53 protein-coding genes and 2 tRNA genes (1 of these 55 cut by a window edge) are annotated in these 55162 nt (G+C 60.8%); 23 read left to right on the top strand and 32 right to left on the bottom strand.

The window, feature by feature from the left end; genetic code table 11:
- Both E8E95_RS00570 and E8E95_RS00565 read left to right on the top strand, forming a co-directional pair.
- Positions 1–947, top strand: partial view of an acyl-CoA dehydrogenase family protein gene (locus E8E95_RS00570; RefSeq protein ID WP_280347300.1) — the 3' portion only. Its footprint begins 208 nt before the window's first position; 947 of the gene's 1155 nt are visible here — the last part of the coding sequence; the start codon falls outside the window, past its left edge; it ends in the stop codon at positions 945–947.
- A gap of 2 nt (positions 948–949) precedes the next feature.
- Positions 950–1948 carry an acyl-CoA dehydrogenase family protein gene (locus E8E95_RS00565; RefSeq protein ID WP_280347298.1) on the top strand — a complete coding sequence of 333 codons (999 nt, stop codon included), beginning with the start codon at positions 950–952 and terminating at the stop codon, positions 1946–1948.
- A gap of 390 nt (positions 1949–2338) precedes the next feature.
- On the opposite strand, the gene E8E95_RS00560 is transcribed toward E8E95_RS00565, so the two are convergent.
- The 10 genes from E8E95_RS00560 to E8E95_RS00515 form a co-directional block, all read right to left on the bottom strand.
- A complete protein-coding gene (locus E8E95_RS00560; protein WP_280347296.1) occupies positions 2339–2836 on the bottom strand; it encodes a MaoC family dehydratase in 498 nt (165 codons plus the stop codon).
- Between the two features lie 199 nt (positions 2837–3035).
- Entirely contained in the window at positions 3036–4097 is a 1062-nt protein-coding gene (locus E8E95_RS00555) for a hypothetical protein (RefSeq protein ID WP_280347294.1), read from the bottom strand.
- 5 nt (positions 4098–4102) lie between these two features.
- Positions 4103–5320 (bottom strand): cytochrome P450, encoded by a 1218-nt coding sequence (locus E8E95_RS00550; protein ID WP_280347291.1) that lies wholly within the window; start codon positions 5318–5320, stop codon positions 4103–4105.
- 6 nt (positions 5321–5326) lie between these two features.
- Positions 5327–5668: an EthD domain-containing protein gene (locus E8E95_RS00545; RefSeq protein ID WP_280347289.1), complete on the bottom strand. Its 342-nt coding sequence runs from the start codon at positions 5666–5668 to the stop codon at positions 5327–5329.
- Between the two features lie 4 nt (positions 5669–5672).
- Positions 5673–6938: an alpha/beta fold hydrolase gene (locus tag E8E95_RS00540; protein WP_280347287.1), complete on the bottom strand. Its 1266-nt coding sequence runs from the start codon at positions 6936–6938 to the stop codon at positions 5673–5675.
- 48 nt (positions 6939–6986) lie between these two features.
- A complete protein-coding gene (locus E8E95_RS00535) occupies positions 6987–7313 on the bottom strand; it encodes an EthD domain-containing protein (RefSeq protein WP_280347285.1) in 327 nt (108 codons plus the stop codon).
- A 40-nt stretch (positions 7314–7353) separates the two neighbouring features.
- Positions 7354–8337, bottom strand: coding sequence for an aldo/keto reductase (locus E8E95_RS00530; RefSeq protein ID WP_280347283.1), 984 nt, complete (start codon positions 8335–8337; stop codon positions 7354–7356).
- Complete coding sequence (locus E8E95_RS00525) at positions 8334–9185, bottom strand: SDR family NAD(P)-dependent oxidoreductase (RefSeq protein WP_280347281.1); 852 nt, start codon at positions 9183–9185, stop codon at positions 8334–8336. The genes E8E95_RS00530 and E8E95_RS00525 overlap by 4 nt, the downstream gene beginning before the upstream one ends.
- A gap of 47 nt (positions 9186–9232) precedes the next feature.
- Positions 9233–9979, bottom strand: coding sequence for an N-acyl homoserine lactonase family protein (locus tag E8E95_RS00520; RefSeq protein ID WP_280347279.1), 747 nt, complete (start codon positions 9977–9979; stop codon positions 9233–9235).
- A gap of 287 nt (positions 9980–10266) precedes the next feature.
- Entirely contained in the window at positions 10267–11415 is a 1149-nt protein-coding gene (locus tag E8E95_RS00515; RefSeq protein WP_280347276.1) for a GntR family transcriptional regulator, read from the bottom strand.
- 251 nt (positions 11416–11666) lie between these two features.
- On the opposite strand from E8E95_RS00515, the gene E8E95_RS00510 reads away from it, so the two are divergent.
- Positions 11667–12878, top strand: coding sequence for a cytochrome P450 (locus tag E8E95_RS00510; RefSeq protein ID WP_280347274.1), 1212 nt, complete (start codon positions 11667–11669; stop codon positions 12876–12878).
- Positions 12879–13049: 171 nt separating this feature from the next.
- Here the strand turns inward: E8E95_RS00510 and E8E95_RS00505 are convergent, their stop codons facing one another.
- The 4 genes from E8E95_RS00505 to E8E95_RS00490 all read right to left on the bottom strand — a co-directional run bounded on the left by E8E95_RS00505 (position 13050) and on the right by E8E95_RS00490 (position 21522).
- Positions 13050–13922, bottom strand: a complete 873-nt coding sequence (locus tag E8E95_RS00505; RefSeq protein ID WP_280347436.1) for a Wadjet anti-phage system protein JetD domain-containing protein — start codon at positions 13920–13922, stop codon at positions 13050–13052.
- 172 nt (positions 13923–14094) lie between these two features.
- Positions 14095–19338, bottom strand: a complete 5244-nt coding sequence (locus E8E95_RS00500; RefSeq protein ID WP_280347272.1) for a hypothetical protein — start codon at positions 19336–19338, stop codon at positions 14095–14097.
- A 4-nt stretch (positions 19339–19342) separates the two neighbouring features.
- On the bottom strand, positions 19343–20131 hold the full coding sequence (locus tag E8E95_RS00495; protein WP_280347270.1) for a hypothetical protein: 789 nt from the start codon (positions 20129–20131) through the stop codon (positions 19343–19345).
- Positions 20128–21522, bottom strand: coding sequence for a hypothetical protein (locus tag E8E95_RS00490; RefSeq protein WP_280347267.1), 1395 nt, complete (start codon positions 21520–21522; stop codon positions 20128–20130). The genes E8E95_RS00495 and E8E95_RS00490 overlap by 4 nt, the downstream gene beginning before the upstream one ends.
- Positions 21523–21668: 146 nt before the next feature.
- Here E8E95_RS00490 and E8E95_RS00485 point away from each other — a divergent pair, with 146 nt between their 5' ends.
- From E8E95_RS00485 to E8E95_RS00475, 3 genes are all read left to right on the top strand, one after another.
- Complete coding sequence (locus E8E95_RS00485; protein WP_280347265.1) at positions 21669–22547, top strand: WYL domain-containing protein; 879 nt, start codon at positions 21669–21671, stop codon at positions 22545–22547.
- A gap of 244 nt (positions 22548–22791) precedes the next feature.
- Entirely contained in the window at positions 22792–23010 is a 219-nt protein-coding gene (locus tag E8E95_RS00480; protein WP_280347263.1) for a GrpB family protein, read from the top strand.
- A 43-nt stretch (positions 23011–23053) separates the two neighbouring features.
- The gene (locus E8E95_RS00475) at positions 23054–24283 is read left to right on the top strand and encodes a hypothetical protein (protein WP_280347261.1); all 1230 of its coding nucleotides are present in this window, start codon (positions 23054–23056) and stop codon (positions 24281–24283) included.
- An 82-nt stretch (positions 24284–24365) separates the two neighbouring features.
- Here the strand turns inward: E8E95_RS00475 and E8E95_RS00470 are convergent, their stop codons facing one another.
- Both E8E95_RS00470 and E8E95_RS30530 read right to left on the bottom strand, forming a co-directional pair.
- The gene (locus E8E95_RS00470; RefSeq protein WP_280347259.1) at positions 24366–25172 is read right to left on the bottom strand and encodes an inositol monophosphatase family protein; all 807 of its coding nucleotides are present in this window, start codon (positions 25170–25172) and stop codon (positions 24366–24368) included.
- A 124-nt stretch (positions 25173–25296) separates the two neighbouring features.
- Positions 25297–25599: a BPSL0761 family protein gene (locus tag E8E95_RS30530; RefSeq protein ID WP_348532568.1), complete on the bottom strand. Its 303-nt coding sequence runs from the start codon at positions 25597–25599 to the stop codon at positions 25297–25299.
- A 413-nt stretch (positions 25600–26012) separates the two neighbouring features.
- On the opposite strand from E8E95_RS30530, the gene earP reads away from it, so the two are divergent.
- Together earP and efp are read left to right on the top strand one after the other, a co-directional pair.
- Positions 26013–27140 (top strand): elongation factor P maturation arginine rhamnosyltransferase EarP, encoded by a 1128-nt coding sequence (gene earP, locus E8E95_RS00465; protein ID WP_280347257.1) that lies wholly within the window; start codon positions 26013–26015, stop codon positions 27138–27140.
- 43 nt (positions 27141–27183) lie between these two features.
- Complete coding sequence (gene efp, locus E8E95_RS00460) at positions 27184–27750, top strand: elongation factor P (protein ID WP_280347255.1); 567 nt, start codon at positions 27184–27186, stop codon at positions 27748–27750.
- 60 nt (positions 27751–27810) lie between these two features.
- On the opposite strand, the gene E8E95_RS00455 is transcribed toward efp, so the two are convergent.
- Together E8E95_RS00455 and E8E95_RS00450 are read right to left on the bottom strand one after the other, a co-directional pair.
- Positions 27811–28830, bottom strand: a complete 1020-nt coding sequence (locus E8E95_RS00455) for an alpha/beta hydrolase (RefSeq protein WP_280347253.1) — start codon at positions 28828–28830, stop codon at positions 27811–27813.
- Between the two features lie 152 nt (positions 28831–28982).
- Complete coding sequence (locus E8E95_RS00450) at positions 28983–29429, bottom strand: MarR family transcriptional regulator (RefSeq protein ID WP_280347251.1); 447 nt, start codon at positions 29427–29429, stop codon at positions 28983–28985.
- 138 nt (positions 29430–29567) lie between these two features.
- On the opposite strand from E8E95_RS00450, the gene E8E95_RS00445 reads away from it, so the two are divergent.
- Entirely contained in the window at positions 29568–30077 is a 510-nt protein-coding gene (locus tag E8E95_RS00445) for an RDD family protein (RefSeq protein WP_179062770.1), read from the top strand.
- Here E8E95_RS00445 and E8E95_RS00440 read toward each other — a convergent pair whose 3' ends face one another.
- Complete coding sequence (locus E8E95_RS00440) at positions 30078–31031, bottom strand: LysR family transcriptional regulator (RefSeq protein WP_280347247.1); 954 nt, start codon at positions 31029–31031, stop codon at positions 30078–30080.
- Between the two features lie 100 nt (positions 31032–31131).
- Here E8E95_RS00440 and E8E95_RS00435 point away from each other — a divergent pair, with 100 nt between their 5' ends.
- Positions 31132–31884, top strand: a complete 753-nt coding sequence (locus E8E95_RS00435; RefSeq protein ID WP_280347245.1) for a sulfite exporter TauE/SafE family protein — start codon at positions 31132–31134, stop codon at positions 31882–31884.
- 4 nt (positions 31885–31888) lie between these two features.
- Here the strand turns inward: E8E95_RS00435 and E8E95_RS00430 are convergent, their stop codons facing one another.
- On the bottom strand, positions 31889–32740 hold the full coding sequence (locus E8E95_RS00430; protein ID WP_280347243.1) for a LysR substrate-binding domain-containing protein: 852 nt from the start codon (positions 32738–32740) through the stop codon (positions 31889–31891).
- Positions 32741–32837: 97 nt separating this feature from the next.
- On the opposite strand from E8E95_RS00430, the gene E8E95_RS00425 reads away from it, so the two are divergent.
- From E8E95_RS00425 to E8E95_RS00415, 3 genes are all read left to right on the top strand, one after another.
- Complete coding sequence (locus E8E95_RS00425) at positions 32838–33071, top strand: DUF1127 domain-containing protein (protein WP_280347241.1); 234 nt, start codon at positions 32838–32840, stop codon at positions 33069–33071.
- Between the two features lie 70 nt (positions 33072–33141).
- Positions 33142–33642: a DUF3291 domain-containing protein gene (locus E8E95_RS00420; protein ID WP_280347239.1), complete on the top strand. Its 501-nt coding sequence runs from the start codon at positions 33142–33144 to the stop codon at positions 33640–33642.
- 40 nt (positions 33643–33682) lie between these two features.
- Positions 33683–34891, top strand: coding sequence for a winged helix-turn-helix domain-containing protein (locus E8E95_RS00415; protein WP_280347237.1), 1209 nt, complete (start codon positions 33683–33685; stop codon positions 34889–34891).
- A 190-nt stretch (positions 34892–35081) separates the two neighbouring features.
- On the opposite strand, the gene E8E95_RS00410 is transcribed toward E8E95_RS00415, so the two are convergent.
- The 4 genes from E8E95_RS00410 to E8E95_RS00395 form a co-directional block, all read right to left on the bottom strand.
- Positions 35082–36431 carry a 3-deoxy-7-phosphoheptulonate synthase class II gene (locus tag E8E95_RS00410; protein ID WP_280347235.1) on the bottom strand — a complete coding sequence of 450 codons (1350 nt, stop codon included), beginning with the start codon at positions 36429–36431 and terminating at the stop codon, positions 35082–35084.
- A gap of 64 nt (positions 36432–36495) precedes the next feature.
- A complete protein-coding gene (locus E8E95_RS00405) occupies positions 36496–37218 on the bottom strand; it encodes a sulfite exporter TauE/SafE family protein (RefSeq protein WP_280347233.1) in 723 nt (240 codons plus the stop codon).
- Positions 37218–38000 carry an SDR family NAD(P)-dependent oxidoreductase gene (locus tag E8E95_RS00400; protein WP_280347231.1) on the bottom strand — a complete coding sequence of 261 codons (783 nt, stop codon included), beginning with the start codon at positions 37998–38000 and terminating at the stop codon, positions 37218–37220. The genes E8E95_RS00405 and E8E95_RS00400 overlap by 1 nt, the downstream gene beginning before the upstream one ends.
- 14 nt (positions 38001–38014) lie before the next feature.
- The gene (locus E8E95_RS00395) at positions 38015–39349 is read right to left on the bottom strand and encodes an NAD(P)-binding domain-containing protein (protein WP_280347230.1); all 1335 of its coding nucleotides are present in this window, start codon (positions 39347–39349) and stop codon (positions 38015–38017) included.
- Between the two features lie 166 nt (positions 39350–39515).
- Here E8E95_RS00395 and E8E95_RS00390 point away from each other — a divergent pair, with 166 nt between their 5' ends.
- Complete coding sequence (locus E8E95_RS00390; protein WP_280347229.1) at positions 39516–40262, top strand: spermidine synthase; 747 nt, start codon at positions 39516–39518, stop codon at positions 40260–40262.
- A gap of 133 nt (positions 40263–40395) precedes the next feature.
- Here E8E95_RS00390 and E8E95_RS00385 read toward each other — a convergent pair whose 3' ends face one another.
- Positions 40396–41187 carry a crotonase/enoyl-CoA hydratase family protein gene (locus tag E8E95_RS00385; protein ID WP_280347227.1) on the bottom strand — a complete coding sequence of 264 codons (792 nt, stop codon included), beginning with the start codon at positions 41185–41187 and terminating at the stop codon, positions 40396–40398.
- A 371-nt stretch (positions 41188–41558) separates the two neighbouring features.
- Here E8E95_RS00385 and E8E95_RS00380 point away from each other — a divergent pair, with 371 nt between their 5' ends.
- Positions 41559–43244 (top strand): DEAD/DEAH box helicase, encoded by a 1686-nt coding sequence (locus E8E95_RS00380; RefSeq protein ID WP_280347224.1) that lies wholly within the window; start codon positions 41559–41561, stop codon positions 43242–43244.
- A 196-nt stretch (positions 43245–43440) separates the two neighbouring features.
- Here the strand turns inward: E8E95_RS00380 and E8E95_RS00375 are convergent, their stop codons facing one another.
- On the bottom strand, positions 43441–44208 hold the full coding sequence (locus E8E95_RS00375) for a class III extradiol ring-cleavage dioxygenase (protein WP_280347222.1): 768 nt from the start codon (positions 44206–44208) through the stop codon (positions 43441–43443).
- A gap of 99 nt (positions 44209–44307) precedes the next feature.
- Between E8E95_RS00375 and E8E95_RS00370 the strand changes: the two genes are divergently transcribed.
- The gene (locus E8E95_RS00370; protein WP_280347220.1) at positions 44308–44964 is read left to right on the top strand and encodes a thiopurine S-methyltransferase; all 657 of its coding nucleotides are present in this window, start codon (positions 44308–44310) and stop codon (positions 44962–44964) included.
- Between the two features lie 99 nt (positions 44965–45063).
- Here the strand turns inward: E8E95_RS00370 and htpX are convergent, their stop codons facing one another.
- The 3 genes from htpX to E8E95_RS00355 form a co-directional block, all read right to left on the bottom strand.
- The gene (gene htpX, locus E8E95_RS00365) at positions 45064–45936 is read right to left on the bottom strand and encodes a protease HtpX (RefSeq protein WP_077523071.1); all 873 of its coding nucleotides are present in this window, start codon (positions 45934–45936) and stop codon (positions 45064–45066) included.
- 88 nt (positions 45937–46024) lie between these two features.
- Positions 46025–46477, bottom strand: coding sequence for a hypothetical protein (locus E8E95_RS00360; protein WP_280347217.1), 453 nt, complete (start codon positions 46475–46477; stop codon positions 46025–46027).
- 6 nt (positions 46478–46483) lie between these two features.
- Positions 46484–47695 carry a pyridoxal phosphate-dependent aminotransferase gene (locus E8E95_RS00355; protein WP_280347215.1) on the bottom strand — a complete coding sequence of 404 codons (1212 nt, stop codon included), beginning with the start codon at positions 47693–47695 and terminating at the stop codon, positions 46484–46486.
- A 172-nt stretch (positions 47696–47867) separates the two neighbouring features.
- Between E8E95_RS00355 and msrB the strand changes: the two genes are divergently transcribed.
- From msrB to E8E95_RS00340, 3 genes are all read left to right on the top strand, one after another.
- Positions 47868–48260, top strand: a complete 393-nt coding sequence (gene msrB, locus E8E95_RS00350; RefSeq protein WP_280347213.1) for a peptide-methionine (R)-S-oxide reductase MsrB — start codon at positions 47868–47870, stop codon at positions 48258–48260.
- Between the two features lie 116 nt (positions 48261–48376).
- A complete protein-coding gene (locus E8E95_RS00345; RefSeq protein ID WP_280347211.1) occupies positions 48377–48862 on the top strand; it encodes a glutathione peroxidase in 486 nt (161 codons plus the stop codon).
- On the top strand, positions 48859–49326 hold the full coding sequence (locus E8E95_RS00340) for a MarR family transcriptional regulator (RefSeq protein ID WP_280347209.1): 468 nt from the start codon (positions 48859–48861) through the stop codon (positions 49324–49326). The genes E8E95_RS00345 and E8E95_RS00340 overlap by 4 nt, the downstream gene beginning before the upstream one ends.
- Here the strand turns inward: E8E95_RS00340 and E8E95_RS00335 are convergent.
- Positions 49307–51634: a response regulator gene (locus E8E95_RS00335; protein ID WP_280347207.1), complete on the bottom strand. Its 2328-nt coding sequence runs from the start codon at positions 51632–51634 to the stop codon at positions 49307–49309. The genes E8E95_RS00340 and E8E95_RS00335 overlap by 20 nt on opposite strands.
- A 98-nt stretch (positions 51635–51732) precedes the next feature.
- Between E8E95_RS00335 and E8E95_RS00330 the strand changes: the two genes are divergently transcribed.
- Both E8E95_RS00330 and E8E95_RS00325 read left to right on the top strand, forming a co-directional pair.
- Positions 51733–52623: an ATP-binding protein gene (locus tag E8E95_RS00330; protein WP_280347205.1), complete on the top strand. Its 891-nt coding sequence runs from the start codon at positions 51733–51735 to the stop codon at positions 52621–52623.
- Complete coding sequence (locus tag E8E95_RS00325; RefSeq protein WP_280347204.1) at positions 52620–53102, top strand: GAF domain-containing protein; 483 nt, start codon at positions 52620–52622, stop codon at positions 53100–53102. Before E8E95_RS00330 ends, E8E95_RS00325 begins: the two co-directional genes overlap by 4 nt.
- 66 nt (positions 53103–53168) lie before the next feature.
- Here E8E95_RS00325 and E8E95_RS00320 read toward each other — a convergent pair whose 3' ends face one another.
- Together E8E95_RS00320 and E8E95_RS00315 are read right to left on the bottom strand one after the other, a co-directional pair.
- Positions 53169–53831, bottom strand: coding sequence for a glutathione S-transferase family protein (locus E8E95_RS00320; RefSeq protein WP_280347202.1), 663 nt, complete (start codon positions 53829–53831; stop codon positions 53169–53171).
- Between the two features lie 23 nt (positions 53832–53854).
- On the bottom strand, positions 53855–54625 hold the full coding sequence (locus E8E95_RS00315; protein WP_280347201.1) for a hypothetical protein: 771 nt from the start codon (positions 54623–54625) through the stop codon (positions 53855–53857).
- A 230-nt stretch (positions 54626–54855) separates the two neighbouring features.
- On the opposite strand from E8E95_RS00315, the gene E8E95_RS00310 reads away from it, so the two are divergent.
- Positions 54856–54931 (top strand) — tRNA-Glu (locus E8E95_RS00310).
- 5 nt (positions 54932–54936) lie between these two features.
- Positions 54937–55012 (top strand) — tRNA-Gly (locus E8E95_RS00305).
- Positions 55013–55162 lie beyond the last annotated feature (150 nt).

Here is a 55162-nt window from a genome sequence, read left to right as displayed (position 1 = left end):
GGGTCGATCAGCAATTTCTGATGGCTGAGGAGCTGGAGTGCCAGGGCTTCCCCGGGTACGGCTTGACTACGAACCAGCGCGGCGGCGGCATGCTGCTGCGTAGTGGTTCCCCAGAGCAGATCGCTGAGCACTTGCCTCATGTGGTCGACGGCAGCTGGACCTATTGCCAGGGGCTTTCTGAGCCGGGTGCGGGTAGTGACCTGCTGTCGCTGAAAACCCGCGCCGTGCGCGATGGCGACCACTACGTGGTGAACGGGGCGAAGCTCTGGACCTCGTCTGCCCATGTTTCCACTTGGTGCAGCCTGCTGGTACGCACTGATCCCGAGCAGACTCGACACCGTGGCCTGTCTCTTCTGTTGGTCGACCTTAAATCGCCTGGGGTGACCATCCAGCCGGTCTGGGTAATGGGCGGCTGGCGGGTGAATGCGGTGTTCTACGACGATGTCCGAGTGCCCGTCGCCAATCTGGTTGGTGACGAGCACCAGGGATGGCGCGTGATCACCGGTAACCTGGATGAAGAGCGTGCCATGAGTTTCGGCGGTACCGAAACTCGCCTGCTGTGCGCTCGACTCATCCATCGCCTATCAGAGAAGGCCGATGAGTTGAGTGAAAGTGATCTCACAACGCTTGGCCGATTCATCATGGACCTGGAAGCCGATCGGCTTCTCTATCTGCGCGTCGGCCTCTCCGCCGCTCGAGGTGAGGACACGTCCGGTACCGGTCCGATGAGCAAGGTGCACGGCTCCGAGCTCGCCCAGCGCTTCATCGAGTGGGCCAGCGAGCTGCTCGGCCATCAAACGCTCTATCCGGAAGGAGATGACGTGCTCGCTGCAGATCTTGAGCAGCAACTGCGCGTGGCAACGGTCCTGACCGTCATCGGCGGTACCAGTGAAGTACAGCGCAACATCATCGCCAATCGCCAACTCGATCTGCCGAGGAGTAACTGAGCATGTTGGATGAACGTTGGAGCGACGAAGTCGAGGAGATTGGCGATACCCTGCGCAAGGTTCTCGCCAAACAGTGCAGTTCCGAGCAGATTCGTCACGCGGAGGCTACAGAAACCGGGCTTTCGCCGGGCCTGTCCGAGGAGCTGACCGCCTTCGGGCTAGATGATTTGCAGGCCGAGCCCGAGCTCTTTGCCCGAATCGCCTATGAGCTGGGTCGGGCACTAGCGCCGACTGACTATGTCGAGACTATTCCCGTGCTCGCGGTTACCGGTATTGCCGGTGTATCCGTCGGGTTCGATGGACCGGTACCTGCGTCCATCGGGCGGGTTGCAGTCAAGCGCCAGGATGGGGTCTATATCGAGGAAATTGTCGGTGAGCCCAGACGCACCAGTGCTGGCGACATCCTGGTTGAGCATCAAGCTGGACGATCGGCGGGCGAGAAGCTGGGTGATAGCCAGCAGGCGGATCGAATCAGTCGCTATGCGGCACTCATCGACGCCGCTCGGATGACGGGCGCTGGGCAGGCGCTCCTGCAGTACGGGTTGGGATACGCCCGTGAACGCGAACAGTTCGGCAAGATCATCGGGAGTTACCAAGGGGTGGCGAATCGGCTGGCCAATGCCGCAGTGCTACTGGACTCCGCCGAGCTGCTGGTACGCAAGGCAGCCTTTACCTCGGGGCCCGATGTTGGAGGTGACGGCGCACCATCGGCAGAGTTCGCCATTATGGCGCGGGCCAAGGCAATAGACGCTGCTCGACTGGTGGCCACCACTGTCCATCAGGTCTTCGGTGGCAACGGCTTCTCCATGGAGTACGACGTGCAACTCTATAGCCGTCGGCTGCGTAGCTGGGCTAATCGTGGTCATCGCCCCGGCAAGGAGTTGGCAGATCTGGCGCGGGCGATGCTTAATCCGGCCCGCCGCGATGCAGTTCGCGTTCTCTGGCACCACGACATCGGGCTTCCGCTACCGCGTTGGGCGCGTGAAGCGGATGCACTCTGACTGAGCTGATGACTATGACGAGCCAGGGATGCTCGCCGGATGAGAGGGCAGACATCGTCGTCAGCCCTCGTCATTCGTTGGAGCCGCGCCCCGTCCTCGCGCCCATCGCGCTGAGGCGGGTAAGCAACGTATCTTTTACTCCTGGCCGCTATTCCCGATTCCGAGTGGCCTGCCATTTCCTGCTGGCCTGGTCGTTGATGATCCTTATCTCATTGGGTGGCGAACGAGGCTTCGCTGCGCGGGACACCCCCCTCCAGGCATCTTCGCCAGGCATCGCGTGTTGTGCGCCCGGACTGCTCTTCGTCCAGAAGGTGGGAGCGTGCAATCCGGCCTTGGCAACCGGGATGAACCGATAGCGGCGACGTTAGCAAGCAGCAAGCTCGTCCGAGTTCAGGCGCCGGTGGCCACCCAGAGTCCGAGCAGCCAGTTGGCCACTAGGGCAGGGCCGTCGCGTCCTTCGACCTCGACGGTTACCTCGTAGCTGAGCAAATGGAATCCTGGAGCGCGCTCGGTAATCCCCTCGAAGGAGAACCTGCCACGTACGCGGCTATTCACCGGCACTGTGCCCGTAAAACGGACGCGATCGTAGCCATAGTTGACGGCCATCTTCTTGTCAGTGATTGCAGGCATCGCTGTGCGCATCATCAGTGGAAGCAACGACAAGACGAACAATCCATGGGCGATAGTTCCGCCGAATCGTGTATGGGAGGCCCGAATGGGGTCTGTGTGAATGAACGCATCATCCCCCGTGACTTGGGCGAAATCGTCGAGCTTGGCCTGGTCCACGGTGATCCAGTCGGATGTGCCCCGCAATTGGCCCTGCAGCGTGCGCAGTTCGTCAAAAGTGATGATCTTGCGTTCTGCCGCTGGGCGAGGATCGCCTGCCATGGTTTATTGCTCCATCTCAGTGGGGGGGATGTATAGGCCTAGGTAACGATGTCGTGTCGAGGGGTGCGCTCCTCCGTCGAGACATTACGTGACCCAGAAGCACCGACGAACAGCGGAGCTGTTCGCCTTTCTCCGTCAAGCCCTCACAGCAATCGCTACGAGCCAGTCGTCGCGACTGCTGCGAGCTATTCACTCCAAGTCAGCGTCCGGCCCGAGTGGCGCCGGCCGCTCCCAGTGCTCCCAGAATGGCATTGACCTCCATGACATGCTCGGCGGTCTTGATCAGCCGATCGATGTCAGTGGGTGACGGTTGCAGGAAGGACGAGGGAGCCCAGGACCCATCCGCGGCTTGCCGAGCCTCGAACCAATTGACCATTCGAGTGAGGTGCGCAGTCCAATCGCGTCTGATATCCACCGCGGCCAGTGCTGCGGCGCCCCAGCCAAACTTACAGAGCTGCACCGAACCCAGGTCGTTAAACTGCTCTGGGGTTCCAGAAAGATTCTTCGCTAGCAGGTCAGATGCCAGGTTAAGCGGCTGCTTTAGGCCGTTTCGCTGTGCATAGGCTGAAAGGAAGACGGCTGCCATGCCTGGCGTGTAATACGTCTGACGCGCCCGATTGAAGTCGGTGATTGCCAACCATTCCAGTTCCTTGGATGGTTGCTCCAGAAGTTTGCGCCCGTGACGGAAGGTGTAAAGGCGATTCCCTGCATTGGCTGGTTGCAGCTCAAGGAGATCGGTGACCCACCGATACACACCGTCGGCGATGTCGTCCTGGCCCGTAATGACCGCAGCTTGGCCCACCTGGGCGGTGGAAAGCAGGTCATAGAAATCCGTACTCCTATCCTGGGGCGGTGCAATAGGGAACCCACCTGTGTTGGGGTCCTGGATTTGGCGCAAGGCCCCCATCACAGCAGTGGCGACATCAAATCGCTCGGTGAACCAAGCCCCAATCGCGAAGTGAGCGAGGGGGTAGGCCAGGAATCGTCCCGTGCCCAATGCGGGGCCGGGAGCGAAGCTTCCGTCCAGAGTGAGCTGTGTCCTCTCGGCCCAGGCCACTACCTGAGCTGCGGCACTGGCCTCGCCAGAAACAGCGAGAGCCCATGGTACCCGCGCCCATCCGTTGCGTTCGTCAGCTCCTACAGGTTTTCCCGAGGAGTCGACACGGTCAAGGATCCAGCGCACACCCCGATCTCGTGATGCGCGAATGCGGGAAATGTTGTCGGAGAGGTCAGTGCGTTCTACTGCGCCGAAACCTGTCATTTCAATCAACTCTCGCGCGAAGTGGGTGTGAAAGTGGCTGGCATGCTGGATACCCCGGCCGTATTGGCAAAGGAGGGGTAGTAACGCAACCGATCCCGGTCAATTTTGTAATCCGGCATGCGGTTGATGACCGCCCGAACCATCAGTCGAATCTCTACCCTGGCCAAGGGGGCTCCCAGGCAACGATGCTCGCCGCCACCGAAGGAGAAGTGGTCTTTGCCATTGGGTCGATCAAGCCTCACCTCGGCAGGGCACTCGAACACCGCAGGGTCACGGTTGGCTGCCGCCCACGACAGGAGAATACGGTCGCCTTTCTTCAATAGTTGGCCATGGAGCTCCATGTCGTGGGCCACGGTGCGGGCTGTGCCATGGTTCGGCGGGTTTAGACGCAGAGTTTCTTCGACTACACGATCAAGCAGCGCATCGTCGGCAAGCAATTGCGAGTAGAGTTCGCGGTTGTCCTCTAACCAGAGCAGCACGTTCAGGGTTGCCGCCATCACTGTACCGAAACCGCCGAATACAACGGCGGAAAGCATGCCTACTTGCACTTCATCCGTCAGAGGCTCACCCATGGCAGTTTTGGTAGCAAGTGCGCTGATGATGTCCTTGCGCGGATTCTGTTTCCGCTCAGCGAGTAACTCTCGCATTTTCATTTGGACGTTACGGATCTCGTTGATGGGGTAGTCCGGATGATCAGTTGGCAGAATGGAAGACTTGTGGGCGGCGAGCATAAATTCTTCCCAGCGCTCAGGATCAATCCCCACCAATTCCATCGTCGTCTTGGCTGCAACACGCATGGCGAAATCGTAGGCGAAGTCCAATTCACCCAGATGAATCACTCGATCCAGTGCCTCTTCGACGTTGCGTTTGGCCACTTCAGCAAGCTGACGCACAGCAACCGGGGCGAAGTAGGGCGCTTCAATCATGCGACGAGCCGGGTGGATGGGCGGATCGGACTCCGATAGGGCAAGGGTGTAGGGCAGCTCGGGAATCAGAATTCCCTTGGCCCAGGGCTTGTCGGGAGAGTTGTGGGCGGAGGAAAAGCTGTCCGGATTTGCGGCCGCATGTGCGACGTCTTCGTGTTTGCTCAGGATCCAGTAGCCGCCATGGGCTTCCGACCAGGCCACCGGACAATGCGTGGCGCGTTCTTCGGCCTTTTTATCCCAGTCGTCGCGGTAGCTAGGGGTATGATGATCAAAATCAATAATAACTTTTTTAGACATTGTTAGTTACCTTGTAAGATTTGTCTTGGACTCGTCGATGATGTAGGTCTTCATGGAACTTCTATCCATAAACTTATCCTCATCGACAGCAAGAAACTGGCCTTCGGAGGAGTGGGCGAACTTCAGCGTTTCTGAGAGCCCCTCAGCATCATCGAACCAAAACTCCGTAACACAGTCGTAAACCGGTTCATCTTGGCCTGGAAAGGCTTGCAGGTAGTTTCTGCAGTAATTACGGAGGTAAGGGAGCGTCGAAGCAGCAAGTGGTGCATGATTGGACTCGTAGTAGCTCCTGAACTCCTCGAAGCTTAACGATTGCTTTCGTTTCACTAGAAGAATCAGCTTGACCATAGCCTTATTCACTTTGTTGGGCGAGGCGATCAAGTATTGGGATGATGGCTTCGCAGAAACGAACTGGATCGTCCGAGGGTGCAAAATGGCCAAGTCCGGGAAGTACAATGTGCTCTACGCCAGGAATATGTCGCGCGACAGCAGCACCGCCGTTCTCAGGGTAAAGTTGACTGCCGTCAAATTCACCGGTGACAACGAGTACCGGGGTCTTTGTCGTGTCAATCAGGTGGCCGTCTTCACGAAGATCGTGTTGATTCATGAAGTAATCGTTGTCACCCGCATACACCCCGGGGAAGTTCGAACGATAAACCCAATAAACTTCCTGGGCGGATGCCTCGGGCGCCCCTGGAGCGGTTGCTGCCAGAATTCGCGAGGCGAAGAAGTCCGTTGAAGTAGTTGGCTTACGATGGAGGTCATTGTTGTAGTGGCCGCGAGAGCGGATCTCATACCAGCCATTCAGCGCAACAAATGCCCGATAGTGATCTGCATGGTGTGCTGCGAGGTCCAGCGCGAGCTGCCCGCCCACAGAGCAACCAAGATAGATCGGCTTATCCAGCTGCAGGGCCTTGACGATGGCGGTGCTCCAGTCGAGTAGTTCGACCTTGGTCGGTCGGTATGCTTCTTCCCACCAGCGGGATCCGATGGGCGGCAAAGACTTACCATGAGAGGGCAAATCCCAAGCAATCATCCGAAAGCGTCGTTGCAATTCTGGGTTCGCGAGCATGTGGCGATACTGGCGGCTATCGGCACCGGCAGTGTGTTGAAGCACCAGTGTGATCGGGCCATGGCCAGCTTCTTCGTAGTAAACGCGGGCTTTTGCTTCACCGCTCTGGACGAAGACATATCGGCCGATTGCGCAATCTGTTTCCCAGTACGGCTCCAACTCTTCAGTCGGAAGTGGAAGTGCATCGGCAACGGCCTTGCGCAGGACGAGGAACAGGCGTTGAAGTGCCCCTTGGTAAGGGGCAAGAAGTTGCTCGAAATCCCCCTCGACAACCACACCGTGCATCTGTCCTACCGAAAGGCTTTCAAAACCAACCTCTGGATGGGCCACTAGTGCGCGCTCCCAGAAGCTGTCTGGGCCAGAGATAGTGATATCGGCTTTCGCCCCTGCGGCGGTAGCGAGGGAAAGCTCTCCATTTTCAACGGAGAGTTCGAAGGTAAATTCACCCAGGGCAAGACGGATCAGCGCGGTCAGTTCACGCAGCTTGTACCGTAACTCGGCATCCGATTGGGCAATCGAAATAAAGTGATCTTTATTTATTTTCATGTGTGCCTCAGCAGTATGAAAAATAAAACTTGTTGTTGTGGGAGGTCATTAGTTGGCTTCTGTTGCTAAGAAGACCTTGGTCTGTTCTCGGTCCACAAAGTTAACTTCATCCTCCGCCAGAACCGCGCCTTCCGATGAGCGTCCAAATTCGAGGGAGGCTTTCAAGGATTGCTGGTCCTCAAACCACAGTTCGGTAATGCAGTCGAACGGCGGCTCGGGCTGGCCAGGAAAAGCGGCTAAGTAGTTTCGGGTGTAGTCGGACATGTGCACCAAGACCCTTCGGGCAAGAGGTGCATGCACGCGTTCGTAGTATTCTTTGAACTCGGCCTGAGTCAGGCCCGGCTTCCGTTTGATCAGCATGATGATCTTTGGCATGTTCTACTCTCTCGGCAGACGTGAAGTCTTGGACAAGCCGTTAGTTATGGCCAAGAACAGGGTGGGGCTTGTAAGGCTCTTCCAGTTTTTTGACTTCTTCGTCACTGAGAATCACGTCCAAGGACTCCACTGCCTGATCCAGTTGTTCGAGCTTCGTTGCGCCGATAATGGGTGAGGTAACGGCTGCACGGGACGCAACCCACGCCAGAGCTACTTTCATCGGCGGAAGGTCTTTCGCGGCTGCAATTTCGCTGAGTCGCTGCTGAACCTCGAAATCATCTTCTCGGAAATAAAGATGGCGGGCGAATGCATCGCTTTTGGCGCGAGCGGTGTTTCCGCTGCCTTCCTTGTTACGGTTACCTGCAAGAAAACCGCGAGCCAACGGCGACCATGGTATTACACCGATGCCTTGATCCAGGCAGAGCGGTAGCATTTCGCGTTCTTCTTCGCGATACACCAAATTGTACTGAGGCTGCATGGACGAGAACTTGGTGAAGCCATTTCGCTCTTGGATACCTAGCGCTTTTGCGAACTGCCATGTATGCATGGACGAGGCTCCAAGGTGGAGCACTTTTCCTGCTCGTACCAAATCATTGAGCGCCTCTGCCGTCTCTTCGAAGGGAGTTTCATAATCCCATCGATGGAGCTGATAAAGGTCGATGTAGTCCGTTCCCAGTCTTTTAAGGCTGGCATCAACCGCGTTCATAATATGCTTGCGGGACGCGCCACGTTCGTTCTGGCCGGGGCCGGTGGTACCGAAAAACTTGGTGGCAATGACTACCTCTTCCCGGCGCGAGTATTCCCTAATTGCTTTGCCGAGCACGATTTCGCTCGCACCCTCGGAATAGGCGTCTGCGGTATCAAAAAAATTGATGCCATGTTCAAAGGCTCTTTTGAAAAAGGGAAGGCTGTGCTCTTCATCCAGAGTCCAATCTGAGTGAGTTTGACCTTTTCCGTAGCTCATGCAGCCCAGGCAGAGTTTCGAAACCTTGAGTCCAGTTTTTCCAATTCGTACGTACTTCATTGTTTGCTCACCCAGTTAGCAAGTCTGGTGTCCACGGTATCCAAGGCGTTAATTACCTCGGCGCTTCTTTTGCTCGAGAAATCACGAATTTTGGGATCGGTGATGATCAGGAACTCACCGTTCAATATTCCGGCGAGGCAGAGGGCTGCGGTGACGTCAGGACTCTGGCCTTGCGCCATTGCTGCGCTCGCTCGTGCGGCATATTCTTGGGGCATCGCGGACTCGCCACCGTATCTCGCCTGGCGTGTACGTCGGGCGTCATAGAGCTTGGTATCGACCACTCCAGGGCAGAAAATCGAGACTTTCACTCCAGTTTCAGAGAGATCTCGGCGCAATGTGTCGGCCAAGGCCAGGCTTGCGTGCTTGGTTAGGGTGTATGCGCTGCATGGTCCCGTTTTTGGTACGCCCAACGAGTTTTCGGAGCCGGTGATAATGAAGTGAGCAGCCTCGTTTGCTTCAGCCGACTTGATTAGTATCGGTACAAAAACTTGGATAGTGGAAAATACGCCTCGGACGTTTACGTCCAATAACCAATCGAATTCAGCGGGTGCTGTACTCAGAATCGATCCGGCGATGGCGACTCCGGCGTTCGCGAATACGTGATTGATTTTCCCGAAGTCTTTGAGCACATTCTTGGCGAGTTCTTCGACTTGCGAGCGTTCGGTGACGTCACACTGATAAGCGCGCGCTTTTTCACCCAGGCTACTAGCCAGCTCGGTGGCTTGGGATAGGTTCACATCGGCAATCGCTACCGAAGCACCGGATTCCAAAAGTGCGATAGCAAGTGACTTTCCTATGCCATTAGCTCCGCCGGTTATCACTGCGACAGTATTATTGAAGTTATTCATTGCTGGTCGTCTCCGTTGTTGTTCGTATGGGCGACACGCGGTCAGGTCTAAAGAATTGAAATACCTTGAGGGACGGAGCTCCAGAACTCGCCGTCATGGCCATAGAAGATTCGCGCTCCTTTCTCTTGCATTGACTTCAGCCTTCTCAAAGTCTCTAGACTTTGTGCTTTGTCATAGACGTGGCTGGGGAGTCGCATCTCATCTAGGGAGCGCTTTAGGTAGCAGCAGTCCGCGGTAAGAACGACGTCGCCTTTAGGCAGTTTGATTCGCGCGCACTGGTGGCCGGGGGTGTGCCCATAACTGGGGAGGATGGTCACGGTCCCATCGTCGAAGAGGTCGTACTCACCACTTATCTGAAGTACAGGGTGACCAGTGTCGTAGTCTTTTCGGTTGTAAAGATTGCTGTCTTCTGAGTTTCTAGCCGCAGACATTTCCGGGCGCTGAACAATAATGGTGGCGTTGGGGATGGAGGCGTTACCGCCGCAATGATCTGCATGAAAGTGCGAATTGATGATCCAGTTAACGCGGGCCGGATCGATTTCCATCGCGCGAAGCCGCGCAGCAATGTCCGCACTCTCGTCAAATTCATATCCCGTCTGGTCCGGCCCCAGCTGGAACCCCTTTTCGCGCATGAATCGCCTGCCTAGGCCGGTATCGAACAAGGCCAGGCCTTTGGGGTGCTCAATCAGGTAGGCAGGAACGGGTGACCTCACCACCTCTTTCTCGCCACCTTCAAGAAAGAACCCCATGGGCGCCTGGAACCAGCCACAGGTGAATGCGAACAGACGTACCATTTCTACCCTCCTTTTTGAAGAGTAGTATATTAACGTCTGGCGAAGGTTCACAAGCTAGCTCGTGCACATTGGTCGAAATTGGGACGAATCAGCAGCAGCCGAAGCCTCGCTGCAACGGAAAAATTGTTGCTGATCAGGTGCATAGCGTCCGCCCTGCACGGCTCTGCAGAGCGGTAAGCGGATATTTCGCGAGGCGAGAAAACAGCAGGCCCGAAGCCAGTAGGGAGGCTTCAGGTCGGGCTGGAGGGGCGGGGATGCTAGCGAAGCGAGATGAAGCTATCTCGACGTTACAGTTCCGACAGGATCTTCACGAATGTCTCGGCAAGGGGGTTGCTTCCGAGGTGTCGCCGAGCATGGTCGCTGTTGGTATGAGGAATGGATTCTAGGGCCGTGCGCACGCAGGCCGCCTCTTCCACTGAAAGTCCGGTGCGCCGTAAATAGCGGGTGCTTGCCAGAATCATCTGGGCGGGATCTGGGCGAACGACTCTCAGGCCACTTGCCCCCCCTCTACCCATCTCTACAACCCCTAGGCGCTCAAGTGAACGTATGGCCTCCCGAATGACTGCACGTCCAACGTCGAAGCGCTCCATCAATTCCGCTTCCGACCCCAAAAGCATGCCAATCGGCCAGTCGCTTTCGAGAATCTGCTGGCGCAGCTTTCGAGCTATTTGTTCCGCTTTCTTGGGCGGCCGGCCGGCAGGGAAGAGTTGGTCTGCGCGTTCCACTGCACCCTCTCGGCTGGATACGCCGCCTGTCACTGCAGAGTGTCGGAACACATCTTCGAAGTGTTCAAGGAACTCGTCTTCCCATGCCAGGGCTTGCTCCCAGTTGCCGTCGATCAATGCTTCTGCAGTCTTCCTGGTCGAGCGCGCCATTGCCCCCATTAGACCTCGGAAGGTTTCATCATCTAAGGACGAGTACCAAGATGCGTGTATGAGCGCCTGGCCAATAGCATGAACAAACAGGCTTAGCGCAGAGTTCCCCGCGAGATCCAAAAGCGTACGACGGACGTCTGCTGTGGCAGCAAGCATTTCCGAGCTGAATTGATCTCCGATGGCCTGGACTGATCGATGAAGCCGTATGCGGGTGACGTCGTCCATGCGCGCGGCGGCCTGGTTGATCATCACACTTTCCAGGGCCTTCCGTACGGCGCGAATCTCGGACGGCGTTGAGCCCAGAAACTCGAGATAGTTGCTCAGTCCGTTACGGACTGCGTCAAAAAGCGTGGAGGCGACAAACAGACCGCCGTTACGCCCGCGGCGTGACTCGACCATCCCCATTTGCTCCAGCAGTACAACCGCCTCACGAAAACTCCAGCGGCTCACGTCTGCCGCAGCTGCAAGGTCAGCCTCGCGTCCAAGGGAAAAGCCCACAGGCCAAGCTTCGACAACGATCCGGTCCTCAATGACCCTGGCGATTCGCTCGGCCAGCTTCATTTTGCTTGCTGGTTCGGTAGGGGTCCGACCACTGAGTTCGAGGTAGCTGAGTAGAGGGCTGCTCGCCATGTGCGGTCTCGTTCATCGTCGCTTTGGGGATGGGGGCTGCCAATTATGAGGGGAGGAGGGGCGATGGGTCGATCCCCAGAGGCAGCAGTCACCGCTCGAAGGGTATTACATTTAAATTTGAAAGGTATTATATTTTTAGCGGGCTTCGCTCCCTGAATCGACTGCAACCGATGAGAACAACCATGACAATGAATCCTCGCTCGCACCTCGATGTGGACCTCCTGAATTCCGCAACCTTTGTGGATGGGCCGCCGCATGAGATCTTTGACCTGCTGAGAAATGAAGAGCCTGTTTACGGTCAACCCAATCCGATGGGGGGAACGGCGTGGTCTCTAACTCGCTTCGCCGACATCCGTGCCGTGGGCACAGATACTGAGCGCTTTACTTCTGCCGAAGGTATGCACTACCCCAACCTTCGTGATCACGCGAAGCACAAGTGCGACAACATCATGTTCAACGACCCGCCCACCCACACGCGGTTGCGCACCTTCGCCGCCAAGGCGTTCTCGGCTCCGGTGGTGGCCAAGTTCGAGGGCTGGGTTCGTGAGCTGTGCGTACAGATCGTCGATGACGTGCTTCAGCAGGATCGGGTCGACATCATTCCAGCCATTGCGTCAGAGCTGCCCGGCCAGGTCATCGCCAAAGTTATGGGGGTGCCGGATCATGAACGGCCGCTGATCATCAAGTGGGCGAATGACATCTTTGGTCGCCTGGACCCCTCGATTGGTATGGAGAGGTCGATCGCCGCAGTGAAGGAGTGTGAGGAGTACGCGTTCGTTCTTCGGGATCGGAAACTGAAAGAGCCCGGTACCGACATGGCGACCGAACTGGCGCATGCGTCACGCGGCGGGATGGGGATTACCGATGGCGAGTACAAGGAAATGGTCAGTTCGCTGATAATCGCCGGTTACGAAACAACGCATACGCTGATCGCACAGTCCCTCGTGCTCATGGCTCGCGATCCTAACGTTCGCCGACAAGTCGAAACCACGCTGCCCGGCCAAATGGGCCCCGTGGTAGAAGAGCTGCTCCGTTACACCTGCCCGGTGATGCACATGGGACGGACTGCGAAGGTGGACTTCGAGCTACACGGTAAGCAGATTTCGGCGGGTGACTTTGTGCTCATGTGGTTCAGTGCTGCTAACCGTGATCCGGCGGTTTTCGAGAACCCGCACCTCTTCAACGCTGCCCGGCCTCGTATTGGTCATGCCAGCTTTGGAGGTGGTGGTCCGCACCTGTGCATGGGCGCCCACCTGGCCAGACTGGAGGGCCAAATTCTGCTGGAGGAGATGAACAAGAGGAATCTTCGTTTGGAGCTGGATGGCGAGCCGGAGCGTTCCGTCGGGGTATTTATCAATGCCCTGAGAAAGGTGCCGATGCGAGTGCTCAAGTGAGACTACATTAGGTGACCGTTCAGTCCTGGCTCCAGTGACGGTAAGTGGTGTGAGGTCTGTTGCCGCGACTTCACGCCGCTGCTCCTGAAACCTGTCGCCAGGCTTCAAATTGCGTTCGAGCGAGCTACCGGAATAAGGGGGCGGTCAGTGTTAGAAAGGAGCCTGGCTCCATCAGTGGCCGATCGGAAGGCGATAGGGCGCAACGATGTCAACAGCTCCCAAATCGAACCCAAGGGCTTCCTGATCTACTGCGCGATTGCTACATCTTTTCGCCAGGTGTGCGGTTTCGGGGGTAGAGCCGCGCGGGAAGCGCTGGCCGTCCTTTTCGAAGAGTCTGTGGTAGGGATGGCAAAGCATGGGGTTGAAGCATCTGCTTTCCATGGCCTCGTAAGCTGCGCTCAGGGCCAAGCCGGGGATTTGTTCGCGCAGCGACTCGAAGATCCGAAGCCCCTCACGATCTAGGTCCCCCCAGAAAAAAGTCGGAAGCTGATCCATAGCCGATTTAAGGTTGATTGCATCGCCATACGCTGGACAGGCGACAACGTGATTGGCCGCAAGCCGTGCACCGAAGTTCTCCATGGTGAGACCGTAGCCATAGGCGGCGATGCCTACCGCTTCCTGCGCATGCGGGGAGCGGGCGAAGGCGGTAAAGCTCCTGATGTTTTCGATCAGCACGACGGCCTTTGGTTGGGACGGTCCTGCAGTCAGTACGTAGAGTTCGCCGGCCAGTTCCTCGCCACCGGTTTCGCCCAGGCTACGCATGCCTCGTCGCAGATTCTTAAGCGCCTTGGCTGATCCAAGAATGTGGGCTGCCGAGGTGAAAATGGGATCCTGATTGAGTGCCCCATCTTGCCTGCATTGCAAGAGGCCCCGCACAACATTCGCCATGTCATCAGCGGAGAGCCCGTCGAACAAGTGCGCGTGGTCGAGCAGAGCGGCGAGTGAGGGGACTTCTGCGAGGTCCTGGTGGTGCTTGAGCACTTCCGCAAGCTGGTGGGCTACGGGATCTACAAAGGCGTCAGGCTCGCCCGTCCAAGCGACCATCTTCAATGGCTCTCCGGACCGGGCGATACCGCGCACTTTCCCGCTGCTGGCGAGTGCTGCCAGCGCGTCCCTCACCTCCAGGCGTGCCAGGCCCGTTCGGGATGCAATACGCTCGATGAGCCGGGTAGGGCGGAGTGTTTTGCCTCCGGTCATGAGACGGAGTAGGGCGACCTCAACCTTCCTTACGCTGTCCATCGGCGTTACCTAGCAGTCGATCAGCATGGAATTCCACTGCTTTCACTTCACCCTCTTCGTAGGGCGCGCCCTGGTGTGCATCTGACTCTTCTGCAACGAGCACGAAGCCCCAAGCGCCGCCGGCACGGCGAAGCGCACAATAGGAAGGGAACAGGTTGGGATCGTTCTCGTACAGTTCGTTATGGATCCAGCCGATCAACTGGAAAGATCCTTTGAGCGTTCGAATGACAGAGAGGGAGTGACGGATCATGCGTTTGTCACTCAGGTTCGAGAACAAGCCATCGATCATCACCACACGGGTTGCCGATGGCTTGATGCGGCGCCTGCTATCGAGGCTTCCGGCATCGGCCAGGGCGTCGCGATGAAGGGCAAAATCCGCCAGTTTGGTCATGATGAGAAGGGCCAATGCGTTGCCTTGTCCGGTGGACAGGCTGGGGGTGAGCCGAACTGGCCGTCCGCCGGCAATCTCCGGATGCTGGAAGGTTACAGTCGGGCCTGAGGCATTGCTGTCGGGTGGGGCTCGGAATACGGTTCGGTAGAAGGTCGAACGGACTTCCTGCTTCAGCTGTTCCTCAAATTCAGCGTCACTACCCTTAATCTTGCCGGCGGCTTTGTCTTCATCGCGGCGTCTCTGCTGAAGGTCAATCACCTTGATAACCGCGTCGATTTCGTTTCGCACTGCATGACGATCGATAAGCTCGCCCGCGATCCTAAGTCCGGCTGCACCCTCGGAGTCGCGACGACCAAGCGCGGTTTTGAGCAGCTTGAAATTGTCTTCCAAGCTGTCGGTAAAACCGGAGATGGATTCGACTAGACGTTCGCGCGCCTTCTGCAGGTCTGTTTCGCTTCGCTTCTGGAGATCCTCGGCTTGAAGCAAGTAGTGCTCAAAGTGTCGGTGTAGTTTCTTCACTTTGATCACTACCGCCGATTGATCCCCTCCGGCTACCAGATCATCTTCTTCCGCACGGGTCAGCTGGCCGTCGTGCTCCTTGCGAATACGGTCCAGTTCGCGGACGAGGTCGTTGAAGTCACGCGCCATCGTGTCGCCCAAGCTTTTGAGCTGAGATTGGTTCGACTTGAGCGGGAACTCGTCGACGTTGGATGCGAGATCCCCGAGCAATTCAGACAATCCCTCCGACCCATTGGCATCGGACCGATCGCGAAGCTCATCGAGCAATGCCATTGCCGCGCGCAGATGCTGGCTTGGGGGCGACGCTGTTGAAATCGACGCGGGAGGGAGGGCAAGACTGAGTTCTTGCACCACGCGCCACTGTTTGAGAATTTCAATCACGGCGTGATCTATGGCCGATGCGGCGGCGTTGAGCGGGCCTACACGCTGCTGCTCGTGATGCAGAAACTGAGAGTCATCCTGGATAGTCCTTTCAAGCCGATCGAGCTCCTGGCGAAGTACGTCACGCTGTTTGAGCAACTTAGTACGTTCGCTTGGATCGCGTTCGGCATCTGCGGCTTGTTGCGCGAGCGAGAAATCGAACTTCGTGCGTGCTCGGGCGCGTTGCTCTTGGGCGAGCAGCTCTTTGAGCCGTGGCTCATACGTGGCGTCGAAGCGCGGGCCATCTTCCGAGAGGAATCTTGTCGCCCTGACTAGCACGGGGTGCCAGTTTGCCGATTGAAGCTGTGCCGTATGATGACGTTCGCGAGCTTCGCTGTTGGCTGCTGTGGCGGCAATCTGACTTTGCTTGGCTTCACCTGCAGCGATAGCACTGCGCTGTTTGGTGCTACGCGCAGCGTCAATCTCTTGGGCGATGCTGTTGGCGATCGCCCAGCCGCCAAGTTTTTCGAAGTCCTCGGCGGCTTGAATGAGCGGCTGGCACTTGAAGCGCTGCAGGAGACGTGGAAGTTCGGCCGCGATCTGTGCCAGCGCCTCGTCAGTGGCCGCCATCTGTTGTGTGAGTTCAGCGTATCCCTCTTCCCCGCCTCGATCCTGGAAACGGATCATTGCCTGGATTAGGTCAAGGCTTGGGCGGGATGCGCGGTCCTCGAGCCTAGGTAGCTGCTCAAGCACTTTGGTTAGCTGAGCGCTCAAATCTGTTTCGATGCAGCTTTGCCGTTCAAGCTCATGTACTCCGCCCGCTTCGAGAAACGCGACAGCTTGGCGAATGAAGGACATCACTGCGTCGCTGCGGTGCTCCTTGAGTATCCGGAGCTGTTCCTCTATGGCGGTCAATTGCACCTGAGCACCCCACAGGGCCGACCGTGCTTGCTGCTGTACCGCATCACAGGCGAGTCTCACTAATTCGCTGGTGGCGGATTCAGGCACGAGGTCGTTGTACTCGCGCTCGAGCTGATCGACTTTCGGCAGAAGCGCCTCGAGCTTCGCGGCCAGACTTGCCTTCAGTTCGAGAAACTTCTCTGGGTCGATCAAGGCCTGTACTTGAAGTGTTACCACGCCCACCAGGAAGGAGTAGGCCAACTGGTTCTGCGAGCCCAGCTCACCTTCGCGACAGAATCCTTCCAACTCTGGGCGAAGGAACAGCGGCGCCTCGATACCTGCTCGATCAAGCGCTTCCAAAGCTTCCTGGGCCATTTGAAGGTCAGCCAGCACGGGAAGGTGCAGAACATGAGAGAAGTGCGTAAGCAGTAAGCTGCGTCGTTGAGTTGGAAGTTGAAGTGCGTCGATGACCTCATGGACCCGTGGGTGTGATGCCCCCACTTGAGTGTGCACTTGTCGTGCGAGCCTGCCTGCCGTCGCGCGGGCGCCCTCAAGCTCTTCACGTTGCTGACGGAGTTCACTGAGTTGCGTACTCAGCTCATCGCGCTCCCGTCCACACTCGGGTAAGCGGAGGGATCGGGCAGCGGCGATGGCCAACGCGTCACGGTCTCGACCGAATCTGGCCTCAAACGCATCTAGTGCCTCACAGAACGGGGTGAGCTGCTTGATCGTTCCCTCGACCTGCGTTTTCTCGCGTGTCTGGATGGCAACTTGATCGGCGAGCTCGCGTTCTAGCGTGGTGACATTGATCGAGAGGCCGAAGCGCTGATGGACGGTCTTGAGTGCCGTCTGGTGGGACCTGAGTATGGCCAATCCTTCGCATGTTGCCGCAAGGTCCTGCTTCAGACGCCGTTCCTCTTCCTGTTTCTCGGCCAGTTCCCGCGTCACTGTTGCCTCCAGCTGACCAGGGGAGGCCTCACCAAACTTGTCTCGGTAAAGGGCGGCGCTGGGCAGCAGGTCCTCGAGCTCTCGACATCTGGACCCCAATTGCTGCCGCGCGGATTGCAAGGCAGCGTGACGCTCCTGCGCCTGCGTCAGTTCCGCTTGGACCTGGTTCTGAAGCCCGTCGAGCGGCTCGCCGGGGAAGACCGCCTCAAAGTCCCGTACCTTGGGAACCAGCGAGGCGATTTCAACGCCCAGACGCTCCAGCGTTAATACGGCGTTGTCAGCGTCCTGTGCTTCTGTCTGGGCTTGCGCGGCAGCCTCTTCTGCGGCGACCAACTCGTTCTGGGCGTGGGTTTCATCCGTGGCAGCCGCCTCGAGAGCGTCGGATAACTCTTGCTGCGCCGCGGTTGGCGTGAGTGCAGGAAACTCGGCGCAGGCTTGCTGGTAGGCTGTGCGGAACTCGTTCAGGGCCGTTTGGCGTACGCGGTGCTGAAGGCAATCGTTCTCCGCGCATTCCGCTTGTTTCTCCGCAGTTGCCCCAGTCGCGGCAGGTGCCGCCAACTCCTCATCCGTGAACAAGGTGCTTTGCCGCATTGCTGACAGCACATACTCGGCGGCCTCAATACCCTCCAGGCGGTTTACCAGATCAGTGTGTTCGCTTTGTTTGGATTGTCGCAGTTGGGTGTTGCTGCGGATTCTTTCCCGCAGCGATTCCAACTCGCGTGCGAGTCGCCTAGAGGCCACTCTGGAAGGATTGGGATCGCCCGCATTCTCATGCCATTCAAACGCACAGTGAAGGGCAAGTGAGGCATCATCAGTATTCCACTGTTCGGCAAATCGCGTACGCCTGTCGGTCAGGGCAAGGGCCGCTTCAAGGGCGTAGCCGCTGTTAGCGGTACCTCCGCCTTGGGCGCGCTCCAGTGCACCGAGGCGGGTAGGTTTCTCAAGGACTTGTCCCGGTATGAGCTTGGTAGACTTGATACCGCGCTGCTGTGCATCTCGATTAATTTCCTTCGCCTCACAGCCCAGTATCTGTGCAATGACTCGGTCGGGCACCAGCCATTCGCCGCTCTGACAAACCATCTGATTTGCGATTAGCGTCGTGTGCTGCCCTTGATCGCGCATTGGCCGTGGAATGCCGGGGAGCGGCTGCTGCTCTACGATGTCGCGTAGGAAATCGATCTCGGCGATTGTTTGCCCGACGATGCGATTGATGTCGGCCTGCGTAGTCAGGTAGCGGTCGGCCTTTTCGTTTGCCGCCGACAGCCCATTGAACACCTTCTGAGCCGCCTGAACCGCCTTGAGGTGATCTTCGAACTTGCGCTGAGCCATCAGCACGGGACGCGCACTGGCGAGCAAGGTATCTTCGAATCGATACTCGCCATCCTCGCCGTAGACATCCATGCAATTGACCAGTACCTCAGGGGCGATATGTGCGTAGAAGAACGCCGAGTCGTAGTCTTCGCCGCTGTCGCGCTTCACTTTGAAGAAGTTCTCCGCACCGTCGCCACCGCCTGCCTTCTGGTAGAGCAGTAGTTGGTGGATCAGGCTGGGATCGAAATGACGATGGACCTGACGTTTCCAGTCCGGTATCGATAGGCCCTGGGCCAGGCCGGCACGTTCTTTCAGCGTGGCTTGGAACTCACTGTTCGGGACCATCTGTTTGCGATGGCCATCAATGAGGGCGACGGGACAATCTTCGAGGTGGCCCCGATAAAGGTAAAAACGGAGCTCGTCGTCTGAGAATCCATAGAGGCCCAACACGTATGCCTCGCCGCGCACTTCCGAACCAAGCAGCCCGGGTTGGAGGATATCAGTCGTATCCTGGTACAGGACCTCCAGGCGCACATGACTCCACAATCCCCGGCGCTTGGGAGCCGCCCGATCACGGGTGTCGGCTACACATTTCCGATCCCGGCTGAGGAGGGCATAGATTGCTTTGTTGATAGTGGACTTGCCGAGGCCGTTGGTTGCCACCACTGCGCAACTCAATCCGCGTAGGTTGATGACCACGTGCCGCCAGTTGGGTTTCCACTCGGCTTCTGATGGGCGCCGATTCTCCAGGTTGAGGAAGTTGCTGACCTCAATGCGATTGATGACCGACATGGCACTAGCCCTCCGCCTGATCTGGGGTCGCTTCAGCCTCGGGTACGGCCACCGTGGTGATTCCGTCCAATCCTGCCATTGCCAGTGAGCCGGCGTGACGTTGGAAGTTCGTCGCTATATCGACAGCCGACCAGAGGGTCTGGCGATATCCCTCGATACCCGGAATGGGCTCCAGCACACCGAGCCCCAGCATGCTGCTGAAAAACGCCTTCACCCGCGATTCAATGGCTGCATCACTAACGTTGGTCAGCGCATCATGAATCCGTCTTTGGGGCGAGTCGGCCGCAGGTGGTGATTGAACCCGCAGTTGCTCAATGCGGTGACGCACTTCTTCCAGAAATTGCTCCAGGTCGACCGAGCTGTCCTTGAACGCACTGATTGCCTCAATGGGACGGTCTTCGGTGGTGTAGAGGAAATACAGCAAGACCAGGAGGAAGAAGGTTGCCCAAATGGCGGAGCTTTCAGCCGTCTCTGAGCGCCGCTCATCGATAAGCTCTTGCAAGAGGGCGCTGGTAGCCAGGTGTTCCGGCGCTCGCTCAATGGGGTCGCGCACGGCCACGTAGATGCGGCCAGTGTTGGCCAAGCCCAGGGCAAAGGCGTCGATGGTCTGAAGCCGCAACCCTTGGGTTCGAAGAAACTCCTCAAGGTCACCGGACCGACCATATTGCCGTTCCAGGATTTCAACGGCGTCCTTCTCTTCCTGTGAGCGTCGACGCCCGCTGGCGGCGAAGCTGTAAATCGTGCGGCGCGCAACCAACTGATTGAACACGAGTCCCATTTCTTCGGGAGTCATGTGATCTCCTTGCGGTCGCTCCGCAGGTGAATGGCAAGGTCTGACGCAATGATGTGGTAGCCAAACGCGTGATGCTGTTGCAGGTCTGGCCCGCAAGTGACTTCAAGTTCAACCTTGGCTCCGAGGGGGTCGGTGACGACGTACAGCCCCATCACTGCGGCCAGGTCCTCGACTTTGTCGAATCGTAATGCCCCCTCGCCAAGCTGCCCGCTCTGTAGCAGATCACCGAGGTGTATTGGACCCTGTTGCAGTGCCACAAGGAGAACCGGCGCATGCCTTTTCAGCCACGAGGAAAATTGCTCATTCGGAGAGCTGGTGCGCGGGTCGTCATCGAAGACCACTAGTTCCGGTTCAACTGGCGGACCTATTGGGGCAACACAGCCAATGAATGACGTCACACTTGCCACGTGGCTTTGTGGTACCCAGCCACAACACCCGGCCAGGAGCCCTTCCATGGCACTAGCCGAAAGTGGTTCTCCAAGGAAATGAGTCAGGATGTCGTCGAACCTAAGCACCCCCAACCGCTGGCGCCTGCTCTTCTGCAGGTCCGCCAGGAGGCCGGCCCAGTTCCGGTTCAGCGACTCGGTTGCTTGATGGATGATGCGCAGGTTGCGGCGCAGGGAGCTCAGCGAAACCGCCACATTCGGGTTCAAGAGTTGGAACCGCTCCAACTCGGCCTGAATAGCTTGGCTGTGCAGTAGATCAAGGGCGTTCAGCGAGGCATCCAGAGCGCGCTTGAGCATGTCGGTGAAATGCTGGCGACGCTGCACGTATTGCTGGGCCATTGCATGAATCGAAGGGCTTTCTCGGATCGCCGTGAGCTGTTCACTGAAGAGCCGCAAGGACGACAAAATCTCTTGGCACAGTCTAGGCACGTCATCGAACAAATTGCCGCGTATGGCGCCAACCAGCATCTCGACGTGCTTGTCTTCATATAACCAATCACGACGGTGCCGAAGCATCTTGAGGAAAAGCCGGCCGGCCTCCGAGAGCTTCACCCGGTCATGTCGGGCGTGATAGCGAACCAGGCGAGACCAGGCCCGTGTTTGACGTGTCTCCGTGTTGGCCGCGGTCTGAAATCGAATCTCACGGTCGACATCAAGGAAGCGGGTGCAGAACCTCACTTCCTCGACTTCGAGGCCAGGGAGTTTTTCGCGCATGTGTTCGGCGACGACACTGATCGCGACGAACTCGCTGCTCCCATCGATCAAGCGACTTTCAAGATGCCCAAGCAGGTGGCCTGCCACCAGTGCTCGGCGATCGGCGCCTTCCTGCGGCTGAGGGGAGGTGATGTGGGTGGAGTCGGTGTCGACCCGAGCACACTGCAAATCGGCCAGCCGCGACGTCAGGGCGGTCACCAAAACATCCACAGGCAGATCGATGGCGTCCATGGAAGACGCTCCTCTCAAATGCATCGTCTTAACCGACGGATTAACAGTAGACGACGTGCACAGATTTTCCCAAGAGACCTGGGCCCGATGGGCCTATTCTGTTGGTTAACCGACCGACTTCTGGGGGAATCGTGGTCGAGCAACCCGTGCTGCTTACCATCAAGACGCCATTGCGGCATCGAGCGAGTCCGGTAGTGCTTCCTGAAGGATCGCGGGGAAGCTGGTTTAGCCAGCAACGTCTTCGGTTCATCGAGGCGCGCTTGTTCTGGCACGGCCGGGTCAACCGATCGGACCTGGTGGACCATTTTGCGATTCACCGATCGGTGGCTTCGGAAGACTTGGCTGAGTATCGACGCGTTGCACCGCGCAATGCTGTGTACGATCGACGAAGCAAGGCCTACCGAGCGGGGAGGGGATTTCTTCCTGTGTTCGGCCCACCAGCCCTGGTGGGACTGCTGGCGCACAGCGTTCTGGGCGATGGTTTGCCTTACCCGGGAACTCCCTTTGAAACGGTTGCCGTTCCAGGACGGACGGCAGACCCCGTGGTCGCTCGCAATGTCATCGCTGCGGCCCAGCGCGGGTTTGCTCTCAGGGTGTTCTACCGGTCAATGGGGACGCCGGCGGGACGATGGCGCTGGATTGAACCGCATAGTTTGGTTTCCGACGGCTTCCGCTGGCATGTGCGGGCCTTCTGTCGAGAGCGTGGTGCGTTTCGCGATTTTGTCCTGGGCCGTATCGAGCGTGCCGATGAAACTGGCGTGCAGACAGTTGACCCGGACAGCGATGTGCATTGGCAGCAACTGATTGAAGTGGAAATTCGACCGCACCGAAAACTGACCGTTGAGCAGGCGGAATTGGTTGCGCTGGACTATTGCATGGACGGCGGAAGCGCGCGGTTCAGTTGCCGACGGGCATTGCTCTGGTACGCCCTCGTCAACTTGGGTCTGGATGAAGAGCGCTTGCCGCCACGACAACTGGTGGAGTTAGTGGATCCAAGTCTTCGCACCCTCGCGGGCTTTCGCTGAGTCGCATAACTGATGCCTCGCTATCGCTACCACTTGATGGAAAACAAAGAAAAGCGTCTGCTCGGCCTCCCGGGTGGAGCTTCTGCATATCAGAGGTGCACGCTGGTGGTGACCGCTTCATCGTCGCGTTGGTGTACGTTCGAGGAAGCGATCTTTCATCGGGACACCATATTTACCCTCGGGATATTGAGGGGGGCTAAAGCACAAGCTGCACGTGTGCGCCAGTGGTCATGCGCGGATCGACATGGTACTCAGATTCAGCGACCTGCTCAGGAGCGATTCTGGGATCCGACGGCGATATCAGGAGTTGAAGCTCCGACTTGAAGCAAGCTATACCAGCGGCATCGGTGAGTACCTTGCGAGTAAGGCGTCGTTCATTGAGTCCGTCATGGCGCACGACAAACGACCGTTGGATAACGAGTACGCTCCGCAACGAGCTCAGATTTCCCGTCTCAACCAGTAAGCACTATCGTAGTAGTCGTCATCTCAGCGTTCAGGGATTGAGCATGATCGCATTGGAAAAGCGTTACCCGAGAGCGTCGTTCAGCAAGAAGCTGACGAGTATGTGCAAGAAGCTAGACGAGGCCTCCGAGCGCCTCGTTGAGTACAAGGATTTTTGGGGCGGCACCCAGTCTCCACTTGTCATCATTTCCTCATTGTGGGTCGTTGGTTCCTATGCCCGTGGCGCGCCCGAGTGCGGTGATCTTGATGTGGTGATGGAACTCTCCTCGCGGGGAGGCGGAGAGCCATTAACTTCGCGCATTGGCAAGGCCTTCTTTGGCGCTCTTCCCCTGGTTCGGTACTACTCCGGAACTCCGGACAAGAATACTTCTGGCGTTGCATTCCCTGATGCAGTTCTGATCTGGTCAGGGGACAGCCACGATTGGAAGGGTGCCATCAACTCGATCTGTATTGATCCGAGCGCGGGTAGAGCGGCTAGAGAGACTGACTGTATTCCGCTGCGCGACGAGCAACTGCGCACATACGAAGATGAGTTGTTGACCGTGGCAGGGTTGCTCAACGAGGGGCGACTGGAGAGCGAGTTCGTCGCTTTCGATAGCGCGATGCTGAGTCCCCTCCCTGAGGAAGATGTTGACGAAACCGAGCAGCGTCGCTTTGCGGGGCTGGGCAAGAAGTCCCGTGACTTGCTGCCGGCACTGGTGCGGTTGATGAGAAGGCATGAGCCGTTGGGGGAGTGGTCATACAAAGACGTCACGACCCTACATTGTGGCGGAAGCCGGATTCGCCTTGGTAGGCCCGAGCTAGATGTGGGGTGCTTCGACAAGTCACCAGCGATTCGACAGCTCGCCCTTATCCCCCACCACAGTGCTCGAGGTCCCAATGGGGCGTGGCTGTTGCGTAGGGGGCCAGCCCATCCAGACGTGGTCGCCATAGCGAATCGAAGCGCATTCCTTTCGACCACGGACGGTATCCCTGATCTTGTCGGCGCCAGCGGCAAATACTGGGGCTCAGTTCGCATTTTGGAATTGGATGTGTCCGAGGAAAACGCCAAGAAGCGGCTGGCTGTCTGGCAGGAGCCCGACGATGAACCTTCGGAGGTTGTTGAGATAAAGGGGCGCGATCTCCTGGGGCTCATCTGTTGTGTCGACGTCATCGAGGTCGGCGATCAGCATTTTGCTGTTAGTTGGGCCGGTGGAAGCTATCTCGAGCAGGAGAATGCAGCTTTGTCGGAGATCATCGCGGCGCTACCCGCGTCGCGAGCGAGCATGGACTGACTGGGTCCCGGTCGCGAGGTATACAAGCCAGTCAAGCGCAATCGTCATGGGGGCAGTCTGAACGGCCCACACGTAGAGACGATCATGAAGTGAAGATGCGCTCCCATTTCCTTCGGAAGAGTTCTTGACACGCACGAGGTGCACCACCGAAACACCTATGTGCCGAAGTGGAAAGGAGCGCCTGGGACCCATAGCAGATGGGTTCGCCCCGTTCATCGAGCAGGACGCCTTTGGCCCCGATCAACAGGGCATGGCCGGCAGCAATGTCATGTGCTGAAACCGGAACAAGGGAAATGCCAGCCACTGCATCGCCGGCGGCGACCCGGGCCAAGCGATAAGCAATGCTCGGCATTGGCACGAAGTCAGCGGGTGCACAAAGTTCGGAATTCAGTTTGGGTTTGTTGGCGGCGGCGGTGCTCACAAAAACTTTGCTGCCCGCCTCCAAATGGAGGTGGATCAATCGACTTGGTAGCAATTCGCCGTTGCGCAGGATGCCTCCGAGTCCCTTAGTCCACGAGATGCAGTCGGGCCCACGATCGCTAGTGACTGGCGCATAGACCACTCCTAACACCGGAACTGTATTGCGCATTAAAGCAACCGATACGGCCGAGCCGCGACGCCCTTGGAGGAAATCACTCGTTCCGTCGTTCGGATCCACCACCCAACAAAATTCGGCGCTGGTAAGGATGCGTCCTGTTTCCTCGCCCCAGTAATCGCAGTCAACTAAATCGAGCAGGCTTACACGTAGCTGTTGCTCGATCTCGACGTCGACTTCCGCCTTGTCCCCGTGACCGCGAGGGCCACCAGGGCGGTTCCATTCTGCTTCCAGCAAATTCCCCGCTAGCAGTACCTTTTCGACCACTTGGTCCAGCAGGTGCACATAGTCCATAACTCCCTCGACGGGCAGGGGCAAAGGGGTGGCTAGTCACATTTCATCAGAGGGGTCAGTGCTTTGCACTAGGGCCGTCCAATAAAGCGCCTCATTGTGGCCGGAGGTGTGGCGCTGCGGGCGATCATTTTGAGCAGCTCAACAAGATGGCCGCCAATTTTTCGCACAACTTGCGCCGTAGGCGATCTCTCGGAGGAAGAGCTGTGGGCTGGTAAGTCAACGTCGAAGAAAAGAATGGAGCGGTAGGAAACTTTACCAGGAGCTTTTCTTCGAGCAATCCCTGCAATAGCACTTCACCCCGGCTGGGATAATGCCGCAGCAACTGGTTGGCCATGCCCCGCATTTCTTCGCTGACCGACAAGTCCCGCTCTAGCTGCTTCAAGAACTCGTGGGTCTGTATGACTGCGCGGGTTCGCTCATGCGGCATCGTCATACGACAACCTCCGCTTACCGATTTGTTTGCTTCAGGAAAAAAACAAACCCCCTGGTGCGCAGTGCGGGAAAGATCCCGTCCGAGGCGTGGGGGTTATGGTCAGCTATTATCTTAACGTAGGATTTTGAGGCCTTCTACTTGAGGCGACCAAGCGCTTCTACAGGGACGACCCGTTCGGTTGCTTCCGATTGCTCCGTTTCCGAAGATAGGGAGGCCTCGGCCGCCTGGCGAAGGCCGCCCGTGAACAGCCTAGTGCCGCTGGCTAGAAGCCAGCGGCACTAGGCTGTTTCGATGCATCCGTTCCAGTTCTTAGTGAAAAAATTCCAAATCTCAGTGGATCACTTCGATTTTGTTTTTGTCTCCCCGGTCTTGGTTAAACTGCGTTTTTTCCTGGGAAATCACGCACCGTGAAGTGGGACATCTTCTGCAACGTCGTCGACAACTTTGGCGACATCGGCGTGACCTGGCGGCTGGCTCGCCAACTGGTCGCCGAGCATGGCCAATCGGTGCGCCTCTGGGTGGATGAGCCCGCCGTCTTCGCGCCGCTCTGTCCGCAGGCCGACCCCGAGGCGGATAGCCAGTGGCAACAGGGCGTGGAAATCCGCCACTGGCGCCAGGACTGGCAGCCGGCCGAGGCGGCGGATGTGGTGATCGAGGCCTTTGCCTGCCAGCTCCCCGGCGCCTATCTGGACGCCATGGCCGCGAGGCCGGAAAAGCCCACCTGGTTGAACCTGGAGTACCTGAGTGCCGAGGACTGGGTGGCCGGCTGCCACGGCCTGCCATCGTTCCAGGCCAATGGATTGCAGAAGGCTTTCTACTTCCCCGGCTTCATCGAAGGCACCGGCGGGTTGCTGCGAGAGTCCGGACTGCTGGAGCGGCGCCAGGCGTTCCTGACCGATCCTGATGCGCGGCGGGCCTTCCTCGAAGAACTCGGCGTGGAGCTGGATGACGACGCGCTACTGATTTCGCTGTTCGCCTATGAGAATGCCGCCCTGGCCGGTTGGCTGGACGTCCTCGCAGCGGGTGATCGGCCGGTGCAACTGCTGGTGCCCGTCGGTCGGGTACTGGCCGATCTCGCCAAATGGCTGGGCGAGGAAAAGCTGACTGCGGGCGCTCGCTTCAGCCGAGGAAAACTGGCGATACAGGTCCTGCCTTTCGTCAGCCAGGACGATTACGACCGCATCCTCTGGTGCTGCGACTTCAATGCCGTGCGCGGTGAGGACTCCTTTGTCCGTGCCCAATGGGCGGGGAAACCCCTGCTTTGGCACATCTATCAGCAGGAGGAGGACGCCCATTGGGACAAGCTGGAGGCGTTCCTCGTCCTCTATTGCGCTGAGCTGTCGCCGGCTGCGTCGGCTGCGCTGACCGAGGGCTGGCGGGCCTGGAACCGGGGCGAGGGCATGGGCGAGGCGTGGAATGGGCTGCTGGCGCAGTGGCCGGAAGTCAGTCTGCATGCCGATAATTGGTGCCGGCAGCAGGCTGCGCGCACGGACCTCGCGACGGGTCTGGTGCAGATTTGTACAAAACCGCTATGATACGCGGCCAGTTTTTTGTCACCCATCCACATCGGATATTCGTATGAAAACCGCTCAAGAGTTCCGCGCCGGCCAAGTTGCCAACATCAATGGCGCTCCCTGGGTCATCCAGAAGGCCGAGTTCAACAAGTCCGGCCGTAACAGTGCTGTCGTCAAGATGAAGCTGAAGAACCTGCTGACCGGTGCCGGCACCGAGACCGTGTTCAAGGCCGACGACAAGCTGGAGCCGATCATCCTTGAACGCAAGGAAGTGACCTACTCCTACTTCGCCGATCCGCTGTACGTGTTCATGGACACCGAGTTCAACCAGTACGAGATCGAGAAAGTCGACCTGGAAGGCGTCCTGACCTTCATCGAAGACGGCATGACCGACGTCTGCGAAGCCGTGTTCTACAACGATCGCGTGATCTCGGTTGAACTGCCGACCACCATCGTTCGCCAGATCGCCTACACCGAGCCGTCCGTTCGCGGCGACACCTCCGGCAAGGTCATGAAGACCGCTCGCCTGAACAACGGTGCCGAGCTGCAAGTATCCGCCTTCTGCGAAATCGGTGATTCCATCGAGATCGACACCCGCACCGGCGAGTACAAGTCCCGCGTCAAGGCCTGAGCCCTTTAGCGAGACAAGAAAAAGCCCGGCTTATGCCGGGCTTTTTCGTTTCTGCCGTTCCTACTTCAGGTGCTCCTTGATGGCCTCGCCGGCCTGTTGCATCGCGGCGCGGGTGCCAGGGACCTTGGCCAGCACGTTGAGCAGGCCGAAGTCGTGGATCATGCCGTTGTAACGCACCGAGGTGACCTCGACTCCAGCGGCGTCCAACTTGCGGGCGTAGGCCTCACCTTCATCCCGCAGTACATCGAACTCGGCGGTCTGCACCAGTGCCGGCGGCAGACCTTTCAGCTGCTCGGTCGAAGCCTGCAACGGCGAGGCGTAGATCTCTGCGCGCTGTTTCGGGTCAGTGGTGTAGCTGTCCCAGAACCACTTCATCATGTTGCGGGTGAGGAAGTGGCCGTTCTCGAACTGGTTGTACGAGGCGTTGTTGAAGTTCGAATCGGTCACCGGCCAAAGCAGGGCCTGGAAGCGGATCTTCGGCGTTCCCTTGTCCTTGGCCATCAGGCTGACCACTGCGGCCATGTTGCCGCCGACACTGTTACCGGCCACCGCCAGGCGCTTGCCGTCCACGCCGATCTCCTTGCCGTGCTCGGCCACCCATTTGGTGGCGGCATAGGCCTGGTTGATGGCAGTCGGGTATTTGGCCTCGGGGGAGGGCGTGTAGTTGACGTAGACAGCCACCGCGCCGGAATTGGCCACCAGGTCGCGGATCAGGCGCTCGTGGGTCGGGTAGTCGCCCAGTACCCAGCCGCCGCCGTGGAAGAACATGAACACGGGCAGTTCACCCTTGGCGCCTTCCGGGCGGACGATGGTCAGGTCGATCTTCTGGCCATCGGCGTCGATGGTCTTCGTGCTGACATCGGCTTTCGGCAGTTCCAGTTTCACGCCGGCCTGTGCACCTGACAGCACCGCGCGGGCATCCTTGGGGGCCAGGGTTTCCAGGGGCTGGCCACCGCCGGCGGCCAGGGCTTCGAGGAAGGCCTGAGTGTTGCGTTCGACGCCCGGGCTGCCAGCGGCGAACGCGTGGTTCACGGAGAGGGCGAGAAGGCTGCCTGCGACTACGGTGCTGATCGATTTCATGGCGTATTCCTCAGTCTGGATTTGATTTTCTGTCTAAAAGTTGGCGCGCTAAGTAAATGCGTGAGGCAGAAGTTAACCGCGACTTATTTAGCGCGCAAGATAAATCTTGGAAGACTTTGGAATAACGCCGTGGAGATATGGGTATAAGGCCGTCAGACGGCCTTTCCCAGACTGTTGCGCAGTGACACGAGATCTTCCTTGAGGACGGTCAGCTCATCCGTCGTACGTTCGGTCGCCGCGAGAATGCACGCCGGCACTTTCCTGGCTTTCTCCTGCAGGGCCCGGCCTTGTTCGGTGAGGCGCAGTTCCACCACACGCTCGTCCTTGCTGCTGCGCGTGCGGGTGATGAAACCTTCGGCTTCCAGGCGCTTGAGGAGGGGGGTGAGGGAGCCGGGATCGGTGAGCATACGGTTGCTGATTTCACCGACCGTGATGCCATCGCCTTCCCAGAGCACCATCATGGCGAGGTACTGCGGGTAGGTCAGGCCCAGCTCCTGGAGCAGCGGCTTGTAGACCTTGGTCATCATCAGTGACGTGGAATAGAGGGCGAAGCAGAGCTGGTTGTCGAGCAGCAGCTCCTTGCAGGTGGAATCGGACATGGTCGGTCTCCATGGGCAGTGATGGTGACCAATTTAGCGCGCAAGCCTTTCGTGGGCAAAATTCATTCTTTCCATCGCGCAGCAAGGTGTTCTCGCGTAGGCCACAATTTCCCGGTCAACCACTGCAAGGACTGCGTCATGGACAACCTGCAAAATCCCTATCAGGCACCTGCTGCGGAACTCACCGTCAACAGTGCCGCCGAACCTCTGCTCGCTTCACGCTGGACGCGCCTGGCAGCGGCGCTGATAGATGGCTTGATCATGAGCCTGGTGACCGTACCGGTGGCCTATTTCTCGGGCACCTTCGCCGCCGCCCAGCAGGGCATCGAACCGAGCCTGGGCCAGCAGTTGCTGAGCCTCGTGGTCGGGATCGCGGTGTTCCTGCTGGTCAACGGCCATTTCCTCAAGAACTTCGGCCAGACGCTCGGCAAGCGGCTGCTGAAGATCGCCATCGTCACCCTCGATGGCCAGGTCCCTGAACTGGGCAACCTGCTGCTCAAGCGATACCTGCTCTGGTGGCTGCTGGCCTATATCCCGGTCGTGGGCGTGCTGCTGGTGCTGGTGGATTACCTGTTCATCTTCCGTGCCGATCGCCGTTGCCTGCATGACCTGCTGGCGGGCACGCGGGTGGTGCAGCTACCGCGTTGATCAGCCGCGACCGAGGCCGCCCAGGGCGAGGTCCCAGGGCGGCACCGGGCCGAATCGACTTTTCAGGAAATCCAGCAGCAGCCGGCTCCGCGAGCTGGCTTCCCCTTCCAGGCGCAGCGCATAGATGCCGCTCGGCTCCGGCGGTGGCAAGCCGTCTTCGCAAAACAGCGGCACCAGTTCGCCGCGTACCAGGTGTTCACTGATCAGCCAGGTCGGCAGGTGGGCGATTCCGTGGCCGGCCACAGCACTGAAGAGCAGGGTCTCGGCGTTGTTGGCCGTCATGCGCATGCGGCCCGGTCGAATGTGCTGGAGCTTGCCGTCCACTTCGAAGCGCCAGGCATAGGGCGGTGCCAGCGCGTCCCAATCGAGGCCATCGTGGTCGGGCAGCTCGCGCGGATCGCGGGGGATGCCGCGACGGCGCAGGTAGTCCGGGCTGGCGCAGAGAATCCGCACCAGTGGCGCCAGCGGCGTGGCGACCAGACGGGTATCCGCCAGCGGGCCGATGCGCAGTACCAGGTCCACCTGACCGAGGCTTTCGCCGTGCATGTCGATGAAGCTGTCGATCAGTCGCAGCTGCACATCGAGGCCGGGGTAGTGAGTGAGGAACTCCGCAATGGCCGGTGCCAGGTGCCGGCGCCCGAACGGGCTCGGCGCATCGATGCGGATCAACCCTTCCGGTGCGCTGCTCAGGGACACCGCTTCGGCGCGGGCCAGGCGCAGTTCCGCCAAGACCCGTTTTGCCCGTTCGGCAAAGGCCAGGCCAGCGGGCGTCGCTTTCACCGCATGGGTGTTGCGAACGAACAGGTTGCTGCCCAGGGCGCGCTCCAGGGCGTCGATGCGCCGCGCGACGGCAGAGGGTGTGAGCGGGTGGCGACGCGCCGCGGCGGAAAAGCTTCCGGCCTCCAGAACGTCGAGGAAGAGGGCCAGTTGCTCAGTCAGGGCATCAGGGTTCATCAGGTTTGCCTATGCGAAGTACGCAAAGCCATTGTGCGCCGTTGTGCGTTTCCGCGACAACCGGGCGCCGGTAGCATCCCTGCATCGACGTGGAGGTGACATGGATTTTTTGGCTTTTGCACTGAACATCGCGCTGGGTGCCTTGCTCGGCACCGTAGGTGGACTTTTCGGCATTGGCGGCGGGCTGATCGCCATTCCCGCCCTTGGCGTGCTCTTCGGTCTTGACCAGCAACTGGCCCAGGGCACGGCCCTGGTGATGGTGGTGCCCAATGTGCTGTTGGCGCTCTGGCGCTATCACCAGCGCAACCGCATCGACCCGCGCTATGCGGTGCTGCTGGCGGCCACCAGCTTCGGTTTCGCCTGGCTGGCGTCGTTGTTCGCGGTGCGGGTCGACGCGGAAAGCATGCGTCTGGCGTTCGTCGTCTTCCTGCTGGCGCTTGCCGCATACAACTTCGCGCGGATGTTCATGGCCAAGGCCCAGGCCAGCGCAGAACTGCGCCACCCTTGGCCATGGCTCGGGGTGCTGGGCGGCATCGCAGGTGCTGCGGGCGGCCTGTTCGGCGTTGGCGGGGCGGTGATTGCAACGCCGGTGCTGACCAGCGTTTTCGGCACCAGCCAGGTCATGGCCCAGGGCCTTTCCCTGGCGCTGGCGGCGCCGAGTACCGCGGTGACCCTCGCCACCTACGGTCTGCACGATCATGTGAACTGGGCGATGGGGCTGCCGCTGGCAGTGGGCGGCCTGCTCAGCATCAGTTGGGGAGTCCGCATGGCGCACGCCTTGCCGGAGCGCGTCTTGCGTTCGCTGTTCTGCGTTTTCCTGCTGCTGTGCGCCGTGTTGCTGGCGGTCAAGTGACGCGTCAGATCCGGAAACCTTCGATGATGTGCTCGGCCAAGGTGTCGGTCACGGGCGACTGATTGCGCTCATTGCGCAGCAGCATGATGTTGCACAGCGGTAGCTGGGGCAGCCCTTCGGTTTCATCGAGGATGCGCAGCTCCGGCGTGATCAGGCTCTGCAGTTGCGCGGTCACTGCCAGGCCGGCGGTCACCACAGCCATGATCGCCGACAGGCTAGGGCTGGTGTAGGCGACGCGGTATTCGCGCCCCATGGAGTCCAGCGCATTGCAGGCCCAGGCGCGGCAGAAGCAGTCACTGTTGAACATGGCCAGCGGCATGGGCGATTGCTCGTGGGGGCTGAAGCCGATGGCTTCGGCCCAGACGAAGCGCTCCTGGCGCAGCAGTTCACCGATTTCATGCCCCGGCATGCGGGTGACGATGGACAGGTCCAGGTCCTGGCGCTGCAGCAACTGGGACGTGGATTCGCAATGCACTTCCACCTGCACCAGCGGATAGGCCTGGGCGAAGCGCGAGAGGATGCCCGGCAGGAAGCGCATGACGTAGTCGTCCGGCGTGCCGATGCGCACCGTGCCTACCATGTGCGGCTGGCGCAGGGTGTTCATCACCTCGCCATGCAGCTTGAGGATGCGCCGCGCATAGCCCAGCAATATCTGCCCTTCAGCGGTGAGCCTGACCTGGCGGCCATCGCGCTCGAACACTGCGCGCTGCAGCACGTCTTCCTCCAGCCGCTTCATCTGCATGCTGACGGCCGATTGGGTGCGATTGACCATCTCGGCTGCACGGGTGAAGCCGCCGTAATCCGCAATGGCAACGAAGGTGCGGAGCAATTCGGTATCAATGGATGGGTAGTTCATTCATCAAATCCTGAGATGCACTGCATCAGAAACATTCGTTGGATTGATCTTAGTCCTGGTTGGAAACTGGCGCCATCCCCACTGGGAGGACACCAAGATGAAAGGTCAACACGGCTTTATCGGTACTTCACATCACGCTGGGTACGAGCCTCATCGGGAAAGCTGGCTCGCCGCTGCCTGGCACATGGTAAGGCGCTGGGAACAGCTGGCTCACGAGCGCGAGCAGTTGTCGCGGATGAGCGATGCGATGCTCAAGGACATCGGTTTGTCCCGGGCTGATGTAATGGAAGAAAGCGAGCGCCATTTCTGGGAAGACCCCCTGAAGAAGTGACGCCTGGATGCGGCCCGCCAACGGTGAAGCGAAGGGCGGGCCCCACATTTGATGAAAGGGAAAGGAACCCATGTCGAATACATACGAGCTTGCCCAACTGAATATCGCCCTGATGAAGGCGCCCCTGGATTCTCCCGAGATGGCCGATTTCGTGGCCAACCTCGCACCGGTCAATGCCCTTGCCGAGCGGTCGCCCGGCTATGTCTGGCGGCTTCAGGACGAGGAGGGCGATGCCACTGCCCTGCGTCCTTTCGGCCCGGAAATCCTGGTCAACCTGTCGGTCTGGCGCGATGTGGGCAGCCTCACTGATTTCGTCTACCGCTCGGCCCATGTCGAGATGCTGAAGCGACGCAAGGAATGGTTCGATCGAGTCTCCGCCATGCACCAGGTGCTCTGGTGGATTCCCAAGGGGCATCGTCCCGATGTCCAGGAGGCAGCGGCGCGTCTGGCCCGGTTGCGTGAATCCGGCCCCACGCCGGAGGCCTTCACCTTCCGCCAGACCTTCCTCGCGCCCGACCAGTCCGTGCCGTTCATTCCCGCTGAACTGGAACGCGAAAGCCAGGCGGGCTGATGCTAGTGTGAAGCGTCATTCCCTGTTGGCATGAAGCCCCATGACGTTGAGTCTGTCCCTTCCCGAAGCCCGTCGCCTGGCACTGGCGGCCCAGGGCTTCGCCCGTGCGCCACGCGGCGCGATCCGCCATCGGCAATTGCTGGCGCAGCTGGACGCGCTGGGGGTGGTGCAGATCGACTCGGTGAACGCCCTGGTGCGCTCCCACTATCTGCCGGCCTTTTCCCGTCTGGGCCACTACGACCGCGAACTGCTGGACGACCTGGCCTGGGGCAAGCCCCGGCGCCGGGCGTTGTTCGAGTACTGGGGCCACGAAGCGTCGCTGTTGCCGCTGGACCTCTATCCGCTGATGCGCTGGCGCATGCGCCGGGCGGCCAATGGCCAGGGCATCTACCAGCAACTGGCGAAATTCGGATTCGAGCAGCAGGAGGTAATCCAGCGCGTCCTACAGTCGGTACGTGAGCAGGGCGCGTTGGGCGCTGGAGCGCTGAGCACCCGCGAAGAGCGCGCCGGACCCTGGTGGGACTGGAGCGCGGAGAAACACGCGATGGAATGGCTGTTCGCTGCCGGCGAGGTGACCGTCGCCGGGCGCCGGGGGTTCGAGCGTCTCTACGACTTGCCGGAGCGGGTGATTCCCGCCGACATCCTCAAGCAGCCCGAAATGTCCGAGGCCGATGCCCAGCGACAATTGCTACTGCGCGCGGCTCAGGCGCTGGGGGTGGCCACCGAGCGGGACCTGCGGGATTACTACCGCCTGGAAACCAGCGACAGCCAGGCTCGGCTGGCCGAACTGGTGGAGGAGGGTGCGCTGCAACCGGCGCAGGTCGATGGCTGGAAACAGCCCGCCTATTGCCTGGGTGATCCCAAGGTGCCGCGCAAGGTCAAGGCCAGCGCACTGTTGTCGCCCTTCGACTCGTTGATCTGGGAGCGGGCGCGCACCGAGCGCCTGTTCGACTTCCGCTACCGGCTGGAAATCTACACGCCCCAGCACAAGCGCCAGTTCGGCTACTACGTGCTGCCGTTCCTGCACGACGAACGCCTGGCTGCTCGCGTCGACCTGCGTGCCGAACGCGCCCAGGGCCGCCTGGCGGTGCACGCGTTGCATGAAGAGGAACACGGCCTCAGCGAAGCCGGCATGCAGGCCCTGGCGGACAACCTGCAGGGCATGGCGGTGTGGCTGGGATTGGACGAGGTGGCGGTTACCTGCCGGCGGCCGGGGACTGTGCGGTTGCAGGCGTGCCTGGGGAATTGACGCGTACTTGTAGGGGCGAATTCATTCGCCAAACGAACCGCAGGTTTGCCTTGCGAGGTCGAAGGGGGCTGCGTTGCAGCCCTTGGCGAATGAATTCGCCCCCACAGGAAAAGCACCGGCCCAGAGAGTTCCTGGCGAGCCTTCGGACACCATCGCGATTGAAATCGCTCCCACAAGAGCGCCGCGCCCGTCAGCGCCGAATCTGCTTCAGCGTCTCGGCGATCAGGAAGGCCAGTTCCAGGGACTGGTCGGCGTTCAGGCGCGGGTCGCAATGGGTGTGGTAGCGGTCGGAGAGGCCGTCTTCGGTGATCGGGCGGGCGCCGCCGATGCATTCGGTGACGTTCTGTCCGGTCATTTCGATGTGGATGCCACCGGCATAGGTGCCCTCGGCGCGGTGAACCTCGAAGAACTGCTTCACCTCGCCGAGGATGGCGGCGAAGTCGCGGGTCTTGTAGCCGCTGGAGGCCTTGATCGTGTTGCCGTGCATGGGGTCCGAACTCCACAGCACCTTGCGGCCCTCACCTTCGACGGTGCGGATCAGCCGTGGCAAGTGATCGCCGACCTTTTCGGCGCCCATGCGCACGATCAGGTTGAGGCGGCCGGGGTCGTTTTCCGGGTTGAGGATGTCGATCAGGCGGATCAGGTCGTCGCTGTCCATGCTCGGTCCGACCTTGACCCCGATGGGGTTGCCGACACCGCGCAGGAACTCCACATGGGCACCTTCAGGCTGACGGGTGCGGTCACCGATCCAGAGCATGTGCGCGGAGCAGTCGTACCAGTTGCCGGTGAGGCTGTCGCGACGGACGAAGGCCTGCTCGTAGTTCAGCAGCAGCGCTTCATGGGCGGTGAAGAAGCTCGCTTCACGCAATTGCGGCGCGCTGTCCAGGCCGCAGGCGCGCATGAAGGCCAGGGTTTCGTCGATGCGGTCGGCCAGTTGGCTGTACTTCTCGGTCAGCGCCGAGTTGGCGATGAAATCGAGGTTCCACTGATGCACCTGGTGCACGTCGGCGAAGCCGCCCTGGGCGAAGGCACGCAGCAGGTTGAGGCTGGCGGTGGCCTGGTGGTAGGCCTGCAGCAGGCGCTCCGGGTCCGGCACGCGGCTGGCGGCGTCGAAGCCGATGCCGTTGACGATGTCGCCACGGTAGGCCGGCAGGGTGACGTCGCCTTGCGTCTCGTTGCCGGAAGAGCGCGGCTTGGCGAACTGACCGGCCATGCGGCCGACTTTCACCACCGGGCAACCGGCGGCGAAGGTCATGACGATGGCCATCTGCAGCAGCACCTTGAAGGTGTCGCGGATCTTCGCGGCGGAGAACTCCGCGAAGCTTTCAGCGCAGTCGCCGCCCTGTAGCAGGAAGGCACGTCCCTCGGTCACTTCGGCGAACTGGCGGCGCAATTCACGCGCCTCGCCAGCGAACACCAGCGGCGGGTAGCTCGCCAGGGCCTGCTCGACATGCGCCAGTTTCGCGGCGTCCGGGTACTCGGGCTGCTGCTGGATGGGTTTTTCCCTCCAGCTTTCAGGACTCCATTCTTGGCTGCTCATCAGGGTCTCGATACGGCTGCTTGCGGTAGATGCGCCATGGTAACCGAAAGGCCCGGAAGCGGCGCTAGGCGCGCCAGCATAGGAGCACGCCGCAGAGGCAAAGGAGCAGGTGGATGGCGGTTCGGAAATGCGCTTCTGCCAGGCGCTTGTGCAGGTGTTCCCCGGCCAGCACACCGAGCACCAGCAACGGCGCATAGACGGCGACCCGAGGCAGCGCCGGCGCCAGGCTGCCGTCGATGAAGAAAGCCAGGGTCAGCAGGCTGTTGAGTCCGAACCAGACGCAGAGCAAGGTGGCGCGCAGTCTTGCCTTGTCCAGCGCGGTGGCAGCCAGGGCATGCACCAGCAGCGGTCCGCCAGAGGCGAACAGGCCGTGGCTGATGCCGGCCGCACCGGTTTGCAGGCGTGTCATCCAGGCCGGCGTGCGGCCCAGGGGCGCGCCCTGGAGAAGCCCGCGCAGGGCGAACCAGAGGATCAGCACGCCGAAGCCCAGTTTCATCGCACCTTCGTCCAGCCAGGGTCGCAGGCCATAGCCGACCAGTGTCCCGACGCACATCCCCGGCAGTACGGTCACCAGCAGCAGGCGCCATTGCACCAGACGGCGATGGCGCCAGGCGAGAAAACCGCTCATGAGGATATTCAGCGGTACCAGTACCGGCAGCAGGTCGTGGATCGGCAGCAGCAGGGCACCCAGCGACAGGGCGACGATGGTGCTGCCGAAGCCGGTGATGGCTTCCAGGGTGTAGGCAAGCAGGATGAAACCGCCCAGGACCAGCCAGGCGAATTCCATCAGCCCAGCTCTCCGGCGAAGCGCTGACTCATCTGTCGGTAATAAAGGGCCGGCGCCAGCCGCCACAGCAGGCTGGCGAGCCAGCTCCCGCGGTCGGGGAACAGTCGCTGCTGGCGGGTGCTCGCGCTCTTGAGTATCTCCCTCGCCATCCAGTCGGCACCGCGTACCTTGCCCACCGTCGAGCGCGCGTGTTGCGCGGGGCGGCCATCGCCCCCGAGTGCGTTGCGCTCGATGGGGGTGTCGAGAAAGCTGGGATAGACCATCAGCAGGCCCACGCCGTCGCGGGCGATTTCCGCGCGCAGCACTTCGAACGCCTGGGTCAGGGCGCTTTTGGCCGCGCAGTAGCCGGCGCGGCCGAGCACGGGCATCCAGCCGGCCATCGAGCCGATGGCAATCACCTGGCCCCGACTGGCGCGCAGCAATGGCAGGGCGACCAGGGTCAGTTCCAGCGGCGCGTGGTAATCCACTGCCATCACCCGGCGCAATACTTGCGGCGCGGTGTGGATGGTCGGGGAGCGGTGGGTGATGCCGGCATTGTTGATGAGCAGGTCAAGGCGGCCGAAGCGCGCGCGGCAGACCTCGATAAGTTGTGCGTGGACGTCGCTGTCGGTGATGTCGCCGGCTACGCCTGCGACGCGCTCTTCACCCAGCTCTGCGACTCGCGCCGCCAGGCCGGCGGCATCGACGTCCGTCAGCAGCAATGCGTCGCCAGCGGTGTGACAGGCACGCGCCAGTTCCCAGCCGAGGCCGCTGGCGGCGCCGGTGATCAGGACGACTCTCATGGTGCGCCTCCGCGTCAGGCCAGGTTATGGGCGGCCATGGGCTGGCTGTGGGTGGCCAGGTCCTTGCGCAATTCCGCGCTGTGTTGGGCGATGGCGGCGCGGTAGCTGTCCTTGTGGACGTAGTAGGCCATGCGCTCGAGTTCCAGGTACTGGTAGCCACCGTCCAGGCGCAGTGCGGCGCGCTCGCGCTTGAGCTGTTGGAAGGAGCGGGCCGCCGGGCTGCCCGCCTGCAACTGGCGAATGTACAGGGCCACCAGTTCGGCCTGCTCCGCACGGCCCTGCCAGCCCAGGCCGGACGCCTCCACCATGCCCATCATGAACAGGTCGTCGTACTCGGGATGGAAGATGTTCAGGTAGAGCTGCGGCGCGCCGGCACGTTCGGGCCAGTTCAGCTCGGAGCGCTCGATGAACGGGTAGTCCAGCTTGTAGCCGGTGGCTTGCAGGATCAGGTCGTACTCGGCCTGGCGGCCGTCGCTGAAGGTCACGCTGCGACCCTCGATGCGGGCGATGTCCGGGCGCGCCTTGATGTCGCCATGACCCAGGTGGTGGAGCACCAGGGAGTTCATCACCGGATGGGATTCGTACAGCCGGTAATCGGGGTCGGGCAGGCCGTACTGTGAAGGCTTGCCCACCAGCGCGCGGACCAGCAGCCCGTCGACCAGTTGTTTGAGCCGGCGGGGAAGTTTCACGGCGCCGCCGAACGTATCGGTCGGACGGCCAAGGATGAACTTGGGCAGGAAGTAGTAACCACGGCGGACCGACAGGTCGACCGAGGCTGCGCGGTGCACGGCATCGACCGCGATGTCGCAGGCGGAGTTGCCGCAGCCCACCAGCAGCACGCGCTTGCCGTCGAACAGGGCCGGCGAGCGGTAGTCCGCCGAATGCAGCACTTCACCGTCGAACTGGCCAGGCAGGGCGGGGCGGTTCGGCGTGTGCAAGGTGCCGTTGGCGATCAGAATGCCGTCGAAATGGTCTTCGCGGCGCTGGCCGTCCGTTTCGCTGACCAGCTTCCAGCCCTTCTCCTGACGTTCCAGGTGCAGCACGCGGGTGTTGAAGCGGAAGTGCCTGTAGAGGTCGAAGTGTTTCGCGTAATCCCGGAAGTAACGGCGCATTTCGCTGTGGTGCGGGTAGGGGGCTACCTCGGCATCCATCGGAAATTCGGTGAACTCGGTGGTGCGCTTGGAGGAGATCAGGTGCGCCGAGTCGTACATGGTGCTGTGGGGGTTGTCGATGTCCCAGAGGCCGCCGACATCGCCGTTCAGCTCGAAGCCGATGAAGGGAATGCCGTGTTTCTGTAACTGGCGGGCGCTGCACAGACCCATTGGGCCCGCGCCGATGATTGCGTACATGCTGGGTTCGACCTCTGCGCTGTTATTCTTGTGCGGTTTTCGCCCCTGGGGCGCGCGGTTCGGATTATGCCGGGAGCACGGGCTCCGGCTTCAATGGCAATAGGCGCCGGTGTTGCGCCGGGTTGGTGCGAAATGTCAGCGCCGGCCTTGAAGGAGTGATGACTTGATGTCCGAGGAGCGCCTGCTCGCGGAAGTGCATGATGAATTCGGCGTGATCCGCGTCTACGAAGTGGGTCCTTATCGCATCCTCGAATTCGGCGAGGCGGTGGAGCAGAGCTGCGTCTTCACGGCTGATCCGGCCTGGCTCGAGTACGACTACACCCGCGCCATGCTGCTGGGCGCGCTGTGCCATGCGGAGCCGGAGAATGCGTTGTTCCTCGGTCTCGGGGCCGGGACGCTGACCCAGGCCTGCCTGAAGTTCCTGCCACTGGAAGATGTGGAAGTGATCGAGCTGCGCCCCGATGTGCCAAGGCTGGCCATGGAGTATCTCGGCTTGACCGACGATCCCCGCCTCTACGTGCGCATTGGTGACGCCCTGGAACTGCTGGACAGCGCCGAGCCGGCGGACCTGATCTTCGTCGATCTCTATACCGACCACGGTCCGGGCGTTGGTCACCTGGCGTGGAATTTCCTCGGCGCCTGCCAGAAACGCCTCAGCCCCGGCGGCTGGCTGGTGATCAACCAGTGGGCGGCGGAAGACGGCAAGCCACTGGGCGCCGCCTTGCTGCGCGGGCTTTTCCATCACCATTACTGGGAATGCCCGGTGAAGGAGGGCAACGTGGTGCTCTTCGTTCCGGCCGACCTGGACCAGGTGCTGGATCGCGAGGCGCTTCAGGCGAAGGCCGAGGCCCTGGCGCCGAGTCTCGGGTATTCGCTGCAATCGCTGCTGGATGTGGTGCGGCCGGCGACTTGAGTGCCTGCGTGGATGGATTTGGTAGGAGCGAGCTTGCTCGCGAAGGATCGTGCCTGGGTTGTTCGCGAGCAAGCTCGCTCCTACAAGTAAGGCCGTGCGGGGGTTGATCGCTGCAGGATGAGCTCGGTGTTGGCTACTTCCCTCTGAATTTCCCTTCGCGCTTTTCCAGCATCGCGCGCAGGCCTTCCTTGGCATCTTCGGTGGTCAGCAGCTGCTGTGCGGTGGCCTGCAGTGCGGCGGCCGCTACCTTCTCGCCGTCATCCAGGGTCTGGTGCGCCGATGCCAGGGTGGCGCGGACGCCGAGTGGGGCCTGGGCCGCCACGCGCTCGGCCAGCCAGATGGCACGGGGCAGCAAATCTTCGCTGGCGAGTACTTCCTGGACCAGTCCCAGGCGATAGGCTTCGTGGGCGTCGAATTCGTCTCCGGTGAGCAGCCAGCGCATCGCATTGCCCCAACCGGCGATCTGGTGCAGCCGCAGTGTGGCGCCGGCGAAGGGGAAAATGCCGCGCTGGACTTCCATCTGGGCAAAGCGGGTGTTGCTGGCGCAGAGGTTGATATCGGCCGCCAACATCAGTTCGATGCCGATGGTGTAGCAGTAGCCCTGCACGGCGACTATCAGGGGTTTGCTCAGGCGCGGGCCGCCGAAGGTGCCCCAGGGGTCGACGGCGCCGGCGGGCACTGTCCAGCCTTGGCGGAAGGCGTCGCCGACATTGGCCAGGTCCAGCCCGGCGGTGAAATGCTCGCCATGGGCGAAGACCAGCGCGCAGCGAGCATCGTCGTCCCGTTCGTACTCGCCCAGCGCCAGAACCAGATCATCCAGCATCGCCTGGTCGAAGGCATTGCGCTTGGGTGTGCGGTCAAGGCCGATCAGCATGATGTGGCCGCGCTTTTCACGACTGACGCGGCCGACGGAACTGGTGGACATGGATGGCGTTCCTTTGTGGGAATAGCGGGAGGGCAGGTGGGATATAGACCCGCACGGAAGGCTTGTCCATTGGCCTAAACCGTCTGGCGGAGAGGTAATGCGGGTGTAGAAAAATCTGCACGCGAGCAAGATATATCCTGTATGATGCGCGCCGGCCAATCGACGGCTCCGTTCAAGTACTGCGTTTTTTCCCGAGGCACTTTGCCTTCGGCTGCAAGTCCGCGCTGCGGGCTACCCTTGACGTTTCATCCATTCCCAATAAAGCGATCACGCAAATTCTCTACCAGGCTGCCAGGGCGACCCACAAGGTCCTTCACGGCATGTGCAGCTATGGAACAAAGGGTCTTTGCGGATGCACATGAGGCAGACCCATGACCCAGGAAATCGGCACTTTCGCCGCGCTCGGCATTCATCCCAATGTACTGGCCGCAATCGCTGCGGTCGGCTATGAAGAGCCGTCCCCCATCCAGGCCCAGTCGATTCCGGTAATCCTTGCCGGTCACGACATGATTGGCCAGGCCCAGACTGGTACCGGCAAGACTGCAGCCTTCGCGCTGCCGATCCTGTCGCGCATCGATCCGGCCAAACGAGAGCCGCAGGCGCTGATCCTGGCACCGACCCGCGAGCTCGCACTGCAAGTTGCTACCGCTTTCGAAACCTACGCCAAGCAGATGCCCGGCCTGAACGTGGTCGCCGTATACGGCGGCGCGCCCATGGGTCCGCAGCTCAAGGCCCTGCGCCAGGGCGCCCAGGTGATCGTGGCGACCCCCGGCCGTCTGTGCGACCACCTGCGTCGCGATGACAAGATGCTCGCCACCGTGCAGCAACTGGTGCTGGACGAAGCGGACGAAATGCTCAAGCTCGGCTTCATGGACGACCTCGAAGTGATCTTCGAAGCCCTCCCGGAAAGCCGTCAGAGCGTGCTCTTCTCCGCCACCCTGCCGCCGTCGATCCGTTCGATCGCCGAGCGTCACCTGAAGAACCCGCAACACGTCAAGATCGCCGCCAAGACCCAGACCGTAGCCCGCATCGAGCAGGCTCACCTGATGGTCCACGCCGACCAGAAGACCCCGGCTGTCCTGCGTCTGCTGGAAGTCGAGGAATTCGACGCGCTGATCGCCTTCGTGCGCACCAAGCAGGCCACCCTGGATCTGGCCAGCGCCCTGGAAGCCAAGGGCTACAAGGCCGCCGCGCTGAACGGCGACATCGCCCAGAACCAGCGTGAGCGTGTGATCGAGTCGCTGAAGGATGGCCGTCTGGACATCGTGGTCGCCACCGACGTTGCCGCTCGTGGTATCGACGTGCCGCGCATCACCCACGTGTTCAACGTGGACATGCCTTACGACCCGGAATCCTACGTGCACCGTATCGGCCGTACCGGTCGTGCCGGCCGTGATGGCCGTGCGCTGCTGCTGGTGACCCCGCGCGAACGCCGCATGCTGCAGGTGATCGAGCGTGTGACCGGCCAGAAAGTCGCCGAAGTGCGCCTGCCCAACGCGCAACAGGTTCTGGATGCGCGCATCAAGAAGCTCACCACCAGCCTCACTCCGCTGGTTGCCGATGCTGAAACCAGCCACGGCGAGCTGCTTGATCGTCTGATCGCCGACATCGGCTGCAGCCCGCGTGCCCTGGCCTCGGCGCTGCTGCGCAAGGCCACCAATGGCCAGGCGCTGAACCTCGCCGACGTTGAGCGCGAGCAACCGCTGGTGCCGAGCTCGCAGCCGCGTGAGCGTCGTGAGCGTGAAGGTGGCGAGCGTGCTGAACGTGGTGAGCGTGGCGAATACCGCGAGCGCCGTGCGCCGATGCCGCTGGCCGAAGGCCGCGTGCGTTGCCGTACCGCCCTGGGTACTCGCGACGGCATCGCCGCGAAGAACCTGTTGGGTGCCATCCTCAACGAGGGCGGCATTGCCCGTGACGCCATCGGTCGCATCCAGATCCGCGAAACCTTCAGCCTGATCGAGCTGCCGGAAGAAGGCCTCGACCGCCTGCTGGGCAAGCTGAAGGACACCCGCGTCGCCGGCAAGCAGCTGAAGCTGCGTCGCTACCGCGAAGACTGATAAGCACCGCTGTAAACAGAAAAGCCCCGCACTAGCGGGGCTTTTTTGTGTCCGGTGGGCGAGTGAATGGCTGACCTTGTGGGGGCGAATTCATTCGCTAAGGGTTGCGAAGCAGCCCCCGGCGAGGCCAAAGGGCAGACCTGTGGTCTGCAAAGCGAATGAATTCGCCCCCACAGAAGGACGAAGCCTCACGGCTTCAATCGAACCGATAGATATCCATCCCTAGCGCCCCCAGGGTGAAGCCGCTGTGCACCAGGCCGAAGCGCTCGCCGGCGCCACGGGCGAAGTAGAGCGGCAGCAAGTGCTCGTCCCGTGGGTGATTGCGCACGGCATGGGGTGCCTCCGTGCGGTAGGCATGCAGTGCGGCCTCGTCGTCTTCTTCCAGGCGCTCCACCATCCAGTCGCGAAACGCCTTGGCCCAGGGCGTGACCACCTCCGGCCCGGCACGCCAGTCCAGTTCGCCCAGGTTGTGGGTGATACTGCCGGAGCCCATCAGCAGGACTCCGCGTTGGCGCAGGCCCGCCAGCGCGCGCCCAACGCGCGTCTGGAAGGTGGGGCCGAGGCGACTCGGCAGGGACAGCTGGACCACCGGGATATCGGCGTTCGGGTACATCAGTGAAAGAGGTACCCAGGTGCCGTGGTCGAAGGGGCGTTGTGTGTCGATGCTGGCCGGAAGTCCGGCTTCGGTCAGCAAACCGGCGATTTCTTCCGCCAGCTCAGGCGCTCCGGGTGCGGGATATTGCACGGCGTAGAGCGGCGCTGGAAAGCCGTAGAAGTCGTGCCAGGTTTCCGGATGGGCAGCGCCGCTCAGCAGCAACTGGTCGCTCTCCCAGTGGGCGGAGACCACCAGGATCGCGCTGGGGCGTGGCAGCGCAGCGGCCAGGGCCCTGAGTGCCGGACCGCTTTCGCCGGGCTCCAGGGCGAGCATGGGCGAGCCATGGGAGATGTAGAGGCTGGGTAGCATTTCAGAATTCCTCCGGTAGGATGCCGGCATCATCCGGGCTGGATATATCGATATCCAGCATAAATATTTGAGCTATTTGATCGAATTGATGGAGGCGTCATGGACGAGCAGTTCTGGCAAGCACGCTGGGCGGAGAATCAGATCGGCTTCCACCTGCGTGAGGTCAATCCCTATCTCGAACGCTACTGGCCGAAGCTTGGGCTGGCGCGGGGTTGTCAGGTGCTGGTGCCACTTTGTGGCAAGACACTGGATCTGGTGTGGCTGGCCGGGCAGGGCTACAGGGTGCTGGGCGTTGAGCTGGCCGAGCGTGCAGTGGAGGATTTCTTCGCGGAGCAGGGACTGAACCCCGAGGTGTCGCAGCAGGGCGCCCTGCGTCGCTACAGCGCGGGTGCTATCGAGATTCTTCAGGGCGACTTCTTCGCCGTCACCGCAGCGGATGTCGCCGGGTGTCACGCGCTCTACGATCGTGCGGCCTTGATCGCATTGCCGCCTGCCATGCGTGATGAGTATGTGGCGCATTTGCAACGCATCCTGCCCGTGCATTGTGATGGGCTGATGGTGACATTGGAGTACGAGCAGGCGCGCCTGGATGGCCCGCCGTTCTCGGTGCCCGAATCCGAAGTGCGCCGTCAGCTGGAGGCAGGCTGGGAAATCGAGCTGCTGGAGCGCAACGACGTGCTGGAGAAGAACTGGAAGTTCGCCTCTCGCGGGCTGGATAGCCTGCATGAGCCGGTGTTTCGGTTGAGTCGTCGATAGCCGCGAAATGTTGGGCTTCGCGTAGCTCAGCCACAACCTACGATCGGAGTAGGCAAAAAAAGGGCGGCCAATTGGCCGCCCAAGTCAGTGTGATTCGTTTCAGCCGCGGCGGCGCAGGGCCTCGATGCGGTCTTCCAGCGGCGGGTGGCTCATCAGCAGGCCGGCGAGGCCGTGCTTCAGGCCACCGTTGATGCCGAAGGCAGTCAGGCTGTCGGGCATCTGTACCGGTACGCCTTGCTCGGCGCGCAGGCGTTGCAGGGCGCCGATCATGGCGTTGGTGCCGGCCAGGTGGGCGCCTGCTTCGTCAGCCTTGAACTCGCGACGGCGCGAGAACCACATGACGATGATGCTGGCGAGGATGCCCAGGACCAGTTCGGCGAAGATGGTGGCGATGAAGTAGCCGATGCCCGGACCTTCTTCGTTCTTCAGGATCACCTTGTCGACGAAGTTGCCGAAGATGCGTGCGAAGAACATCACGAAGGTGTTCACCACGCCCTGGATCAGTGCCAGCGTGACCATGTCGCCGTTGGCGACGTGGCCGATCTCGTGGGCCAGCACGGCTTTCACTTCGTCAGGGGAGAAGCGCTCCAGCAGGCCCTGGCTCACGGCCACCAGTGCGTCGTTCTTGTTCCAGCCGGTGGCGAAAGCGTTCGCTTCGTACGCGGGGAAGATGCCGACTTCCGGCATCTTGATACCGGCTTCGCGGGACAGTTGCTCGACGGTCTGCAGCAGCCATTGTTCATGGCGGGTGCGCGGCTGAGTGATGATTTCGGTGCCGGTGCTCATCTTCGCCATCCACTTGGAGATGAACAGCGAAACCAGCGAACCGGCGAAGCCGAACACGGCGCAGAAGACCAGCAGGCTGCCGTAGTTCTGGCCGGTGAAGCGGTCTACGCCCAGCAGTTTCAGCGTGATGCTGGCAATCACCAGGACTGCAAGGTTTGTGGCCAGGAACAACAGAATGCGCATCATGATTGGAACAATCTCCTCACGGCGGAAAGCGGTTTGGTATGCGGGGGTATATAAGGGGCGGCCCAGGCGTATTCAACCGGGGACTATTTCAAACTATGTCGCCTGACACGCTTGCGCTGCTTTCGAAGATTAGTCGAGTCAGGCGAACCAGTCGTTCACTGTCGGCGCCGCGAAGTGCCTCGCGCAATTGCTGCGCAAGGCTGGCGCGGACCCGCAGGATGCTGGCGGGCAGGATTTCCGGGGTGTCCAGGGCGTCGGGCAGTGCGCGGGAAAGCCGAAGGAAGCCTTTCTCCGTGAGCACCGCCTGGTCCAGTGCTTCGAAATGGATGGTGCTGTCGAAGCGCAGATACCCCTCGTCCGCGAGCCAGAGGAGGGCGCCCAGGCAGCTTTCGTGGCGTTTGCTGGGCAGGCCGAATTCATCTGGCTCGGACGGACCGATCAGGTCTTCCACATAAAGCGCGACACGCCTCGGAAAGGCCTGATACAGCTGTAGCAGGCCCGTAGCGCAATCCTTGTAGAAGTCGTCGATCTGCAGGTCCATGGGACGTTACTGGCGGTACGACTTGAGGAAGCCGCCGATACGGCCGATCGCTTGTTCGAGATCGTCGACACGGGGCAGGGTGACCACGCGGAAGTGATCAGGCCTCGGCCAGTTGAAGGCGGTGCCCTGGACGATCAGCAGCTTCTCGGAGAGCAGCAGGTCGAGGACGAACTTCTCGTCGTTGTGGATCGGGCAGACCTTGGGGTCGATCTTCGGGAAAGCGTAGAGCGCGCCCATGGGCTTCACGCAGCTGACGCCGGGGATGTCATTGAGCAGTTCCCAGGCGCGGTTGCGCTGTTCCAGCAGGCGGCCGTTGGGCAGGACCAGGTCGTTGATGCTCTGGTAGCCGCCGAGTGCGGTCTGTATCGCATGCTGGCTGGGCACGTTGGCGCACAGGCGCATGTTGGCCAGGATGTCGATGCCTTCGATGTAGCTCTGGGCCTTCTGCTTGGGACCGGAAATGGCCACCCAGCCAGAGCGGAAGCCCGCCACGCGGTACGACTTGGACAGGCCGTTGAAGGTCAGGCAGAGCACGTCCGGCGCCAGGGAGGCGGTGGAGATGTGCACGGCTTCGTCGTAGAGGATCTTGTCGTAGATCTCGTCGGAGAAGACCACCAGGTTGTGCTGGCGCGCCAGCTCCACCATGCCTTCGAGGACTTCCTTCGAGTACACGGCGCCGGTGGGGTTGTTCGGGTTGATGATCACCATGGCCTTGGTGTTCGGGGTGATCTTGGCCTTGATGTCTTCCAGGTCCGGCCACCAGTTGGCCTGCTCGTCGCACAGGTAATGCACCGGCTTGCCACCGGCGAGGCTCACCGAGGCGGTCCAGAGCGGGTAGTCGGGAGCCGGGATCAGAACTTCGTCACCGTTGTTCAACAGGGCCTGCATGCACATCACGATCAGCTCGGATACGCCATTGCCGAGGTAGATGTCTTCGATGCCGATGCCTTCGACCTGCTTCTGCTGGTAGTACTGCATCACGGCCTTGCGCGCGCTGAACAGGCCCTTGGAGTCGCTGTAGCCTTGGGCGGTGGGCAGGTTGCGGATCACGTCCTGGAGGATTTCCTCCGGGGCTTCGAAACCGAACGGCGCCGGGTTACCGATGTTCAGCTTGAGGATGCGATGGCCTTCCTCTTCCAGGCGTTTGGCGTGCTTGAGCACCGGTCCGCGAATGTCGTAGCAGACGTTGGCGAGCTTGTTCGATTTGCTGACCTGCATGATGCGTAACTGTCCCGAGGTGAAAAGAGTCGCGAGGCGACGGGGATCGATGCGCCTTGGCAGCCTGTAACGCCGCTGCCAGACTGGCGTCTGATGAATCGCGCATGATACGTGCGGCCCGTTGGCCCGAAAAGGTCGGGACCGGGCTTTTTTAACACTGCCGAGGACTGTCATGGACAAGCTTGAGAAACCCCTGGAAAGCTGGCGCGAGGAGCTTTCCGACAACCAGTTCCACGTCTGCCGCCTGGGTGGCACCGAGCGTGCGTTCACCGGCGAGTACTACGCCACCAAGACCCCGGGCATCTATCACTGCTCCTGTTGCGGCGAAGCGCTGTTCGATTCCGACGCCAAGTACGACTCCGGCAGCGGCTGGCCGAGCTACTTCCAGCCGGTGAGCAAGGACGTAATCACCGAACTCGAGGACTTCAGCCACGGCATGCACCGCGTCGAAGTGCGTTGCGCCCGGTGCGATTCCCACCTGGGACACCTCTTCCCCGACGGTCCGCGACCTACGGGCATGCGTTATTGCATCAATTCGGTGTCGCTGAAGCTCGAGCCACGCTGAAGGGTCCCATTGACAAGGCTCGCCCCGAGGCGGGCCTTTTCATCGTGAAAATAAATTGCACGCAATTTAATTGGGAGCTATTTTCTTCTGGATTTCCTCCAGAACAGGTTCCGACCATGAGCGACAAGATTCTCGATATCCCCGTTACCACCATCAATGGCGAGCAGAAGACCCTCTCGGATTTCGCCGGCAAGGCGCTGCTGGTGGTCAACACCGCGAGCAAGTGCGGCTTCACCCCCCAATACAAAGGCCTGGAAAGCCTCTGGCAGCAGTACAAGGACAGGGGGCTGGTGGTGCTGGGCTTCCCCTGCAACCAGTTCGGCAAGCAGGAGCCGGGTGACGAAGGCGCCATCAGTGAGTTCTGTGAACTGAACTTCGGCGTCAGCTTCCCACTGTTCAAGAAGATCGACGTGAACGGCGCCAACGCCCACCCGCTCTACGTGCAGCTGAAGAAGCGTGCGCCCGGCCTGCTGGGTAGCCAGGGCATCAAGTGGAACTTCACCAAGTTCCTGATCAGCCGGGATGGCCAGCTCATCAAGCGCTTCGCGCCGACCACCAAGCCGGAAGAGATCAGCACCGAGATCGAAGCCCTGCTGAAATGAGCGCGCCATCCATCGAGCCCGAGCTGCTGCTGGACAACCAGCTGTGCTTCAAGCTCTACGCGGCTTCTCGTGCGGTGATCCGCGGATACCGGCCGCTGCTGGAGTCCCTTGGCCTGACCTACCCGCAGTACCTGGCGATGCTGGTGCTCTGGGAGTGGCACGCACGTCCGCCCGAGCAGCCCACGGTCAAGGCACTGGGCGAGCGTCTGCTGCTGGATTCCGGCACCCTCACGCCGTTGCTCAAGCGCCTGGAGCAGCTTGGCTTCGTGCGTCGCCGACGCGCAGCCCATGACGAGCGTGAAGTGCACCTCGCGTTGACGGAGGAGGGCATTGCCTTGCGAGAAAGGGTGATGCCCCTGCGTGACGAGCTGATCTGCTCCAGTGGGCTGGATCTCAACGAGATGGCCGAGTTGCGCGCGCGCCTCGGCGAGTTGCTGGGTCAGCTCATGGGGTTGCCTGGGTAGCCGGCAGCCAGGTGTCGAGAAGTGCCACCAGTTCTTCGCGGCGGAAGGGCTTGGCCAGGTAGTCGTCCATGCCGGCGGCGCGACAACGCTCGCGTTCGTCCGGCAGGGCGTTGGCGGTCAGGGCGATGATCGGCAGGTCCTGCCAGCGCCCGCTCTGGCGAATGCGTCGGGTGGCTTCGTAGCCATCCATTACCGGCATGTTGCAGTCCATCAGCACCAGGTCGACGGTCGTCTGCTCCAGGCGACTCAGGGCCTCGGCACCGTGGCCCGCCAGCAATACCTCGCAGCCCAGCTTGGCCAGCATGCCCTTGGCCACCAGTTGATTGACGGCATTGTCTTCCACCAGGAGGACGCGCGCATGGCGCAGCTGCGGTTCGGCTGCTTGCGTGACCGGGGCCGGGACATCCTCCGGAAGTTTCAGCAGGACCCGTTGCAGCGCCTGATGCAGCGCCGCCCGCGACAAGGGGCGCGCCAGTTGGTGCAGCGGCGTCAACGTTGCTGCGCGCGGGGGTGGCAGGAAGCTGCCGTAGCCGGTTACCAGCAGGATGGGAATCTGCGCGGTACGGCGCACATGTTCGAGGCAATCCGGGTCGTCGCTGATCAACAGGTCTGCCTGAACGTCGGCAAGATCGGCATCCCGGTCCCGTCGCTCGAGCTTCAGACCCCAGATCGGCAGCCAGATTCCAAGCAGTTCCGCCAGCCCGCTCTTCGCGCCGCACAGCGCGACGACCTTGCCCTGCATGGGGGCGCGCGGTTCAGCCGGGCTGTGTTCCACCAGCGGCAATTCGGCGCTGAACAGGCTGCCTACGCCTTCCTGTGATTTCACCTCCAGTTGCCCCTGCATGGCTTCGCAGAGGTGGCGGGTGAGTGCCAGGCCGAGGCCAGTGCCGCCGAACTGTCGGGTAATGCCAGCGTTGCCCTGTGAGAATGGCTGGAACAGTTTGGGCAGCGCTTCGGCGGAGATGCCGATGCCCGTGTCGCGCACGGTGATCAGCACGCCGCCGGGGCTGGGTGCCGCACGCAGGTCGACGCGGCCGAAGCGGGTGAACTTGAGGGCGTTGGACAGGAGGTTGCTGATCACCTGGCGGACCCGCGTGGGGTCGCCGACCACCAGTGACGGCAGCTTCGGATCGATCAGGCAGGTGAGTTCCACGCCGGGGGCGGTGTTCTGCGACAGCAGGTTGGCGGTGTCTTCCAGCAATGTGCCCAGGTCGAAGGGAATCTGCTCCAGCTCCAATTGGCCGGCTTCGAACTTGGACAGGTCGAGGATGTCGTTGAGCAGTTCCACCAGCACGCTGCCGGAGTCATGGGCGATCTGCAGCTGGCGGCGCTGCTCGTTGTTCAGCGGGCCGTCGAGGGCCAGGTCGAGCATGCCCAGCAAGCCGTTGAGCGGGGTGCGGATCTCGTGGCTCATGTTGGCGAGGAAGGCGGCGCGGGCCTTGGCCATTTCCAGTGCGGTGCCGCGCGCCACTTCCAGTTCCTGGTTGTAGCGGCTGAGGCGGCTGTTCGCGGCTTTCAGTTCGGCTGTGCGTGCCGAAACGATGTCCTCCAGTTCGGCCAGGTACTGGTTGAGGCGCTGGTCCGCATCGCGACGCTGCTGCATCTCGGTCGCCAGGCTGGCCAACTGGCGGTTGATGACCCCGACGAGCACACCGATCTCGTCGTGCTCGTGACTGGGTGGGCAAGGCAGCTTGGCGTCCGGCGAGGCGCGCGTATCGCGCTCGCTGAGCCCACGGATCAGTTCCACCAGGGGCTTGGTCAGCATGCTGTAGAAGAGCACGAGGAGGATCAGCGACAGCAGGAGGCTGCGCACGAAGCCGCTCAGCAGGGTGATCATGGCGCGGCGCAGGAAGTGGTTGCCGAAGGCGAAGGTGTCCACTTCCAGGCGGAGCACACCCAGGGTCTCGTTGGGTGCGTGGACGATATAGAGCGGGTCTTCGAATTCGCGCCGCTCACCGAACAGGTAGTCGCTGAAGATGCGGAAATCGCTTTCCGCCCGTGGACGGCCCACGCTGGCGAGCATCGCGCCATTGTTGTCGACGATCTCGGCGCGAATCACCGCCGGCGAACGCAATAGGCCGAGCACCAGTTCCTGGGCCAGTTCGGCGTCGATGTTGTAGGCGATGCGTGCGGCAGGGCTGTGGGCGATCTCGAGCAGGGCCTTGATTTCCCGGTCGATCGACTCGTTTTCGTTGAAGTAGTCGCTGGCGACCTGGACGATGCTGAGAACGGTGCCGAGGATGAACGCCACCAGCACCGTCAGGCTGGCCTGCTTGAACGACAGCCGTTGTGTCAGCGGAATATCCATGGGACGTGGGATTTGGCCTTGTTCCGAGGGCTTGCCAAGCATAGCCTATCCGGTCTGCCGGCAGCGCCTGAAGGCTGCGGCTGAACTAGGAGTTGAACGTGGATTCCCGTCTGTTTGAGATTCTCGAGCGTGCCGATGCGGTGCTGGCCCGCCTCGAACCCCTGTTGCCGGTGCCTCGCCCGGTGATCGACTGGCAGAAGAGCCTGGCTGCACGCTGGCACCGCGATGGTCGCAGTGGCTACCTGCAACCGCTGGATGTGAGTCTGGATCTGTCCCTTGCCGACCTGATCGGCGTCGACAAGCAGCGCGAGCAACTGGCCGGCAATACCCGCCAGTTCGTCGATGGCCTGCCGGCCAACCACGCGTTGCTGTGGGGCGCCCGTGGAACCGGCAAGTCCTCGCTGGTTCGCGCGCTGCTGGCCGAGCACGCCGGTGCCGGCCTGCGCCTGATCGAGATCGAGCGTGATCACCTGGCGGACCTGCCGCGCGTGGTTGAGCAACTGGCCGGCCAGTCGCAGCGCTTCGTGCTGTTCTGCGACGACTTGTCCTTCGAGGCGGGCGAGGGCGACTATCGCGTGCTGAAGAGCGTGCTGGATGGTTCCCTGGAGCGCGCTCCGGACAACGTGCTGCTCTACGCCACCTCCAACCGCCGCCACCTGGTGCCGGAAAAGCAGAGCGACAACGAGCACTGGCAGATGGTCGATGGCGAGCTGCATCCCAACGAGGCGGTGGAAGACAAGATTGCGCTGTCCGACCGTTTCGGCCTCTGGCTGTCCTTCTACCCCTTCACCCAGGACCATTTCCTCGCCGTCGTCCGTCACTGGATCAGCGTGCTGGCCGAACCCGCGGGCCTGAACTGGGAGTGGACCGAGGAGCTGGAAAAACTGGCGATTCGCTGGGCCCTGGGACGCGGCAATCGCAACGGCCGGTGTGCCTATCAATTCGCCCGCCACTGGGTTGGGCTGGCTTTGCTGGAGTCTTCCAAATGATCGACCTGCAACAGGCCGGTAGCGGCCTTGCCGGTTATGCGCTACTGGCCGCACAGCTGGAATCCCTGCTGGCTGACGAGCGTGATTTCATCGCCAACAGCTCGCAGTTTTCCGCATTCCTCTTCAATGAGCTTCCGGACCTGAACTGGGCGGGCTTCTATATCAATCGCAATGAGGAGCTGGTGCTCGGCCCGTTCCAGGGCAAGGTCGCCTGTGTGCGCATTCCCTTCAGCAAGGGCGTGTGCGGTGCGGCGGCACGTACCCGGGAGACCCAGCGAGTCGAGGATGTACATGCCTTCCCCGGACACATCGCGTGCGACAGCGCATCCAACAGCGAGCTGGTGGTTCCGCTGGTCAAGGAGGGGCGCCTGATCGGTGTGCTCGATCTGGACAGTCCGAATCTGGCGCGCTTCAAGGAAGAAGACCAGGCCGGTATCGAGCAACTGGCAGCGATTTTCCTGCGCCTGACCGATTGCTGATCACGCGGCAAAGAAAAAGCCCGGACTTGTCCGGGCTTTTTTGTTTCGTCTCGTCGGGCTGGGAGATCAGACGCGGCCGGCCAGCTTGGCGAGGATTTTATGTTCGCCTGGCAATACCGCTTGTACCGAGTCCCGCGCGACAAGACGCTCGTAGTGCGCGGCCAGACGCGGCCAGCGGTCGGCATCGAGGCGTTCGCCACCGTGTTCCATGTTGATCAGTTGGGTAACGAAGGCGAGGTCCGCCATGGTCAGGTGTTCGCCAACCAGGTACTCGGCGTTCCCCAGGGTTCTTTCCAGGTAGTCGAAGTGGGGCGGTAGCTTGTCGACGAGGGCGGTTTGCACCGTGGCTTCGTCGCAGGTTTGGCCCATCGACGGCTTCAGGGTGCGATTGCGGAACACGCCGAAGGTGGCCAGCGGCGCCAGTTCATAGTCGGAGTACTTTTCCAGCCAGCGCACTCGGGCGCGTTCGCCGGCATCACGGCCATAAAGAGGCGAAAGCTCGGGATGCTTCTCTTCCAGGTACTGGCATATCACGCTGGAGTCGGCCAGGGTGGTGTCGCCGTCGCGCAGGGCGGGAATCCGGCCCAACGGGCTCAGCTCGCGAAACCAGCTCGGCTGGCTGAATGGCGAGACTACCTCCAACTGGTAATCCAGGCCTTTTTCCTGCAGGTAGAGGCGAACCTTGCGCACGAAGGGGGAGAGCGGGGCGCCGTAAAGGGTCAGGCTCATCGGGTAGTCCTCGTCTGAGCGGATCAGTCGTAGATGTTCTTCTTCTTCCAGGTGTCTTCGTCATCCAGTGACTTCAGACCTTCGGTGAGCTCGCTCGGTTCGTCGGTGCTGGGTTGCGCATTCTCCAGTACCAGGGCGTTCGCCCGCGCAAGCTGAGCCTTCATCTGTTGCAGGTGATTCTGGTAGCGGACCGGGTCTGGCTGCTTCTGCAGGTATTGGACACCACGCTCGAAGGCGAGACGGGCCTGGCGCGGCTGGTTCTCCTGCAGGGCCTGGAGGCCGAGGTTGGTGAAGAACTCCACGTGCAACTGCACGAGCATGTCGCGGATATCCCTGACCCGGGTTTTTGCTTCATTGGCAGGCAGTTGGCCATCCTGGGCCGCGCGGGTGATCTGGCCGTGGAGGCTTTCCAGCTGGAAGCGGATTTCCTTGGCCTTGGCTTCGGTGAGGATTTTTTGCGGCGGATTGTTCACCGGGATGGATTCGCCCTGTCCTACCAGTGCACGCAGCTGCTCGATTCGTGACTTCAGGGCGTTGTAGCTCTTGTCGACCTGCAGCAGGCGTTCGCTGAGCTGTAATTGCAGACGGGTCAGCAGCAGCTTGAGGTCTGGGGAGACCATCTGGCCGGGAAGGGTTTCGGAAAGGTCGGCGCAACGGCGGATACGGTCACTGAGGTCGGCTTTGAGACGGGCCTTCTCCAGCTTGCTGTTCTCCACGATGTGATTCACGTAGCCAATGACAATAAGGATGACGATACCGACAACGATCAACAGGGTGATCACAAGTGGCGACATCTGTTGTGCTCCGAGGCTTTTATTAGGTGCGGCTGAGTGTAGAGACTTGCCCCAGGCGCTCATAGAGGTGGATCAAATTTTGAGCAGAAGTCTTTGATTTTAAAAAGTTTTTGATAAGGGGTTGACGGGTGTTCATGGCCTCCCTAGAATGCGCGCCACTTCGACGCGATGCCTAAGCAGCGCAGAGAAGCCGGAAGAAGGCGTCAAAGCTGTTGTAAGTTCCGGGCCGCGTCCCCTTCGTCTAGTGGCCTAGGACACCGCCCTTTCACGGCGGTAACAGGGGTTCGAGTCCCCTAGGGGACGCCATATTTGCGGGAATAGCTCAGTTGGTAGAGCACGACCTTGCCAAGGTCGGGGTCGCGAGTTCGAGTCTCGTTTCCCGCTCCAGATTCAAAAGCAGGGCCAAGGCCTTGCTTGCCCAAGCCCGATAAGGGTAGAGGGATGCACCAACAGGTGCAGGCTGTAAAAGTTGCATGCGGGAATAGCTCAGTTGGTAGAGCACGACCTTGCCAAGGTCGGGGTCGCGAGTTCGAGTCT

Source organism: Pseudomonas sp. BN414 (assembly GCF_029871275.1).
Classification (GTDB): Bacteria; Pseudomonadota; Gammaproteobacteria; order Pseudomonadales; family Pseudomonadaceae; genus Metapseudomonas; species Metapseudomonas resinovorans_C.
The sequence above is the reverse complement of the archived record's forward strand: the minus strand, read 5'-3'. Positions and strand labels throughout refer to the sequence as shown.

Bases quoted from the DNA above. Each gene is read 5' to 3' on its own strand.
- E8E95_RS00565 (WP_280347298.1), top strand. From the start codon at position 950: ATGTTGGATGAACGTTGGAGCGACGAAGTCGAGGAGATTGGCGATACC.
- E8E95_RS00560 (WP_280347296.1), bottom strand. From the start codon at position 2,836: ATGGCAGGCGATCCTCGCCCAGCGGCAGAACGCAAGATCATCACTTTT.
- E8E95_RS00555 (WP_280347294.1), bottom strand. From the start codon at position 4,097: ATGACAGGTTTCGGCGCAGTAGAACGCACTGACCTCTCCGACAACATT.
- E8E95_RS00550 (WP_280347291.1), bottom strand. From the start codon at position 5,320: ATGTCTAAAAAAGTTATTATTGATTTTGATCATCATACCCCTAGCTAC.
- E8E95_RS00545 (WP_280347289.1), bottom strand. From the start codon at position 5,668: ATGGTCAAGCTGATTCTTCTAGTGAAACGAAAGCAATCGTTAAGCTTC.
- E8E95_RS00540 (WP_280347287.1), bottom strand. From the start codon at position 6,938: ATGAAAATAAATAAAGATCACTTTATTTCGATTGCCCAATCGGATGCC.
- E8E95_RS00535 (WP_280347285.1), bottom strand. From the start codon at position 7,313: ATGCCAAAGATCATCATGCTGATCAAACGGAAGCCGGGCCTGACTCAG.
- E8E95_RS00530 (WP_280347283.1), bottom strand. From the start codon at position 8,337: ATGAAGTACGTACGAATTGGAAAAACTGGACTCAAGGTTTCGAAACTC.
- E8E95_RS00525 (WP_280347281.1), bottom strand. From the start codon at position 9,185: ATGAATAACTTCAATAATACTGTCGCAGTGATAACCGGCGGAGCTAAT.
- E8E95_RS00520 (WP_280347279.1), bottom strand. From the start codon at position 9,979: ATGGTACGTCTGTTCGCATTCACCTGTGGCTGGTTCCAGGCGCCCATG.
- E8E95_RS00515 (WP_280347276.1), bottom strand. From the start codon at position 11,415: ATGAAGCTGGCCGAGCGAATCGCCAGGGTCATTGAGGACCGGATCGTT.
- E8E95_RS00510 (WP_280347274.1), top strand. From the start codon at position 11,667: ATGACAATGAATCCTCGCTCGCACCTCGATGTGGACCTCCTGAATTCC.
- E8E95_RS00505 (WP_280347436.1), bottom strand. From the start codon at position 13,922: ATGGTCGCTTGGACGGGCGAGCCTGACGCCTTTGTAGATCCCGTAGCC.
- E8E95_RS00500 (WP_280347272.1), bottom strand. From the start codon at position 19,338: ATGTCGGTCATCAATCGCATTGAGGTCAGCAACTTCCTCAACCTGGAG.
- E8E95_RS00495 (WP_280347270.1), bottom strand. From the start codon at position 20,131: ATGACTCCCGAAGAAATGGGACTCGTGTTCAATCAGTTGGTTGCGCGC.
- E8E95_RS00490 (WP_280347267.1), bottom strand. From the start codon at position 21,522: ATGGACGCCATCGATCTGCCTGTGGATGTTTTGGTGACCGCCCTGACG.
- E8E95_RS00480 (WP_280347263.1), top strand. From the start codon at position 22,792: ATGGTACTCAGATTCAGCGACCTGCTCAGGAGCGATTCTGGGATCCGA.
- E8E95_RS00475 (WP_280347261.1), top strand. From the start codon at position 23,054: ATGATCGCATTGGAAAAGCGTTACCCGAGAGCGTCGTTCAGCAAGAAG.
- E8E95_RS00470 (WP_280347259.1), bottom strand. From the start codon at position 25,172: ATGGACTATGTGCACCTGCTGGACCAAGTGGTCGAAAAGGTACTGCTA.
- E8E95_RS30530 (WP_348532568.1), bottom strand. From the start codon at position 25,599: ATGCCGCATGAGCGAACCCGCGCAGTCATACAGACCCACGAGTTCTTG.
- efp (WP_280347255.1), top strand. From the start codon at position 27,184: ATGAAAACCGCTCAAGAGTTCCGCGCCGGCCAAGTTGCCAACATCAAT.
- E8E95_RS00455 (WP_280347253.1), bottom strand. From the start codon at position 28,830: ATGAAATCGATCAGCACCGTAGTCGCAGGCAGCCTTCTCGCCCTCTCC.
- E8E95_RS00450 (WP_280347251.1), bottom strand. From the start codon at position 29,429: ATGTCCGATTCCACCTGCAAGGAGCTGCTGCTCGACAACCAGCTCTGC.
- E8E95_RS00445 (WP_179062770.1), top strand. From the start codon at position 29,568: ATGGACAACCTGCAAAATCCCTATCAGGCACCTGCTGCGGAACTCACC.
- E8E95_RS00440 (WP_280347247.1), bottom strand. From the start codon at position 31,031: ATGAACCCTGATGCCCTGACTGAGCAACTGGCCCTCTTCCTCGACGTT.
- E8E95_RS00435 (WP_280347245.1), top strand. From the start codon at position 31,132: ATGGATTTTTTGGCTTTTGCACTGAACATCGCGCTGGGTGCCTTGCTC.
- E8E95_RS00430 (WP_280347243.1), bottom strand. From the start codon at position 32,740: ATGAACTACCCATCCATTGATACCGAATTGCTCCGCACCTTCGTTGCC.
- E8E95_RS00425 (WP_280347241.1), top strand. From the start codon at position 32,838: ATGAAAGGTCAACACGGCTTTATCGGTACTTCACATCACGCTGGGTAC.
- E8E95_RS00420 (WP_280347239.1), top strand. From the start codon at position 33,142: ATGTCGAATACATACGAGCTTGCCCAACTGAATATCGCCCTGATGAAG.
- E8E95_RS00415 (WP_280347237.1), top strand. From the start codon at position 33,683: ATGACGTTGAGTCTGTCCCTTCCCGAAGCCCGTCGCCTGGCACTGGCG.
- E8E95_RS00410 (WP_280347235.1), bottom strand. From the start codon at position 36,431: ATGAGCAGCCAAGAATGGAGTCCTGAAAGCTGGAGGGAAAAACCCATC.
- E8E95_RS00405 (WP_280347233.1), bottom strand. From the start codon at position 37,218: ATGGAATTCGCCTGGCTGGTCCTGGGCGGTTTCATCCTGCTTGCCTAC.
- E8E95_RS00400 (WP_280347231.1), bottom strand. From the start codon at position 38,000: ATGAGAGTCGTCCTGATCACCGGCGCCGCCAGCGGCCTCGGCTGGGAA.
- E8E95_RS00395 (WP_280347230.1), bottom strand. From the start codon at position 39,349: ATGTACGCAATCATCGGCGCGGGCCCAATGGGTCTGTGCAGCGCCCGC.
- E8E95_RS00390 (WP_280347229.1), top strand. From the start codon at position 39,516: ATGTCCGAGGAGCGCCTGCTCGCGGAAGTGCATGATGAATTCGGCGTG.
- E8E95_RS00385 (WP_280347227.1), bottom strand. From the start codon at position 41,187: ATGTCCACCAGTTCCGTCGGCCGCGTCAGTCGTGAAAAGCGCGGCCAC.
- E8E95_RS00380 (WP_280347224.1), top strand. From the start codon at position 41,559: ATGACCCAGGAAATCGGCACTTTCGCCGCGCTCGGCATTCATCCCAAT.
- E8E95_RS00375 (WP_280347222.1), bottom strand. From the start codon at position 44,208: ATGCTACCCAGCCTCTACATCTCCCATGGCTCGCCCATGCTCGCCCTG.
- E8E95_RS00370 (WP_280347220.1), top strand. From the start codon at position 44,308: ATGGACGAGCAGTTCTGGCAAGCACGCTGGGCGGAGAATCAGATCGGC.
- htpX (WP_077523071.1), bottom strand. From the start codon at position 45,936: ATGATGCGCATTCTGTTGTTCCTGGCCACAAACCTTGCAGTCCTGGTG.
- E8E95_RS00360 (WP_280347217.1), bottom strand. From the start codon at position 46,477: ATGGACCTGCAGATCGACGACTTCTACAAGGATTGCGCTACGGGCCTG.
- E8E95_RS00355 (WP_280347215.1), bottom strand. From the start codon at position 47,695: ATGCAGGTCAGCAAATCGAACAAGCTCGCCAACGTCTGCTACGACATT.
- msrB (WP_280347213.1), top strand. From the start codon at position 47,868: ATGGACAAGCTTGAGAAACCCCTGGAAAGCTGGCGCGAGGAGCTTTCC.
- E8E95_RS00345 (WP_280347211.1), top strand. From the start codon at position 48,377: ATGAGCGACAAGATTCTCGATATCCCCGTTACCACCATCAATGGCGAG.
- E8E95_RS00340 (WP_280347209.1), top strand. From the start codon at position 48,859: ATGAGCGCGCCATCCATCGAGCCCGAGCTGCTGCTGGACAACCAGCTG.
- E8E95_RS00335 (WP_280347207.1), bottom strand. From the start codon at position 51,634: ATGGATATTCCGCTGACACAACGGCTGTCGTTCAAGCAGGCCAGCCTG.
- E8E95_RS00325 (WP_280347204.1), top strand. From the start codon at position 52,620: ATGATCGACCTGCAACAGGCCGGTAGCGGCCTTGCCGGTTATGCGCTA.
- E8E95_RS00320 (WP_280347202.1), bottom strand. From the start codon at position 53,831: ATGAGCCTGACCCTTTACGGCGCCCCGCTCTCCCCCTTCGTGCGCAAG.
- E8E95_RS00315 (WP_280347201.1), bottom strand. From the start codon at position 54,625: ATGTCGCCACTTGTGATCACCCTGTTGATCGTTGTCGGTATCGTCATC.